At 64.2% G+C, this 56,690-nt stretch carries 55 protein-coding genes (2 of these 55 only partly in view); 32 read left to right on the plus strand and 23 right to left on the minus strand.

Annotated elements, in window-relative coordinates:
- Both fliI and AAA969_RS03305 read left to right on the plus strand, forming a co-directional pair.
- Positions 1–1,018, plus strand: the 3' portion of a protein-coding gene (gene fliI / locus AAA969_RS03300) for a flagellar protein export ATPase FliI (RefSeq protein WP_425325026.1). The gene continues 326 nt to the left of window position 1, outside the view; 1,018 of the gene's 1,344 nt are visible here — the last part of the coding sequence; the start codon falls outside the window, past its left edge; it ends in the stop codon at positions 1,016–1,018.
- Complete coding sequence (locus AAA969_RS03305) at positions 1,015–1,434, plus strand: flagellar FliJ family protein (protein WP_338243601.1); 420 nt, start codon at positions 1,015–1,017, stop codon at positions 1,432–1,434. Before fliI ends, AAA969_RS03305 begins: the two co-directional genes overlap by 4 nt.
- Positions 1,435–1,532: 98 nt before the next feature.
- Here AAA969_RS03305 and AAA969_RS03310 read toward each other — a convergent pair whose 3' ends face one another.
- The gene (locus AAA969_RS03310; protein ID WP_338243603.1) at positions 1,533–3,635 is read right to left on the minus strand and encodes a TonB-dependent receptor domain-containing protein; all 2,103 of its coding nucleotides are present in this window, start codon (positions 3,633–3,635) and stop codon (positions 1,533–1,535) included.
- Between the two features lie 132 nt (positions 3,636–3,767).
- Between AAA969_RS03310 and AAA969_RS03315 the strand changes: the two genes are divergently transcribed.
- Positions 3,768–4,778 (plus strand): DUF6607 family protein, encoded by a 1,011-nt coding sequence (locus tag AAA969_RS03315; RefSeq protein ID WP_338243606.1) that lies wholly within the window; start codon positions 3,768–3,770, stop codon positions 4,776–4,778.
- 58 nt (positions 4,779–4,836) lie between these two features.
- Here the strand turns inward: AAA969_RS03315 and AAA969_RS03320 are convergent, their stop codons facing one another.
- The 13 genes from AAA969_RS03320 to AAA969_RS03380 all read right to left on the minus strand — a co-directional run bounded on the left by AAA969_RS03320 (position 4,837) and on the right by AAA969_RS03380 (position 19,134).
- Positions 4,837–5,157 (minus strand): hypothetical protein, encoded by a 321-nt coding sequence (locus AAA969_RS03320; protein WP_338243608.1) that lies wholly within the window; start codon positions 5,155–5,157, stop codon positions 4,837–4,839.
- Between the two features lie 23 nt (positions 5,158–5,180).
- Positions 5,181–5,981: an AAA family ATPase gene (locus AAA969_RS03325; RefSeq protein WP_338243611.1), complete on the minus strand. Its 801-nt coding sequence runs from the start codon at positions 5,979–5,981 to the stop codon at positions 5,181–5,183.
- Positions 5,981–6,973: a flagellar biosynthesis-like protein (FlhF) gene (locus AAA969_RS03330; protein ID WP_338243613.1), complete on the minus strand. Its 993-nt coding sequence runs from the start codon at positions 6,971–6,973 to the stop codon at positions 5,981–5,983. Before AAA969_RS03330 ends, AAA969_RS03325 begins: the two co-directional genes overlap by 1 nt.
- Before the next feature lie 35 nt (positions 6,974–7,008).
- Positions 7,009–9,141 (minus strand): flagellar biosynthesis protein FlhA, encoded by a 2,133-nt coding sequence (gene flhA, locus AAA969_RS03335; protein WP_338243615.1) that lies wholly within the window; start codon positions 9,139–9,141, stop codon positions 7,009–7,011.
- Between the two features lie 12 nt (positions 9,142–9,153).
- Positions 9,154–10,524 carry a sigma-54 interaction domain-containing protein gene (locus AAA969_RS03340; RefSeq protein ID WP_338243617.1) on the minus strand — a complete coding sequence of 457 codons (1,371 nt, stop codon included), beginning with the start codon at positions 10,522–10,524 and terminating at the stop codon, positions 9,154–9,156.
- A gap of 27 nt (positions 10,525–10,551) precedes the next feature.
- Positions 10,552–10,824 carry a flagellar motor switch protein FliN gene (fliN, locus tag AAA969_RS03345; RefSeq protein ID WP_425325027.1) on the minus strand — a complete coding sequence of 91 codons (273 nt, stop codon included), beginning with the start codon at positions 10,822–10,824 and terminating at the stop codon, positions 10,552–10,554.
- A gap of 95 nt (positions 10,825–10,919) precedes the next feature.
- Positions 10,920–11,573, minus strand: a complete 654-nt coding sequence (locus AAA969_RS03350; RefSeq protein ID WP_338243620.1) for a FliH/SctL family protein — start codon at positions 11,571–11,573, stop codon at positions 10,920–10,922.
- A 13-nt stretch (positions 11,574–11,586) separates the two neighbouring features.
- Entirely contained in the window at positions 11,587–12,609 is a 1,023-nt protein-coding gene (gene fliG / locus AAA969_RS03355) for a flagellar motor switch protein FliG (protein WP_338243622.1), read from the minus strand.
- An 8-nt stretch (positions 12,610–12,617) separates the two neighbouring features.
- Entirely contained in the window at positions 12,618–14,267 is a 1,650-nt protein-coding gene (gene fliF, locus AAA969_RS03360) for a flagellar basal-body MS-ring/collar protein FliF (RefSeq protein WP_338243625.1), read from the minus strand.
- Between the two features lie 232 nt (positions 14,268–14,499).
- On the minus strand, positions 14,500–14,769 hold the full coding sequence (locus AAA969_RS03365; RefSeq protein WP_338243627.1) for a DUF1153 domain-containing protein: 270 nt from the start codon (positions 14,767–14,769) through the stop codon (positions 14,500–14,502).
- A gap of 198 nt (positions 14,770–14,967) precedes the next feature.
- Positions 14,968–16,353 carry a flagellar hook protein FlgE gene (locus AAA969_RS03370; RefSeq protein ID WP_338243629.1) on the minus strand — a complete coding sequence of 462 codons (1,386 nt, stop codon included), beginning with the start codon at positions 16,351–16,353 and terminating at the stop codon, positions 14,968–14,970.
- Positions 16,354–16,458: 105 nt separating this feature from the next.
- Positions 16,459–17,124 carry a flagellar hook assembly protein FlgD gene (locus tag AAA969_RS03375; RefSeq protein WP_338243631.1) on the minus strand — a complete coding sequence of 222 codons (666 nt, stop codon included), beginning with the start codon at positions 17,122–17,124 and terminating at the stop codon, positions 16,459–16,461.
- A 9-nt stretch (positions 17,125–17,133) separates the two neighbouring features.
- Positions 17,134–19,134, minus strand: coding sequence for a flagellar hook-length control protein FliK (locus AAA969_RS03380; protein WP_338243633.1), 2,001 nt, complete (start codon positions 19,132–19,134; stop codon positions 17,134–17,136).
- 561 nt (positions 19,135–19,695) lie between these two features.
- Between AAA969_RS03380 and flgK the strand changes: the two genes are divergently transcribed.
- From flgK to AAA969_RS03415, 7 genes are all read left to right on the plus strand, one after another.
- Entirely contained in the window at positions 19,696–21,837 is a 2,142-nt protein-coding gene (gene flgK, locus AAA969_RS03385; protein ID WP_338243635.1) for a flagellar hook-associated protein FlgK, read from the plus strand.
- Positions 21,838–21,849: 12 nt separating this feature from the next.
- Complete coding sequence (locus tag AAA969_RS03390; RefSeq protein ID WP_338243637.1) at positions 21,850–22,764, plus strand: flagellin; 915 nt, start codon at positions 21,850–21,852, stop codon at positions 22,762–22,764.
- 81 nt (positions 22,765–22,845) lie between these two features.
- Complete coding sequence (locus tag AAA969_RS03395; RefSeq protein ID WP_338243640.1) at positions 22,846–23,079, plus strand: hypothetical protein; 234 nt, start codon at positions 22,846–22,848, stop codon at positions 23,077–23,079.
- A 94-nt stretch (positions 23,080–23,173) separates the two neighbouring features.
- Positions 23,174–23,467: a hypothetical protein gene (locus tag AAA969_RS03400; protein WP_295693038.1), complete on the plus strand. Its 294-nt coding sequence runs from the start codon at positions 23,174–23,176 to the stop codon at positions 23,465–23,467.
- Entirely contained in the window at positions 23,464–23,718 is a 255-nt protein-coding gene (locus tag AAA969_RS03405) for a hypothetical protein (RefSeq protein ID WP_301064398.1), read from the plus strand. Before AAA969_RS03400 ends, AAA969_RS03405 begins: the two co-directional genes overlap by 4 nt.
- Before the next feature lie 253 nt (positions 23,719–23,971).
- Positions 23,972–25,189, plus strand: a complete 1,218-nt coding sequence (gene mnmA, locus AAA969_RS03410) for a tRNA 2-thiouridine(34) synthase MnmA (RefSeq protein ID WP_338243648.1) — start codon at positions 23,972–23,974, stop codon at positions 25,187–25,189.
- Positions 25,190–25,310: 121 nt separating this feature from the next.
- Positions 25,311–25,913, plus strand: coding sequence for a flavin reductase family protein (locus AAA969_RS03415; RefSeq protein WP_338243650.1), 603 nt, complete (start codon positions 25,311–25,313; stop codon positions 25,911–25,913).
- 705 nt (positions 25,914–26,618) lie between these two features.
- On the opposite strand, the gene AAA969_RS03420 is transcribed toward AAA969_RS03415, so the two are convergent.
- The 3 genes from AAA969_RS03420 to AAA969_RS03430 form a co-directional block, all read right to left on the minus strand.
- Positions 26,619–27,410 (minus strand): DUF2145 domain-containing protein, encoded by a 792-nt coding sequence (locus AAA969_RS03420; protein ID WP_338243653.1) that lies wholly within the window; start codon positions 27,408–27,410, stop codon positions 26,619–26,621.
- A 1-nt stretch (position 27,411) separates the two neighbouring features.
- Positions 27,412–27,687, minus strand: coding sequence for a hypothetical protein (locus tag AAA969_RS03425; protein WP_338243655.1), 276 nt, complete (start codon positions 27,685–27,687; stop codon positions 27,412–27,414).
- 85 nt (positions 27,688–27,772) lie between these two features.
- Complete coding sequence (locus AAA969_RS03430) at positions 27,773–28,561, minus strand: exodeoxyribonuclease III (RefSeq protein WP_338243657.1); 789 nt, start codon at positions 28,559–28,561, stop codon at positions 27,773–27,775.
- Positions 28,562–28,643: 82 nt separating this feature from the next.
- Here AAA969_RS03430 and AAA969_RS03435 point away from each other — a divergent pair, with 82 nt between their 5' ends.
- Complete coding sequence (locus AAA969_RS03435) at positions 28,644–29,198, plus strand: hypothetical protein (protein WP_338243659.1); 555 nt, start codon at positions 28,644–28,646, stop codon at positions 29,196–29,198.
- On the opposite strand, the gene AAA969_RS03440 is transcribed toward AAA969_RS03435, so the two are convergent.
- From AAA969_RS03440 to erpA, 3 genes are read right to left on the minus strand one after another with little or no spacing between them, the layout of a single operon-like run.
- A complete protein-coding gene (locus AAA969_RS03440; protein ID WP_338243663.1) occupies positions 29,195–29,872 on the minus strand; it encodes a nitroreductase in 678 nt (225 codons plus the stop codon). The genes AAA969_RS03435 and AAA969_RS03440 overlap by 4 nt on opposite strands.
- Positions 29,873–29,878: 6 nt before the next feature.
- Positions 29,879–30,226, minus strand: a complete 348-nt coding sequence (locus AAA969_RS03445) for a DUF1428 domain-containing protein (protein ID WP_338243665.1) — start codon at positions 30,224–30,226, stop codon at positions 29,879–29,881.
- A 60-nt stretch (positions 30,227–30,286) separates the two neighbouring features.
- Entirely contained in the window at positions 30,287–30,616 is a 330-nt protein-coding gene (gene erpA, locus AAA969_RS03450; RefSeq protein ID WP_338243667.1) for an iron-sulfur cluster insertion protein ErpA, read from the minus strand.
- Positions 30,617–30,715: 99 nt separating this feature from the next.
- Between erpA and AAA969_RS03455 the strand changes: the two genes are divergently transcribed.
- The 18 genes from AAA969_RS03455 (at position 30,716) to AAA969_RS03540 (ending at position 50,207) form a co-directional block, all read left to right on the plus strand.
- Positions 30,716–31,903, plus strand: coding sequence for a deoxyguanosinetriphosphate triphosphohydrolase (locus tag AAA969_RS03455; RefSeq protein ID WP_425325028.1), 1,188 nt, complete (start codon positions 30,716–30,718; stop codon positions 31,901–31,903).
- Between the two features lie 97 nt (positions 31,904–32,000).
- Positions 32,001–32,867 carry an SPOR domain-containing protein gene (locus tag AAA969_RS03460; protein ID WP_338243675.1) on the plus strand — a complete coding sequence of 289 codons (867 nt, stop codon included), beginning with the start codon at positions 32,001–32,003 and terminating at the stop codon, positions 32,865–32,867.
- Positions 32,864–33,880: a beta-N-acetylhexosaminidase gene (gene nagZ, locus AAA969_RS03465; protein ID WP_338243677.1), complete on the plus strand. Its 1,017-nt coding sequence runs from the start codon at positions 32,864–32,866 to the stop codon at positions 33,878–33,880. The genes AAA969_RS03460 and nagZ overlap by 4 nt, the downstream gene beginning before the upstream one ends.
- Before the next feature lie 47 nt (positions 33,881–33,927).
- Entirely contained in the window at positions 33,928–34,746 is an 819-nt protein-coding gene (locus AAA969_RS03470) for a segregation and condensation protein A (RefSeq protein ID WP_338243679.1), read from the plus strand.
- Complete coding sequence (scpB, locus tag AAA969_RS03475; protein WP_338243680.1) at positions 34,736–35,545, plus strand: SMC-Scp complex subunit ScpB; 810 nt, start codon at positions 34,736–34,738, stop codon at positions 35,543–35,545. Before AAA969_RS03470 ends, scpB begins: the two co-directional genes overlap by 11 nt.
- Before the next feature lie 115 nt (positions 35,546–35,660).
- Positions 35,661–35,885, plus strand: a complete 225-nt coding sequence (locus AAA969_RS03480; RefSeq protein WP_338243682.1) for a twin-arginine translocase TatA/TatE family subunit — start codon at positions 35,661–35,663, stop codon at positions 35,883–35,885.
- A 3-nt stretch (positions 35,886–35,888) separates the two neighbouring features.
- Positions 35,889–36,356 carry a Sec-independent protein translocase protein TatB gene (gene tatB, locus AAA969_RS03485; RefSeq protein ID WP_338243684.1) on the plus strand — a complete coding sequence of 156 codons (468 nt, stop codon included), beginning with the start codon at positions 35,889–35,891 and terminating at the stop codon, positions 36,354–36,356.
- A 5-nt stretch (positions 36,357–36,361) separates the two neighbouring features.
- Complete coding sequence (gene tatC / locus AAA969_RS03490; RefSeq protein ID WP_338243686.1) at positions 36,362–37,180, plus strand: twin-arginine translocase subunit TatC; 819 nt, start codon at positions 36,362–36,364, stop codon at positions 37,178–37,180.
- A gap of 70 nt (positions 37,181–37,250) precedes the next feature.
- Positions 37,251–38,528 carry a serine--tRNA ligase gene (serS, locus tag AAA969_RS03495; protein WP_338243688.1) on the plus strand — a complete coding sequence of 426 codons (1,278 nt, stop codon included), beginning with the start codon at positions 37,251–37,253 and terminating at the stop codon, positions 38,526–38,528.
- 262 nt (positions 38,529–38,790) lie between these two features.
- Positions 38,791–43,188 carry a tandem-95 repeat protein gene (locus AAA969_RS03500; RefSeq protein ID WP_338243690.1) on the plus strand — a complete coding sequence of 1,466 codons (4,398 nt, stop codon included), beginning with the start codon at positions 38,791–38,793 and terminating at the stop codon, positions 43,186–43,188.
- 161 nt (positions 43,189–43,349) lie between these two features.
- A complete protein-coding gene (gene surE / locus AAA969_RS03505; RefSeq protein WP_338243692.1) occupies positions 43,350–44,144 on the plus strand; it encodes a 5'/3'-nucleotidase SurE in 795 nt (264 codons plus the stop codon).
- Between the two features lie 45 nt (positions 44,145–44,189).
- On the plus strand, positions 44,190–44,831 hold the full coding sequence (locus tag AAA969_RS03510; protein WP_338243694.1) for a protein-L-isoaspartate(D-aspartate) O-methyltransferase: 642 nt from the start codon (positions 44,190–44,192) through the stop codon (positions 44,829–44,831).
- A 31-nt stretch (positions 44,832–44,862) separates the two neighbouring features.
- On the plus strand, positions 44,863–45,252 hold the full coding sequence (locus AAA969_RS03515; RefSeq protein ID WP_338243696.1) for a hypothetical protein: 390 nt from the start codon (positions 44,863–44,865) through the stop codon (positions 45,250–45,252).
- Between the two features lie 148 nt (positions 45,253–45,400).
- Positions 45,401–46,336, plus strand: a complete 936-nt coding sequence (locus AAA969_RS03520; RefSeq protein WP_338243698.1) for a M23 family metallopeptidase — start codon at positions 45,401–45,403, stop codon at positions 46,334–46,336.
- 173 nt (positions 46,337–46,509) lie between these two features.
- Positions 46,510–46,839: a preprotein translocase subunit YajC gene (yajC, locus tag AAA969_RS03525; protein ID WP_338243700.1), complete on the plus strand. Its 330-nt coding sequence runs from the start codon at positions 46,510–46,512 to the stop codon at positions 46,837–46,839.
- Between the two features lie 50 nt (positions 46,840–46,889).
- The gene (gene secD, locus AAA969_RS03530) at positions 46,890–48,545 is read left to right on the plus strand and encodes a protein translocase subunit SecD (RefSeq protein ID WP_338243702.1); all 1,656 of its coding nucleotides are present in this window, start codon (positions 46,890–46,892) and stop codon (positions 48,543–48,545) included.
- 15 nt (positions 48,546–48,560) lie between these two features.
- Positions 48,561–49,505 carry a protein translocase subunit SecF gene (gene secF, locus AAA969_RS03535; protein WP_338243705.1) on the plus strand — a complete coding sequence of 315 codons (945 nt, stop codon included), beginning with the start codon at positions 48,561–48,563 and terminating at the stop codon, positions 49,503–49,505.
- Positions 49,506–49,598: 93 nt separating this feature from the next.
- Positions 49,599–50,207, plus strand: coding sequence for a urate hydroxylase PuuD (locus AAA969_RS03540; RefSeq protein ID WP_338243707.1), 609 nt, complete (start codon positions 49,599–49,601; stop codon positions 50,205–50,207).
- A gap of 193 nt (positions 50,208–50,400) precedes the next feature.
- Here AAA969_RS03540 and AAA969_RS03545 read toward each other — a convergent pair whose 3' ends face one another.
- Positions 50,401–51,669, minus strand: a complete 1,269-nt coding sequence (locus AAA969_RS03545; RefSeq protein WP_338243710.1) for a serine hydrolase domain-containing protein — start codon at positions 51,667–51,669, stop codon at positions 50,401–50,403.
- Between the two features lie 73 nt (positions 51,670–51,742).
- Positions 51,743–52,348 carry a superoxide dismutase gene (locus tag AAA969_RS03550; protein ID WP_338243711.1) on the minus strand — a complete coding sequence of 202 codons (606 nt, stop codon included), beginning with the start codon at positions 52,346–52,348 and terminating at the stop codon, positions 51,743–51,745.
- Positions 52,349–52,453: 105 nt separating this feature from the next.
- On the opposite strand from AAA969_RS03550, the gene AAA969_RS03555 reads away from it, so the two are divergent.
- Positions 52,454–53,275, plus strand: a complete 822-nt coding sequence (locus tag AAA969_RS03555; protein ID WP_338243713.1) for a squalene/phytoene synthase family protein — start codon at positions 52,454–52,456, stop codon at positions 53,273–53,275.
- 66 nt (positions 53,276–53,341) lie between these two features.
- Complete coding sequence (locus AAA969_RS03560; RefSeq protein ID WP_338243715.1) at positions 53,342–54,037, plus strand: SDR family oxidoreductase; 696 nt, start codon at positions 53,342–53,344, stop codon at positions 54,035–54,037.
- A gap of 45 nt (positions 54,038–54,082) precedes the next feature.
- Here the strand turns inward: AAA969_RS03560 and trmFO are convergent, their stop codons facing one another.
- On the minus strand, positions 54,083–55,483 hold the full coding sequence (gene trmFO / locus AAA969_RS03565; protein ID WP_425324987.1) for a methylenetetrahydrofolate--tRNA-(uracil(54)-C(5))-methyltransferase (FADH(2)-oxidizing) TrmFO: 1,401 nt from the start codon (positions 55,481–55,483) through the stop codon (positions 54,083–54,085).
- A gap of 94 nt (positions 55,484–55,577) precedes the next feature.
- On the opposite strand from trmFO, the gene AAA969_RS03570 reads away from it, so the two are divergent.
- Positions 55,578–56,690 carry the 5' portion of an energy transducer TonB gene (locus AAA969_RS03570; RefSeq protein WP_338243719.1) on the plus strand. 60 nt of this gene lie beyond the right edge of the window, so only the first 1,113 of its 1,173 coding nucleotides appear in the window; it begins with the start codon at positions 55,578–55,580; the stop codon falls past the right edge of the window.

Here is a 56,690-nt window from a genome sequence, read left to right on the forward strand (position 1 = left end):
TCATGGTCCGGCCCTCACCGAAGGCGGTATCGCCTATCCCCTGAAGGGTAACCCGCCCAGCGCCCATGGTCGGGCCCGTCTCGGCAGCCGGATGGATCTGGGTGTGCGGGTGCTCAATTGCTTCATCCCGATGCGGCGCGGACAGCGGCTCGGCATCTTTGCCGGCTCCGGTGTCGGCAAGTCGGTCCTGATGTCGATGCTGGCCCGGGCCTGCGACGCCGACGTCATCGTGATCGGCCTGATCGGCGAACGGGGCCGGGAAGCGCGGGAATTTGTCGACGACGTTCTCGGACCGGAAGGACGCAAGCGTTCGGTGGTGATTACCGAGACCTCGGATGCGCCGGCCCTGGCCCGTCGCCAAGCGGCTCACCTGACGCTGACGGCTGCTGAATATTTCCGTGATCAGGGTCTCGATGTCCTCTGCTTGATGGACAGCGTCACACGTTTTGCCCTCGCGCAGCGCGAAATCGGCCTTGCCGCCGGCGAACCCCCGACCACGCGCGGATATACGCCGTCCGTATTTGCTGAATTGCCACGGCTACTTGAGCGCGCAGGGCCGGGTCCAGAGCGGTCCGATGGCGGAAAACAGGGGACCATTACCGGTCTTTTCACTGTTTTGGTGGATGGTGATGACCACAACGAACCAATAGCCGATGCCGTTCGCGGTATCCTGGATGGACACGTGGTCATGAGCCGAGCCATTGCCGAACGCGGGCGCTACCCCGCCATCGACGTGCTCAAGTCCGTCAGCCGGACGGCTCCGGAAGTCTATGAGCCCGCCGAGCGACCCCTGGTCGCGGAAGCGCGCAAGCATTTGTCGGCCTATGCCGACATGGAAGAACTGATCCGGCTGGGTGCCTACACCCAGGGATCGAATCCGGCAGTGGATCGGGCCATCGCGCTCAACGAACCGCTGGAAGCGTTCCTCGGACAGCAAAAAGACGAGGCGGCGGACATCCCGACGACCTTTGCGATGCTGTCGGGGATTTTGGGTGGTGGTGAAGGAGGGCGACAATGACACGCTCACATGAACCCTTGATCCGGCTTGCCCGGTTCAAAGTGGAAGAATTGCAAAAGCAGATGGCCGAGCTGGATCGCTCGCGCGCAGCCCTGATCGGTCAGATCGAGCGCCTCGAGGCGTCGGTCCCCGAGGAGCAGGCCGCCGCAGCCCAGTCCAAGGAAGGCTATATCGCCTATGGGTCCTACGCCCAGGCGGTGATCAAGCGGAAGGAAAATATCCGCGCCTCGCTGGACGAGATCGACGTGCAGGCCAATGCCCTGCGCGACCGCCTCTCCGAAGCCTTCCAGGACCTCAAGAAGTACGAGCTTCTCGAGGAGCGCCGTCTCGCCCGGATCGAACAGTCCGTGCGCGCCGCCGAACAGGACGAGCTCGACGAGATCGCGCTGACCCGCCACGGCCGCGCCTCGCACTGAACAGCGAGCGCCTTGGCGGCACAAAAAAGGCCCCGGACCGGTTGGTCCGGGGCCTTTTGTGTTTTGCGGGTCTTTGGTGTTATGGCCTGGCGGCTGGATCAGAACGCCTGCGACCAGCTCACATCAAAGCGGAGCGAGCGGCCCGGTTCGCTGACGCCGGCGAAGACGCGGTCATAATCGTGGTCGAACAGGTTTTCGATACCGGCATTGAGGCGCAGGCCACTGTCGGCGATCGGTTGCCAGCGGGCATAGGCGTCGGCGACGACATAGCCTGGGCGGTGTTCGGCCGTATCCAGCGGTTTGTCATACTCTCCCGCCGCCTCGATCCGACCACCCAGGGTCAGCCGGGCCTCTTCGAAACGCCAGCGACCATCGACGAAGAGCCGGGTCGGGGCGAGCGAGCCGAGCGGATTGCCGGTCGCCACGTCCTTGCCGTCAATGCCTGTGAGGGAGGCGTCGAGCGAGAAGGCGCCCTGACCGAAGCCCAGCTGGACCTCATAGCCTTCCAGCTCAGCCGAGCCGACATTGCGGCTCTGTGTCGTGCCGGCCGAGCAGGGCGCGAAGAAGGGCGGCGCGAAACAGGTCGGGTCGAAGGCAAAGTCGACGAAGAGATCGATCAGATTGTCGGCCTTGGTCTGGTACCAGGACGCGCTCATGTCGAGGCGGTCGAGGGTGACCCGGTCGGACAGGTCCACCCGGAAGCCGATCTCCAGCGTCTCCGTTTCCTCTGGCAGCAGGTCCGGATTGGCGATGAAGTCATTGCTGATGAAAACCGGCGCGCCAAGGATGATGTGCGGCAGGGAGAAGTGTGTGCCGTCCAGATAGAGCTCGTTGATTGATGGTGCCCGGAACGCCTCGCCCCAGCTGACAAAGACGTTGAAGTCCTCGATCGGTGCATAGGTCGCGGCAAAGCGGGTGGAGGTCGCATCGCTGGCTGTGCTGGCGGTGGTCGGTGTCGAGGTCTCGAACCTGTCCTGGCGCACGCCCGGCAACAGGATGACACGGCCCGGCAGGCCGAAGGGCGCCTGACCGTCGAGTTCCAGCTGGGCCCAGCCGGCCGAGAACCGGCTGTCGGCATCCGGCGCGCCACCGCGCACACCGCCGGTTCCGGTGCTGTCATAGCCGTCCTGACTGTCCTCGTAATACTCCCCGCCCACGGTTAGACCGGCATCGAGGGCACCGAGGGTGAAGTCGAAACGCTGGTCGAGGCGGAGGCCGGTGGTTTCCAGGTCGCGGCGAAGCTGGCGACCTGACACGGTCTCGGTTTCGTCGACCCCGGTTTGGTTGCGATAGACGGTGACACTCAGATCGAGCCAGTCGATCGACGGCGGCGCGAGCGTGGTGTTCAGGGTGAGTACGTCCGCCGTGATGACCTTGTCGACCAGGGCATTGAGTGGATCGACGCCGGCACCGCCCTGGCCATTATTGGGCTCGGTCGCGCGACCGTCGAAACCCTGCCAGCTCAGCTCTGTGCGGACGCCGTCCGCCAGGTCCGCGCCCAGCTTTATGAGGCCGGACAGGCTGTCATTCTCCGCCGGCAGGTCGGCCCCGGACCCCAGGGCAATGTCACCGGATGAGCGTGCCGAAACCGAGGCGAGGGCATCGAGACGGCCTACCCGTCCAAACAGGCTCGCCGAGCCGCGCGTCTCTTCATCGACAGAGCGGTAGCCGGCGCCGAGGCCATAGCCCCATCTTTCGCCGTGGCCCAGAAGGTCGTCAGCGCTCGCAGTCCGGAACGCGACGACACCGCCGGATGCGCCGGACCCGTAGAGCGCCGAGGCCGGCCCGCGCACCGCTTCGACGGCGACCAGCATGGCCGGGTCGACGAAGAAGACCCCGTCATGGGCCGAGCTGTAATTCTGTCGCGCGCCATCGAGCAGCAGGGTCGTGTTCTCGCGGCCCTGGCCGCGCAGCGAGACGGTCTGCCCTGTCCGGCGCGGACCACCACTGACCTCCAGTCCTAGCACCTGGCGCAACAGGTCGTCGAGATCGGACGGGCGGGCGAGGTCGAGCGTTTCGGCATCAATCCGGGCCGTCGCACCGGGATACACAAAGCGGTCGAGCTGCGTATGGGTCGCCTCGACGACAATCACGTCCTCGCCCGGGGCGCCCGGGCTGGTTAGGGCGTCTGCGGTCGTCTGGGCGAAGGCGGGGGCGGCAAGGGCGATGAGAGCCGTTGACGCGAGAGCTGCATGTTTCATGGCGTGTCCCTGTTTTGCGAATGATTATCACTTGCGGCTTTCTGCCGGGCGCGATATCCAATTGCAAGTGAGAATCTTTCTCAAGAAACACATGACTGAAATCAGGGTTATTCCAGACAAACCGAGGGACACATGAAAACTGCTATTCTGGCTGCGGCCGCACTGACACTGGCCGGCTGCGCCACCGCGACGCCCGGCCCGACAGCCGCGTCCATGGCGACGCCGCCGGCCGATGCGGCGCGGGCGACCGCGTCACACGACGCTGCCGCGTTCGAGCGCGACCGACAGGCGATCCTGGCCATGCAGGGCGAATACGCGGTGACGTTCGACTTCCGCGAAATGGTGCCGATCGCGTCGGGCTATGAGTTGGCCGAGCCCAAGCTGACCCCGGCACGGGAAGTCGTTATCGTCGTCGAGGATAGGGGCGACTTTATCATGCTGCAGCATTTGCTGATCGTCGGCGAAGAGGCCAACCCGTTCATCGTCAAGCATTGGCGCCAGGACTGGCGTTACCAGCCCGAGACCGTTCTCGCCTTTCAGGGTTTTGATGACTGGACCGTTGAGAATGTGTCTGCCGCCGAGGCCGCCGGCGCCTGGTCCCAGACCGTTTATCAGGTCGATGACAGTCCGCGCTATGCGGCGGTCGCACCCTGGACCCATGACGCCGATGGTGTTTCAACCTGGGAGCCGCCGGTCTCCTGGCGTCCGCTGCCACGCCGCGATGACACCACGCGCGACGATTATGACGTCATCGCCGCCGTCAATCGCCACACCGTGACGGCCTGGGGCTGGATCCATGAGCAGGACAATTCCAAGCTGCTCCTCGACGGTGATGGTGTCCACGAGCTGGTGCGCGAGACCGGTGTGAACACCTATCGCCGTACCGACCTGTCCAATGACCAGGCCGCCCGTGACTACTGGACGGCAACCGAGGACTATTGGGCCCTGGTTCGGACGCGGTTCGAGGCGCTCGAAACCGACGGGACCCGCCGCTTCCATATCGAGGATGATGCCGAGGGCACGCAGCTCTACGGGCCCATCCTTGAAGCCGGTCAGCGCGTCCTGTTCGGTCTGAGCGACGCCGAGTCAGCCTTTGCCGAGGCGGAGCCTTATCTCGACAGTCAGATCACCATTGTCCGCTAACGGTGTGACCGGATGGTGAGGAAAGGCGGTGCCGTCCCCGGGTGCCGCCTTTTTCCGGTCAGCGCCCGTAGCGCCGCTTGGCCCAGAAAATCGCACCGATGGTGACCATGTAGATCGCCAGCCGCAGCAGCACCACGACTCCGCCGCGCTCATCGAGGCGGGAGAAAGCGAAATCAAAGGCGAAGTCGGGCGGGACGCCGGTCGACCAGCGATAGAGGAAGGGCGCGCAGGCATCGAGCATGAAGGCAATCGAGGCGGCGGCCGGCCATTGCGGCCATTTGCGCATGATAAGGGCGGCGACCAGCGACAGGACGATGATCAACCACCAGTCAAACGGTGTGAAGCCGGCGCTCAATCGATCTGCAAGACTGTCATACATGCTCTTTTACCCCCGGCGTCCGATCAGGCCGCCTGCTTGCCACGTGCCAACGCCCCGGCGAGTGACTGGATGTCCTTGGCGGCTTCACATTGCGGCGCCCGCAGCGAGACACAGGTCTGGGCCCGGATGGCGGCCGGTACGGTCGGGTCCCGGCGGATGATGCCGGCCAGGGTCGGCGTGAAGCTCAGGAAGGCCTCGCAGGTCTTGCGGAAGGCCCCGAAGGCTTCATTGGCGGCACCCAGGCTTGGCGCATTATTGATCACGACCAGCGGCGAAGCGCCGTCATCATGGAGGCGCAGCGTTTTCACGAAGGCATAGGCGTCGGTCAGCGAGGTCGGCTCGTCATTGAGGACGATCACCACGTCGTCTGCGGTCAGCGCCAGCCGGATGGTCGCGCGGTCGGCGCCGGCGGCGAGGTCCAGAATGGCCCGGTCATAGGACAGGGCGAGCGCGGCGACGCCGGTCGCCAGCTTGGTCAGGCCCGGCCCGGAGAGATTGGCCAGCGCACCGGATCCGGAGCGGCCGGAGATGACATCAAAGCCGCCCTTCTGCGGCGCGCCGCCCATGGCCGGGCAGATCGCATCGGCGATCCCGACCCGCCCATTGATCACGCTGGAGATGTCCGAATTGGGCTGCAGGCCCAGCTGGACGTCGATATTCGCCATGCCGAGATCGCCGTCGACGAGCAGGCAGCGTTCTCCCATTTGCGAGAAGGCCCGGGCCATCCCGATCGACAGCATCGTCTTGCCGACGCCGCCCTTGCCGGAGGCGATGGCCAGGATTCGACCGGCGGAGCGGTCCTGCGGTGCGGACGCGATCTTCATCAGTCTTCCTCCTCGAAGGGGGTGTTGCGATCCTCGACCAGGACGCGGGCCAGGCGCAGCGGCGTGGCGGGTGCCAGGCCACCCCCGATGAAGGGCGTGGAGGAAATCTGGGCGAAGGCCAGCCCGGTTTCGCCGACGCCGAGAATGGCGCCGAGGCGGCGGGCACAGTCGAGCTTGACCGGGATGCAGCGGCTGGCGCCGATCGAGGCAAACAGCGAGGCCGCGTCCTCGGCGTCTTCCGGGGTCAGACCGGCGTCGAAAACATAGAGAATTTCCGCATTGGCGCTGTCGGCGAAGGCCAGCGTCATGTCCAGATCATCGAGTTCGAACGGATTGACGGCCGGGCTGTCGATCAGGATGGGGCCGTCGATCTCGTCGACCGCATCGATCATCTCGCGCGGGTCATCGACGGCAAGGAAGCCGGCGCCCATGCGGCGGGCCAGTTCCTGCAGGCGATCATTGGCACCCGCGCGCTCGCCATCACAGGAAATCAGGGTCGGGACCGCGCCGGCGGTAATCGCCCGCGCGGCGGTCTTGGCCAGGGCCGAGGTCTTGCCGACGCCGGGCGTACCGGCAAACAGCACCGCGTGCTCCGGCACGGCGGGCAGCGGCTGAAAGGTGTAGCGGCTCTCGATGGCGTGGGCGAGACGGGCCACGGCCTGACCATCAGACAGGTCATGGGCCGAGCGGATCAGGGCCTGGGCGGCCGAACCGGGCGCGCGGTGGAAGCCGAGCGCGCGGATTACCCGGTCGAGCTCATTGTCCTCACGCAGGCCGCGCTCGATATCGGCTTCACCGGCGAGCCGGATCGAGCGGTCGCGCACCTGTTCGGCCGGTTCGGCGACGCGCGCCATCTCACTGGCCGCACGGACCTGGACGCCGCCGTCGGGACCATCGCCGGTGGCGATGATCACGGCGTCGGGACCCATTTCACGGCGGACATCGGCCATGGCCTGGGTCAGGGACGGTGCGGCAAAGGTTTTCAGGTGCATGGGCTCGGATCATTCCACAGGTCAAAATCGGGCGTTCAGCCGACATGGCCCATCGTCTGGAGACGCGCGCTCGGATGGATTTCATTCTGCGACATCACCACGGTCTGCGGGCGAAAACGCTCAACCAACGAACGCACATACGGACGAATCAGTGGGCTCGTCAGCAGTACAGGTACATGACCCTGTGCTGATGCGGTTTCAAAAGAGTTTCGAATGGCAGCCACGAAATCGTGCAGCTTCGACGGGGCCAGGGCGAGCTGGCGGCGATCGCCATCCCCGACCAGGGCTTCCATGAAGGCCTGCTCCCATTGCGGACCCATGGCGAGCACCGGCAGGACACCGTCATGCGCCTTGTTGGCGTGGCAGATCTGGCGCGCCAGGCGGGTCCGGACATGCTCGACGATGGCGTCGAGATTCTGGGTCGTGGCACTGGCTTCGGCGATGCCTTCCAGGATGGTCGGCAGATCGCGGATAGAGATGCGTTCCTTGATCAGCGACTGCAGCACGCGCTGGATGCCGGCTCGACTGATCTGGTTCGGCGTGATGTCGTCGACCAGGCCCTTGTGTTCCTTCGACAGCTTGGAGATCAGCTTCTCGACCTCGGCATAGGAAAGGAGGTCGGCCATGTTCTCGCGCAGCAGCTCGGTGAGGTGGGTGACCAGAACCGCGGCCGGCTCGACGATGGTATAGCCGCGGAAGGAGGCTTCCTCGCGCAGGCCTTCCTCGATCCAGGTCGCCGGCAGGCCGAAGGTCGGCTCCTTGACGTGGCTGCCGGGCATGTCGATCGGCATGCCGGCGGGATCCATGACCAGCAGCTTGTGCAATTCCAGCAGGCCGCGACCGGCTTCCAGTTCCTTGATGCGGATCGTGTACTCGTTATTGCCTAGCACCATGTTGTCGATGATGCGCACGGCCGGGGTGATGAAGCCCATCTCCTCGGCCAGCGAGCGCCGCAGGGCGCGGATCTGGTCGGTCAGCTTGCGGCCGTCGACATCATTGATCAGCGGCAGCAGGCCATAGCCTAGCTCGATCTTGAGCTCGTCGATGGCGAGGCTGTCCTCGATCGGGGCCTCGGCGTCAGACTTGGCGACATTGTCTTCCGCGACTTTTTCCGCCGCCGCGTCGATCTCGGCCTGGGCGGTTCGTTCCGCGATGTCGCGATTCATCCAGGCGAGGGCGCCGGCACCGGCCGACATCATGGCGAAGGGGATGAGCGGCATGCCGGGCAGCAGGCCGACCATCAGGGCAACACCGGAGACCAGGCCCAGACCCTGCGGGTTGGCGGTCAGCTGACCGAACAGCGCCTTGTCGGCCTGACCGTTGACGCCGGCCTTGGAGACCAGCAGGCCGGCACCGACCGAGATGATCAGGGCCGGGATCTGCGAGACCAGGCCGTCACCAATGGTCAGCGAGGAATAGGCCGACGCGGCTTCGGAGAAGGGCATGCCGGACTGCACGACACCGATGATGATGCCGCCGATCAGGTTGATCGCGGTGATCATCAGGCCCGCCATGGCATCACCCCGGACGAATTTCGAGGCACCATCCATGGCGCCGAAGAAATTGCTCTCGCCTTCCAGTTCGGTGCGGCGCTTGCGGGCTTCGTCCTCGGTGATCAGGCCGGCCGAGAGGTCGGCGTCGATCGCCATCTGCTTGCCGGGCATGGCGTCGAGGGTGAAGCGGGCCGCGACTTCCGCGATCCGCCCGGAACCCTTGGTGATGACGACAAAGTTCACGATCACCAGGATGGCAAAGACAATGATGCCGATGACGACATTGCCCTGCATGACAAAGGAGCCGAAGGCCTCGATGACCTCACCGGCCGCATCGGTACCTTCATGGCCCTTGGACAGGATCAGACGGGTCGAGGCGATATTGAGGCCGAGCCGGAGCAGGGTGGTGATCAGCAGCAGGGCAGGAAAGGCCGAGAATTCCAGCGGCTTCTTGATGAAGAGCGCGGTCATCAGGACCAGCACGGACATCGAGATCGAGATCGCCAGTGACATGTCCAGCAGGAAGCTGGGCATGGGCAGCATCAGCATCACCAGGATGGCGAGAATGCCGACAGCCAGCGCCACATCACCGCGCAGCGTGCGGTTGAGGAAGGCGCGGAGATCAAATCCGCCGGTTGCAGGTGCGGCGGTTGGGGAAGCGGCGGTATCGACCACGGTCTAGTCCAATCAGGCTACGGAGACACCCTGGGCGGGCTGGTTGGGCGCGGGAATGTCGAGGCCCTGGTCCGAGTAAATCTTCAGCTTGTTGCGCAGGGTCCGGATGGAAATGCCGAGAATGTTGGCGGCATGGGTCCGGTTGCCGAGGCAATGGTCGAGCGTGTTGATGATCAGGTCCTGTTCCACCTCGGCCACGGTGCGCCCGATCATGTCGGCCTGGACCGACTGGGCCGCATCGGCGGCCTGGCGGACGACATGGCTGCCCGAGCCGGTGAAGGCCGAGCCGTCCGGCATGCGGATGGCGTCCGGCGTGATCTCGCGGCCTGACGCCAGCAGCACTGCGCGGTGCATGGCGTTCTCCAGTTCCCGAACATTGCCCGTCCATTCGCGCGCCAGCAGCGAGGTCTGGGCGGCATGCGAGATCGGGCGGACATCGACCGCATTGGCGGCCGAGTACTTCTTCACGAAGTGCTCGGACAGGGCGATGATGTCGGCCGGGCGCTCGCGCAGCGGCGGCAGGGCCAGGTTCACCACATTGAGGCGGAACAACAGGTCTTCGCGGAAGGAGCCGTCGGCCACAGCCTTGCGCAGGTCGCGGTTCGAGGTTGCGAGAATGCGGATATTGACCTTGACCGGCTTGGTCCCGCCAACCCGGTCGATCTCGCGTTCCTGGATGGCGCGCAGCAGCTTGGCCTGAAGGCGGACATCCATTTCCGAGATTTCGTCCAGCAGCAGCGTGCCGCCATCGGCCTCTTCGAACTTGCCCACGCGGCGGGCGATGGCGCCGGTGAAGGCGCCCTTCTCGTGACCGAAGAGCTCGCTCTCCAGCAGGTTTTCCGGGATCGCGGCGCAGTTGACGGAGATGAAGGGGGCCTGGGCGCGCTTGGACTTGGTGTGGACATAGCGGGCCATGACTTCCTTGCCGGAGCCACTTTCACCGGTGATCAGGACGGAGGCGTCGGAGCCGGCGATGCGATCGGCGAGGTGGATGACGGCCTGCATGGACGGGTCGCGGGCAATCATCGGGCGTTCGTCGTCGGCAATCGCCTGCAGCACGGCGGCGATCAGGTCGGCGTCCGGCGGCATCGGAATGAATTCCTTGGCGCCGGCCCGGATGGCCGCAGCGGCCGCTTCCGGGCGGACATTGACGCCGCAGGCGACGACCGGAACCGTGATCCGCTCGGCCTCGTTGGCCTCGATCAGGGCGTGGACGTCGAGATGCAGGTCGACCATCAGCAGGTCGGCGCCGCGCCCGGCCCGCAAATGAGCGGTGGCTTGCTCGATCGTGTCCACGTGCGAGACTTTCGCGCCGCGGTCGAGGGCGATCTTGGTGGCGGTGTGAAGTTGCCCGCCCAGGCTGCCGACTATCAGAATTCGCATGATGTACTCCGTCCTCTCCGCCAGGCCTTAGCCCGCGTCCCCGTCCTTGATGATTTCCGTCATGGTCACGCCCAGCCGGTCGTCGACCACCACGACTTCGCCGCGCGCGACGAGCCGGTTGTTCACGAAGATGTCGATTGCTTCGCCAATCTTGCGGTCGAGTTCGACCACCGACCCGGAGGTCAGCTTCAGAAGCGAATTCACATCGATATGGGCCTTGCCAAGGACCGCCGAGATATTGACGGGGACGTCGAAGACCGGCGCCAGGTCTGCGGCGCTCTTTTCTTCCTCGTCCATCATCTGATCGTTGCGCTTGGGCGCTTCGACGGGCACCTGGGTGCCGTCATCGGCCAGATCGGGAAGGTCGAGATTGTCGTCAGCCATGTCTGGCCTCCTTAAGCGGCGCTCACACCGGCAGCGTGGCTGCCGGGTGCGTCGGATTGGGTTTCCTCGTCGCTTGGCGGCGAGGCCAGCCAGCGTGCGACGACGTCATTCAGTCGGTCTTCGATTTCCGCGGCGCTGCGCTGGACGGCGCCGGCGCCCCATTCGAGGCGGACATCGGCATCGGTCAGGGCCTCATCGCCGCGGACCCGGATGGCGCCGTCAAAGCCGGCGTCGCGGGCCGTTTTCTCGAGGCGCTCGGCCAGGCTCTCGACCAGTTGCGGATTGCAGCGCACTGACAGGCGCGGCTCGGAGCGCAGGTCCTGGACGGCTTCCAGGGCGACTTTCTCGATCGTGTCGATCGGGTAGGCGGCAAGGGCTTCGCCGGCGATCTTGCGGGCCGCGGCCATGGCGAGGCCGGCGGCTTCCTGGCGCAGACCGTCGGACTCGTGGGCAAGGCGCGACAGGATGAGCTGCATCTGGGAGGCGATCGCCTGCAGCGACTGGGCGCAGCGGCCTTCCTCCATCTCGCGGCCTTCCTCGACACCCCACATGCGCGCGGCATCGACATCGTCCTGGGTGAAGAAGCGCTTATAGCTCTCGCCTTCACGGAGGATCTGGCCGTCATGGTCGAACTCTGTATCGAAATCAAATTTGACCGGATTCATTGTTCAACCCTCCCTAGTAGATGAGTTCGTCATCGGCGCCGCCATCGGCCAGCATGATCTCGCCCTTCGCGGCGAGGTCCTTGGCCATGGCAACAATCGACTGCTGCGCCTGGTCGACATCCTTGAGACGGACCGGGCCCAGCGAGGCCATGTCTTCGCGCATGATCTTGGCGGCGCGTTCGGACATGTTGGAGAAGAAGAGGTCGCGCAGGCTGTCCGACGCGCCCTTCATGGCCAGGCCCATCTGGTCCTTGTCGATGGAACGCATCAGGGTCTGGATGCCACCCGGATCAAGCTTCGAGAGGTCCTCGAACACGAACATCAGCGAACGGATCTTCTCGGCGCTCTCACGATTGCGCTCTTCCAGAGCCGCGAGGAAGCGGTTCTCGGTCTGGCGATCGAAATTGTTGAAGATCGAGGCCATCATCTCGTGGCTGTCATGCTTGGAGGTACGCGCGAGATTCGACATGAATTCGGTGCGCAGCGTCTCCTCGATGCGGTCGAGAATCTCGCGCTGGACCGGCTCCATGCGCAGCATGCGGGTAACGACTTCCAGCGCGAAATCTTCCGGCAGCGCCCCGAGTACGCGGCTGGCATGTTCCGGCTTCACCTTGGACAGCACCACGGCGACGGTCTGCGGGTATTCATTCTTCAGGTAGTTGGCGAGAACGACCTCGTTCACATTGCCCAGCTTGTCCCACATGGTGCGCCCGGCCGGACCGCGCAGCTCTTCCATGATCGACTCGACCTTCTCTCCGGGGAGGAAGGAGTTCAGCAGGCGCTGGGTGGCCTCGAAGGAGCCCATCAGCGAGCCGGTCGAGGACATCTGGCCGACAAAGTCGACGATCAGCTTCTCGACGGCACCGGACGTGACCGTGCCCAGGTTGGACATCGCCTGGGAGACTTCGCGGATTTCCTCCTCGTCGAGATGCTGCCACATCCGTTCGCCCTCATCGCCGAGGGCGAGCAGCATCACGGCCGCCTTTTCGGGGCCGGTCAGGCGGGATGGATCCTCGATGGCGCGTTTCTCACCCATGTTCGACCTCAGGTCTCGTGCAGCCAGGTCCGGAGAATCGAGATCGATTCTTCCGGATGGGATTCAACGATATTGGCGACCTTCTTGAGCGAGGAGGCTTTCACCTGACCATCGATCTTCTCGATGTCGATGGAGTCCTCGCGCGCGCCACCGGCCGCGGGCAGGGCGGTCGGGCGGGTCGCGGCGTTTGGCAGCGCGGTCGGAGCGGGAGCGCCCATGACGGCGCCGTCAGCGCCAGCACCGGCGAGGGCCAGACCCTGCGGCATCGCCATCCCGCTTGCGCCTTTGACCAGCGGACGGGCGACCAGGAAAATGATCAGCAGGGCGGTGATGAACATCACCCCGATCTCGGCCGCGCGCATCAGGTCATTCTTGGAGAAGGACATGCCGCTCGTGGCCGCCGTTCCGAGCAGCGGATCGGCGCGGGCGAACTCGATCTGGCTCACGGTCAGCAGGTCCTGGCGGACACCCGGCTCGTTGACATAGCCCATGGCCGAGCGGACCAGCGCCTCGATGCGGTCGATTTCCGACTGCGGACGCTCGCGCCAGGTGATGGTGCCATCCTCGGCGGTCTCCAGAACGCCATCAACGGCGACGGCGACGGACAGGCGGTTGATTGCACCGGCCTCGATCACTTCGGTCCGCGTTGTCGAGGAGATCTCGTAATTGACGCGCTCGCTGGTGCTTTCACGGCTCGAGCGGCTGCTCGGGCCATCGGCAGCGGCATTGTCGCCGGCGTCGGGCAGGTTCTCCGAGGCCGAAACCCGGTTCTGGTTGGCGCCGTCCTGGTCATTGGAGAGGTCTTCGCCGCGCTCGCGCGAGCGGACAACCTGGCCATTGGGATCAAAGGTTTCCGAGCTTTGCGTAATGCTCTGGCGGTCGAGATCGGCGGTGACCTGAACGCGTGCAGCACCGGTGCCGACAACGCCCTCGACAATGTCGAGAATATTCTGGCGCATCTGCGCTTCGATCTCGCTGCGACGTTCGTCCATCATCAGCGAGCTGGCGGACTGACCGTCGGATCCGCTGGCCAGCTGGCGACCACGATCATCGGCGATCGACACGGCGCTCGGCTGGATACCGGAGCTTGAGGCGACGATATTGCGAATCACGCGGACCTGTTCGGAATTCAGGCGGCCATTGGTGGAGATGGTGACAGCCGCTGTCGGGGCTTGCTGGTCGCGGGCAAACAGGCGGCGTTCCGGCAGGTTCAGGTGAACGCGGGCCGAATTGACATAGTTGAGTGACTGAATGGTCCGGGCCAGCTCGCCTTCAGTGGCGCGCTTGGCGTTGATGTTCTGGACAAAGCTGGTCTGGCCGAAGCTGTCCTGGCGGTCGAAAATCTCATAGCCGACCGACGCGCCGCTCAGCGGGCCATTGGCGGCCACGCGCACGCGGGCCTCGTCGACCTGGTCGCGGTCGACATAGATGGCGGTGCCGCCCTCGGCGATTTCATAGGGAATGTTCGCCTGGTCGAGCAGCTGCGACGTGGCAGCCGCTTCGGCCGGGTCGAGGCCCGAATAGAGCAGGGACTGGCTGGCCCCGCCCATGGCACCGGAAAAATACACGAGCGCGGCGGCCACACCGGCAGCGAGACCGAAGATCGCGGTCAGCCGTCCGGCACCAAAGGCCCTGAACTGTTCAAAAAGCGCGTTCACCTGGAAAATCCCTGCCAATTGCGTGCGCCTCATCAGCGAAGCACTGGGCAGAATTTTCCTACCTGTCGGGTAAACGAGACTTTAATACGCTTGCATACGTGATGACCGGCCCCCGATTAACCAATCAGGGCACGCAATCTTTCTGCAGCAAACGTGGAAATTTCCTTGCCAGCGCAAGTGAACAGCGACCAAAGGGGCGAGGTCGCGGCTCATTTTGCACCAGCGAGGGGAATTAACGGTACTGCTGGACTCGCGTCGTGCGAAGTCCGGCGAGGCCGTGCTTGTCGATCGAGCGTTGCCAGCCGAGGAATTCCTCGACAGTCAGCGAATAGCGCTGGCAGGCTTCCTCGAGAGAGAGCAACCCACCCCTCACCGCCGCGACGACTTCAGCCTTGCGCCGAACCACCCAGCGTTGGGTACTCGGGTTGGGCAGGTCACCTAGCGTGAGCGGGCTACCATCGGGTCCAATAACGTAATTTTCTTTTTTAAGGCGCGGCTGCATGTCCGGTCCCCGTTTCTTGTTTGTCGGATCAACCTACAGGCAGCCCTTTAACATCCGCCTAAACGCCTGAGTAAATTTAGCTTTAATGGTGTCACTAAAATCCGGCTCGAAATGTAGCGAAACCGCTCATTGAGCGGTCATAAAAAATGGGCCCCGCCGATTGGCAGGGCCCACAGGAAAGAAGCGGTTGGGTGATGGTTAGCGCTTCATTCGGATGGCCTCGTCGAGCATCTCATCGGCGGTGGTGATGATCTTCGACGAGGCGGAGTAAGCCCGCTGCGTGGTGATGAGGCTGGTGAACTCATTCGCGAGATCAACGTTCGAGCTTTCCAGCGTCGAGGCGGCAATCGATCCGGAGGAGCCCAGGCCCGGCGGGTTGAGCGTGTAGGCGCCCGATTCCGGCGTCACCGTGAAGGTACCGCCCGACTGCGCTTCCAGGCCGTCCGGATTGACGAAGGTCGCAACCGGGATCTGGTAGATCTTGCGAACGATGCCGTTGGTGAACTTGGCAAAGACGAAACCGTCATCATCCACGTCGACGCTGGAGAAGTTACCGAAGGCCGATCCGTTGACATTGGTCGAGAGCAGGGCGGACGGGCTGTCATACTGGGTGAAGCCACCCGGCGCATTGGGATCACCGAAGTCGAGTTCGATCGCCTGGGCATCAACCCCGGTCGCCGTGGCCCACTGGAATTCATTGGCACCCAGCGCGGCGGTATTGGTCGATGACAGGAAGCTGAGCGAGGTCGGCAGGGTCGTGTTGGTGCTGTCGAGACGGCCCTGGGCGTCGAAGGCGATCGTGCCGGTGAGCAGCTGGCCATTGATCAGGCCGGCACCGGTCGAGACATCGGTGGCCGGAACCATGTGGACTTCGGCATGCCACTGGTTCGGGGTCGAGCTCTTCATCATCGAGATCGTCAGCGTCCGGACGCCGCCGACACTGTCATAGAAGGGGATGGAGCGCTGGAAGTCGGGCGTAACCGCGCCGGATGCCATGTTGGTAGCGGCAACCGACGGGTCATAGGTGGCCTCGTCAGCGGACACGGCCTGGCTTTGCTGCAGGTTGGCGTTGATGCCCATGATCGTCGTGGCTTCCGCCGCACCGCCGATGGAGGACAGGTTGATGGTCTCCAGCGCGTTGAGGTCGGACGGGTTCTGGGGCACGGAACCATCAGCGGCAACCGGCCAGCCGGAGAGGTATTTCCCGGCATCATTGCGCAGATAGCCGTTGGTGTCCGGCGTGAAGCGGCCAGCCCGGGTGAAGGAGACCGGGTCGGAGGAGTTCGAGGTCGGATCGTCGCGGACGACAAAGAAGCCCTTGCCGGAAATGGCCAGCTCGGTCGGCGAGTTGCCGGCCGTCAGCAGGCCGCTTTCGCCGATCGCCAGGCGGGCGACGGAGTTCACACCGGCCGCCGAGTAGCCCTTGGTCGAGCTGTCGCTGTCATAAAGCGGCGTGAAAACCGCCGAGGCGCGCTTGTAGCCCACCGTGTTGACGTTCGCGATATTGTCCGAGATCGAAGCGAGGGCGTTCGAGTTCGAGATCAGGCCGGATGCGCCGGCCAAAAGCGCTGAGTTGATGCTCATGATGTATGCTCCTGGCGTTCTGGTTTCTTTTGCGGAGCTTTCTGCTGGTCAGATGGAACGGATCGTCATTCTGGCGGTCCGGATCAGGCTGGCGGCCTGGCAGTGTCAGACGGTGTCGGCTTCCTTGATCGACATCACCGAGGACAGCGGCACGCGAATGCCGCCCATTTCCACGATGACTTCGGAACCGGACAGGTCCACGCCGGTGACGCGGGCGGCGGCCTGGATGTTCACAGCCAGGTTTTCGCCGTCAGAGTCTTGGGCAATGACTTCAAGTGAGTAGACGCCCTCATCGAGGGCAGCGCCGCCATCACCCAGGCCGTCCCAGGCGAAGTCGTGCGAGCCGGTGCTGGTCTCGCCATCGCGGCGGGCGACAATACGATCATTATCGTCGCGAATGATGATGGAGGAGGAGGTCGCGTCGCTGGGCAGGGTGTATTCCCAGTTGGCGGAACCGTTCTGCAGCGTGGCCTGCGGCGTTTCAGCCGTCGCCAGACGACCGATATAGCTGACCGATGAACTCTGCGCGGCGGCCGACTGGAGCAGCAGCAGGCTTTCCAGGTTCTGGTTCTGGGCGATCTGCTGCTCGACGCTCGAGAAGTCGACCAGCTGGTTCACGAACTGGGTCGAGTCCAGCGGGTTGAGCGGATCCTGGTTCTTCATCTGCTCGGTGAGCAGGGTCAGAAACATCTCGAAATTGTCGGCCAGGCCGGTCTGCGAATTCGCGAGAGCCGGGCTTGTCGAGCCGATGCCGGATACTGCGTCTACCATACTCTACTCCTAGACCTGCAGATCGACGCCGGAGCGTCCGGACAACAGGAAGCCGTAGGCCGAGCGCGGCCGGGATGCGAGTTCATCCTCGGCGCGCTGGGTCATTTCGGTGGTCTGGGTGAAAATCGGCAGGGCCTCGCCCTGGCTGCGACGGTCATCTTCAGCCGGGTTCTGCCCGTCACTCATCTGAAAGCTCAGTCCGTTTTCCCCGAGCTCAAGCCCGGCCTCGGCCAGGGAGCGTTCCAGGTCGCGGGCAGACCGCTGCAATTCGTTCAGGGTCTCGGCGCGTTCGACTGTCAGGACCGCGTGAACCCGGTTGTCGGCACGCAGCTCGATACGGACGTCAACCTTGCCCAGCTCTGCCGGATCAAGGCGGATATCGAACACCCGGTTGCCATTGGAGACGTGTTTCGTGATCTGCCCCGCCAGTTGGGCGGTCGTGTGGGGTGTGAAGCGTTGCGGTGTGGCGCCACTTCGGTCGGCGGCAAGGCGCCCGTCAACGCGCGCCAGGCTAAGGTCATTCTCGGCCTGGGCGGCGAGGTCCGCATCGGCGGCCTCCTGGCTGGCGGCCTGATGCTGGGCTTGCAGATCACCCATGGCGCCCGGAAGCGCGGTGATCGGGGCACCGGCCTGCGCTGCTGTCGGAGCGGCAGCCTTGCCGGCGGCCAGCGCGGCGGCCGGATCACTGGTCGCTGCGGTGGCGGCAGACGGTGCGGCGCTGGTCGTTGCGGTGCCGGCTGTCGGTGTCGCGCTCGCCGACGGGGCGGCGGAACCGGCCGCATTTGTGGCAGGCCGCGCGGCCAGACTGCTGGCGGTCTGAATGGCGGAGTGCGGCGAGGGCTGCTGGCGCAGGGCCGAGGCGTCCGCCCCGTCACCCAAGACCCGACCGGCGTCCGTTGCCGGGGTTGCCGCAGACGGCTGGTTGGCGGGCGTCGGGTTCGTTGCCGATGGGTTGGTCGCGGCCGTTGTCTTGCCGGTCGGGGCTGTTGACTTGCCCGGGCCGGCGTCTGCGGCAGTGTCGGCCTTGCCTTGCTGCGCGAGCGGTTTCGCCACCGCAGCGGGCTGGGGTGGCGCGTTTACAGTGACGTTGGTCGCCATATCGGTCGCGCTGCCGGCACTCGCAGGCAGCGTGGCCTGTCCGTTGGCTGCGACGGTTGATGCGCCCGTCATCACGGGTACAGGCGGGCCTTGCAGGGGTTCCGAGACCGGCTTCGGGGCGACTACGGCCTTCTCGCCCGCAATGACCTCGGAGACCGGTTTCGGCGCGGACACGGACTTGTCGGCCGGAATGACTTCGGAGACCGGCTTTGCGGTCTCGGTGGCTTTCACGCCGGGCAGGCTTGTATCCGCTGGGGCGGGCGTGGCTGCCGGGCTGGACGGTGCAAGCTGTGTCTGAGCGCCCTCCACAGCTGTGGCCTGTGCCGGGCGGCCATCACTGGTCGCAAGGGCCAGAGTGCTGACATCACCGGGGTTGGCCGGGTCGATGGCATCCTGCACCTGGACATTCCGCTTGGTTCCAGCAGGCGCAATCGCCGCGACCGGGGTGACCGGCGGCACGTCTTCTAGGGCAAACCCGGCACCGTCCGTTTCGCTGGCGGCGGTCGTGACCGGCGATCCGGTGGCACCGGATATCGGCAAGGGGGAGGCGGAGGACAGTGCCGCTTCGCGGACCGGTGCCGTCGGCATGGTCGTCGCCAGAACCGCTGGCGGTGTTGTTGCCGTGGCCGGGGGCGTCGATGGGACGGGGGCTGTTGCAGTTGCCGTTGCTGTCGTGGTCGCCGATGCGAGCGGCGAGGCGGGCATGGCGGCCGGTGTCGTGTTCGGCCGTACGGCCGTCGCGCCGGACTGGGCCTGGTTGGCGTTTACCATGAGCGCGAAGGGCGAGGTGACAGTCTGGGCGTTGCCCGCCGCGGCCGTGCCGGCTCCCGGTGCCGTGCCGGGCTGCGCGCTCGCGCCGCCGGTTGCGCCCGGGGTGGTCAGCAGGTTCGCGGTGGTCAGGTCCAGCGTCATAATTGCTCATCGGCGACATCAAGGCGCACGTCACGCCTCGTCTTGTGACCGGGTTCGCAAGCCATGTGCCAAGCGGCTGGACAAACAAGTCACTGATTTCACGAGTTAATTTTACAGTAACACCTGCGGGTCGGCAGGAAAGACCGGCCAGGACTGCCGCCCGGTGGGCGCTATTTGCCGGGTCGGAAGCGCACGGCCTGCAAGCCGGCCGAGAGACCTTTTGACCGCGCGTGAGCGCGTGCGCGAGAGCCCGCTCGCCTGCGTGTGAGGCGGCAAGCAGCTGCCACCCGTGACGGTCGCCAGCCCCTCCGGAGACCCTGACGGAGCCGTTGGCGCAGGTTGGCCCGGGCCTTGCGATGGTTAACGCGTGTCCCGGCAGGTGCCGTCGGGGCATGAGTTTGGAAAGCGCATGAAAAAGCAAATGAAGGCAATTGGTTACGGCGCGAAATGCCCTGCGGAGGCGCCCTTCGGTGGACGCGGGCCGCTGGGCAATGCTTGCCGCTTTGACGGCAGATATCGCCGGGACCGCCTCGTTTTTGCCGCCTGCGCAGGGAGCCAGTCATGTCGTTGAGCGGTATTCTCGGTAATGCCCTGTCGGGTTTGCAGGCCAGCCAGTCCGGTCTGCGGGCGGCTTCCAACAACGTCGCCAACGTCAACACGCCCGGCTATGCCCGGACCATCGCCAGCGTCGAGGCCCGCAATGTCGGCGGCGTCGCGATGGGGGTGCAGGTCAACGGGATCGTCCGCATTGTTGATCGTCACCTGCAGCTGACCTCGCTGCGCAGCATCTCCGAAGCCAGCATGGCGGAGGCGCGGGCCGGCGCCCTCGATCGCATGCAGTCCCAGTTCGGAAACCTGGATGATAGCGGCTCGATCTTTGCGCGCCTGAATTCTGCCTTCGCGGGTCTGTCGCAAGCCAGCGTCGACCCGACCCTGTCGGTGTCGCGCCTGTCGGCCGCCGCCGATCTCGACGGCTTCTTCAACGAGGCCGAGCGCCTGTCCACGGAGATCCGGGCCCAGCGCCTCGAGGCCGACAGCAAGATCAACGCCACGCTGCAGCGCTCCAACGAGATCCTGCGCGAGCTGTTCGAACTCAACGCCAATGTGCAAAGCCTGTCCTCGGGCGGCGGCGACAGTTCGGGCGCGGAAAACCGCATGTCCGAACTACTCGACGAGATGTCGGAATACATGGATGTCCGGGCCGACTTCCAGGGCGATGGGCGCGTCGTGGTGCGGACCACGGACGGTGTCCTTCTGCTCGACAATTATCCTACAAACCTGACCTACAAGGTCTCTGGCTCGGGCTCCTACGGTGTCGAGTATGGCAAGATCTATGCGGAGCCTCCCAAGGGCGGCAATCCGCAGGAGCTCGACAGCCATATCAATTCCGGCGAGCTGCGCGCCCTCATCGATCTGCGCGACCGCACCCTGCCCGAGATTGCCGAGGAACTGGCCGAAATGACGGCGGGCACGGCGGACGCGCTCAACGCGGCGCACAATGATGCAGCCTCCTACCCCGCGCCGCAGAGCCTGACCGGGCGCAATACCGGACTGGTCGCGGCCGATGCCCTCAACTTCACCGGCGCCACGACAATGGCCGTTGCCGACACTACGGGCCAGCTGGTCCGGCGGGTCGATATCGACTTCGACGCCGCAACCTATTCCGTCGATGGCGGCGCCGCAGTGGCCTTTGGCGGCACCGTTGGCGATCTGGCCACGGCGCTCAATACCGCCCTGGCCGGGGTCGGCTCGGCGAGCTTCAGCGATGGCCAGCTGAGCGTTTCGGCAACGTCAGCGACGAATGGCGTTGCCTTCATCCAGGACGAGACCAGCCCGTCCGACCGGGGCGGGCGCGGCCTGTCGCACTTCTTCGGTCTGAACGACATCGTCCGCTCGGAACTGCCCGGCTTCTTCGATACCGGTCTCACGGGCAGCGATGTGCACCAGTTCGCGACCGGCACCGCCGTGAATTTCCGGATCGATACCATCAATGGCAAGACAGCGGGCAGCTATACCTTCCCGATGGTGACCGGTGAGACGGTCGACGACATTGTCACCGCGCTCAACAATCCCACCACCGGCGTTGGCCGCTATGTCACCTTCTCGCTCGACAGCAACGGGGCGCTCACCTACGCCGCCAATGCCGGCTATGAGGGTTATGAGCTTTCCCTGACCGGCGATGACACGGCGCGTGGAACCACCGGCGTGGCCTTCTCGAAACTCTTCGGCATCGGCCTTGAGGCCAAGGCTGCCCGGGCCGAGGCCTTTTCGGTCGACACCCGGATCCGCGCCGACTCGTCCCGCCTCGCCCTCGGCAAGCTGGACATTGATGCCACCAGCGTGGTCGGCGACTACGTGCTTTCGGCGGGCGATAATCGCGGTGGAATCGGCCTCCAGGCTGCCCTGTCGACATCGCACACATTCGGTGCCGCGGGATCGCTCTCGAAATCGAGCGCCAGCGTGGGTGATTATGCGGCGCGGATTGCCGGCACAATCGGCTCGCGGGCGGCCCGGGCCGAGAGCGAGGCCGGTTCTGCCGTGACGCTGCGCGAAACCGCGGCCCAGAAGCGCGCCGATGTCGAAGGCGTCAGCCTCGACGAGGAACTGGCCGCGATGACGCTGTACCAGCAGTCTTACAATGCCGCCGCGCGGATGCTGCAGGCGGCCAAGGAAATGACCGATACTCTGATGAATATCGTCTAGGAGGTCCTACGCATGGCTCGTGTTTCCACCTTCGCTGCCAACCAGAGCGCCCTGATGGACCTGATGAAGGCCCAGAAGGCGATGTTCGATGCGCAAAAACAGCTCACGACGGGCAAGCTCGCGACCGACCTCAAGGGTGTTGGTCACCAGGCCGAGACCCTGTCAGCGACGCGGGGGGCTTTGCAGCGGGCCGCGTCCTACGAGGAAGCCGCGGTTCGGACTGCCGCGCGCCTGGAGAGCCAGGACATCGCGATGGAGCAGATGGCCGAGGCCATCACCGACCTGCGCCTCGCGGTCACGTCCAAGGATGGCGACTACACCATGCATCAGACGCGCGAGGCCTTTTACAAGGTCGCCAACGCGCTCAATACCCAGCACGCCGGCGTCTACATCTTCGGGGGAACGCGGACCGATGCCGCGCCTGTGGCGACCAATGATCTCGATGACCTCGTCGGGATGACGAACGCCAGTGAGGCCTTCGTCAATAATGACCGCCGGCCGCAGGTCCAGCTCGACAACAACCTGATCATGGAAACCGGCATGCTGGCCAGCGATGTCGGCGGCGAGGTGTTTGACAGTTTCAAGCGGATCGCCGACTTCAACGCCGGCGCCAACGGCCCCTTCGACTCGCCGCTGAGTGCCGCCCAGGACGCCTTCCTGATCAGCGAGATCCAGAATGTGATCACGGCGCTCGACAACATCTATGTGAAGATCGGTGAAAACGGCGCGGCCCAGTCGACCGTCGAGACGCTGACCACCTCCCATGCCGATCGCCAGCTCTTCCTGAAGCAGATGCTGTCCGACCTTGAAGACGTCGACATGGCTGAAGCCGCGACCCGCTTCCAGGCGGCGCAGACGGCGCTCGATGTCTCGGCCAAGACCTTCTCCTCGCTCAGCCAGGTCTCGCTGCTGCAATATCTGAGATAGGTCGGGGGACGGTCGCCGGCCTATTCCCGATTGATCGGGCTCGCGGTGGCTTGCATGCTTGGCACATTCACGGGAGGTCGCATGCTCAAACGCATTCTCTTTACCCTCATCACCATGATGATCGGTGCCGCGATCGGGGCCGGCATCGTCTGGCTGGCCACCGGTCATGCCGGCGCCAGCCTTGTGGCCGCCGTCCTGATGCTCCCGATCTTCGGCCTGCTCGGGCTCGGCCTCGGCGGCGCCCTGCTGGATCGCAACAAGAACCCGGCCGCGATGAGCGCCTATGCCGGCAATGCCGGCAATATCCGCTCTTAGCGTCGTTGCTTGCTTCACGTATACAGCCGCCTCGCGGGTCCCGCGTCTGTCTTCGATGATCGCGCTGTTAAATTGAACGCTTGGGGGCAATCTTTTGGCTCGAAATCAAAATAATAAGCGACGTCGTCCGGCCCTTGGCGGTGCTGTCTTCGGTGGTCTGATCGTCCTTGCGCTCTTGGCATTGGGGGTGGGGGTGACCGTCACCGGGCTGCCCTGGATAATACTCGGAGCCGCCATCGGTGGTGGCGTTCTCGGCGACAGGTTGAGAAACGCTTCAGCCGACGCGACCATCCCACGCCTGATCGAATCTCTTTTCTCCAGTGTTGGAGGGCTGTTTTCTGGAGCGATTGACTTCTTTGGTGACGTCTTCAACGGGGCGGACGGTTGATAGCAGATACTGATCCTTCACAAGCAACTGGCGCTGGCCGACGGGCGTTGAGAGGCAGCGCCTTTATTGCCGGTGCATTGAGCCTGGCTGTCGCGGCGCTTTGCATATGGCTGAAAGCGCATCTGATCGTTCTTGTACTCGTTGTTTCTTTGACATTTCTGAGCACATTGATTGTCGCGTATTTTGTCATTTTGGATCCGAAAGGATTTCTGCGGCACTTGCTGCGAGAGGCTTTCGCTGGCTGGCAATGAAGGGCTGGCTTGTCGGGTTCCTAACTGCTTGATTCTAAAGCATGGCCGTGTCGTGCTGTCGGCCCCTTGATTGTGTCTTCCCGGCCCCGCCGTTTGGAGGGGCGCCGCGGGATCGCACCAAGTATCCGGTGGCGATGCGCTGCGAAGACCGGTTTGTCCCGGGTTTTCACGCTTAACCTCTCTCCCCAAAGCGCCTATATACCCGCCTCCAACAACCGTTTGCTGCGGGCCTTGACCCCGCTGGAGGCGCTCTATGACCACCCCTGATACCGGCCGCGCCCGTGCGCAGGCCGATGATCTCATTGCACAATTGGGCCTGTCCGGCGATCCGCTGGGGCTGGGAGGCGATCCCGGTGATCACCGCGTCGTGGTGGCCATGTCCGGCGGCGTCGACAGTTCCGTGACCGCGGCCCTGCTGCACCATCTCGGCTATGACGTGGTCGGCGTGACCCTGCAGCTCTATGATCATGGCGCGGCCCTGGCCAAGAAGGGCGCCTGCTGCGCCGGTCAGGATATCTATGACGCCAAGCGGGTCGCCGAGGCCTGCGGCTTTCCCCATTATGTGCTCGATTATGAAAGCCGCTTCCATGAAGCGGTGATCGAGGAGTTTGCCGACACCTATCTGGCCGGCTTCACGCCCATTCCCTGCGTGCGCTGCAATCAGACCGTCAAGTTTGCCGACCTCCTGACCACAGCCCGCCAGCTTGGCGCCGTGTGCATGGCGACGGGGCATTACATCCAGCGCGTGGTCGGGGAAAAGGGACCGGAGCTGCGCCGCGCCGCCGATGCCGGCAAGGACCAGTCCTATTTCCTGTTCGCGACCACGCACGACCAGCTCGACTTCCTGCGCTTCCCGCTCGGACATCTCAACAAGGACCAGACCCGCCAGCTGGCCGAGGCTTTCGGTCTGATCGTTGCCGACAAGCCGGACAGCCAGGACATCTGCTTCGTGCCCAATGGCCGCTATGTCGACATTGTCGAGAAGGTCCGCCCCGGCGCCTCGCGTCCGGGCGAGATCGTGCATGTCGATGGCCGGGTCATGGGCACGCATGAGGGCGTGATCCGCTATACGGTCGGCCAGCGCCGCGGACTCAACATCGCCGTCGGAGAGCCGCTCTATGTCGTGCGGCTGGATGCCGACAAGGCCCAGGTCGTTGTCGGCCCGCGCGAGGAACTGGAAGTCGACACCATCGCCCTCAAGGACATCAACTGGCTTGGCGATGAAGCCCTGTCAGACGGCGCTCCGGTGCGCGTAAAGGTCCGCTCGACCCGTCCGCCGGTGCCAGCCGCGCTGTCGGTCGAGGGCGATCAGGTCCGCGTCGTCCTCGCCAAGGGCGAGGAGGGGGTCGCGCCGGGCCAGGCCTGCGTCTTCTATTCCAGCGACGATGCCGACCGGGTGCTGGGCGGCGGCTGGATCGCCGGCACAAGCGGCCGCGGCGGTTCAAGCACCGGCGTGCGGTTGATCGGGTAGGGGCGAGGGCTTTCCCCCATTGTGATCCCCGTCCTGCAGCCCTCTTGCCGGCGTGTGGATGCGCCCCATCTGATGCTGGTGCCTTTCGCGCCCCCGCATTCTCTCCAATCCGGACGTCCCGATGTTCTATGAACCGAAAAACGGCCACGGCCTGCCGCACAATCCGTTCAACGCCCTGATCACGCCGCGCCCGATCGGCTGGATTTCGACGCGCAGTGTCGACGGCGTCGACAATCTCGCCCCCTATTCCTTTTTCAACGGGGTTTCCTATGAGCCGCCGCAGGTGATGTTCGCTTCTACCGGCCACAAGCCGGACCGCGCGCGTGGCAAGGACAGTATCGGCAACGCCATCGACACCGGTGTGTTCTGCGTCAACGTGGTCGGGTTTGCGATGCGCGAGGCGATGAATGCCAGCTCGAAACCGGCGCCGCGCGATGTCGACGAGTTTGACCTGGCCGGATTGGCCCGGACCGAGTGCGAGACGATCGCCTGCTCGCGCATCGCCGAGGCGCCGGCCAGCATGGAGTGCAAGCTGGTCCGCACCGTCGATCTGCCCGGCGAAGCCAATATTGTCGCCTTTGGTGAAGTGACCGGCATCCACATCAAGGATGATTGTCTGGTCGACGGCATGTTCGACGTCACCCGATACCAGCCCCTGGGCCGCATGGGCTATCAGGATTATACCCGCGTCACCGAGCTGTTCAGCCTGATCCGGCCGACTTAGGGGCCTGCGCCTGATGCTGTCAGGGTCTCGCCCGGCCAGACGGAGTGGGTGACGGGCCATGCCCGGACTGCTGTTGCGCCAACCCCGAAGGTCCCGTCATCCCGCAGATCGCGGCTGCGCCGCGACCGGGGGCGCGGTGGGTATGGTGGCGCGAATTTGTCGAACTCCGGCAGTCTATCCCCCGCTTCAGTGCCTGTCCTTCGCCCTCGGGAGACGGTGCCCCGGAGGAGCGGATGAGGGGGATTCTCGGGGAAATACCGGGGTTTACCCCTCACCCTGACCCTCTCCCCAGGGAGAGGGAAAGTGCCGCGCCGACAAAAACTTATCCGCACCTCGTCCGGCCCACGCGATACTCACTGCGGTTTTCGGGACGGGAGGCGCGAGCTCAGTCACTTGTGCCCGGAAGCGTGCGGAGCCTGTCCGCGTAAGGGGGTGACATCCCGATACTCCGGCAGGGCGTGCGACATGGTCGCGGGGCACTAAACGACCGACCCCATCTACCGGTCGCATTGGAATCGGGGGCGAGAGCGTCCGGGAAAACTCCGCGTGCGGGATGCTTGTCGAAGCTACCCATTTAAATACAGCGCTTTATCGGCTCCGGCCGGCATCCCGCTCCCTCCTCTGCCCAAACCGCCAGGCGCCAAGCGTCGTGGCGATCTCGGTGCGTGGGTTCGGGTCTGGGGCAGGCGCCCTTGGGGGGGAAGGTTACTGGCGATGTTGGGCGGTCAGTTCGAGGGTTTCATCGGCGAGATCGAAGGTCAGCATGAAATCGCTGATCGAGGCGAAGCTGGCGATGCGTATCGGCCCGTCGCGCTGGTCATCGAGGCGCAGGCGCGGATCGAACCATTGGCCGGTCAGCCGGTCCCACCAGTTGATGTGCAGCAGGGTGGGCGCAAAATAGGCGCCGATATTGACCTTGATACGGCGCCGGGTGTCGGTGAGCCAGGCAGCGGCCGCGACCACGTCGAGCATGAATTCGGCGCTGTTCTGGTAGCGCAGGTCGGCCGGGTTGGAGAACAGCGAGTAGTCGGCCTGGTGCAGGTGGTCATACTGGTCCGAGGCGAGCACATCGAGCAGACGGATCTGCATCTCGGCAGTGGGAATGATGATCCCGACCTGTCCGACCGCATCGCCGCGCATGAAGTCCAGGGGCCAGTCCTGGACCAGCCGGGACCGGCTCGGGTCGTCCTCGCCGTGATAGAGATTATAGACCGCGTAGCCAAAGCCCTGCGAGCCGTCGGCTTCGGTCACCGGGCCATAGACCCAGAAGGCCCCATGAGTGTAGCGCAAACCTTCGGGCAAGTCGGCCCGCGGTAGGCCAGAGCGGAAGATCAGCGCCACATAGGCCCCGCGCCCGGCCAGTTCGCGCTCGACCTGTTTGGAGAAATCGGCCGCCTGCTGGAGCGTGAAATGATCGCCGGGCCGGCCATCGCTGTCACCGCTCGCCGGTGCGGCGAGGATGACAAGACAAAGGCAACACGCGATCAGGCGCAACATCTTACCGGTCCGGATCCGGATCGCGCGGCGCTTGCGAGACCACGGTTTCGCTCAGCGGCAGGCCGCCCGACCGGGGCGCGTCAGTGTCCTGCTCCGCGGCACGACGCGAGCGTGCCATGCGTTGGGCGGCGCGGGCATGATTGCGGTCGGACGCACGGGCCTGATCATTATCAGCCTCTTGTGTCGCGGCCGGCGCCGGTTCGGTCGCTGGCGGCTGGGCCTCGGCCGCGCCGAGATACATGGCCAGCGTGAAACTCGAAATCAGTAGAATGCGCATCGTGATATCCGTGCAAGCAGGTCCCTCGAAGAAACCTTACACGAGCCGGTCATCCAACGGGAGAAAAAATCGCCTGAGACGCGATCTAGAGGCCGAAGCGGCCGACGATCGGAATGTGATCCGAGGCCTTTTCCTTGCCGCGCGTCTTGGTGTGGATCTCGATGCCCTCGAGGCGGTCGGCCGCCTGTGGGGAGCACAGCAGGTGGTCGATGCGGATGCCATGGCCCTTGTTCCAGCGCCCGGCCTGGTAGTCGTAGAAGGTATACTGGTGGCCGCGCCCGTCGAGCTGTTCGAAAGCCTCGGTCAGGCCGAGCCATTGGAGCGCCCTGAAGGCGGCCCGCGTCTGTGGCAAAGCGAGGGCGTCGCGCTCCCACTCGGCGATGTCCCAGCAATCACTGTCGCGCGGGATGCAGTTATAGTCGCCGGCGAGGACAAGCGGTTCCTCGAAGGCCAGCAGGCCCTTGGCGTGCAAGCGCAGGCGTTCCATCCAGGCCAGCTTGTAGTCGTATTTCGGGCCGGGCGCCGGATTGCCATTGGGCAGGTAGATTGACGCCACCCGCACCGGTCCGCTCTCAGCCGATATCACCGCCTCGATATAGCGCGCCTGTTCGTCGCTCTCATCGCCGGGCAGGCCGCGGCGGACCTCCTCGATCGGGTGTTTCGAGAGGATCGCGACACCATTGTAGGACTTCTGGCCATGGGTCTCGACATTATAGCCAAGGTCCTCGATCTCCATCCGCGGGAAACCCTCATCGACCGTCTTGATCTCCTGCAGGCAGGCAATATCCGGCTTCGCTTCGGTGAGCCAGTCGAGCACATTGGGCAGGCGGGCCTTGATCGAATTGACGTTCCAGGAGGCGATGGTGAGGGACATGGCGGATCACGGGTGTCGGTTGGCGATTGAGGGTTCAGCCTAACCCGTTTCGGCGACGAGAAAAGAGATGGGAGCGCAGCGGATGCACAGACTGGTTTTGATCGCCGGGTTCAGTGCGGCGATGTTGGCCCCGGCGGGTCTGGCGCAGGATGCCCCGACGGATGAAGCCCCCATCCTGCGCGAGGAATTGATGCCGCTCGCCTTTCTGGCCGGGGCCTGCTGGACCGGCGTGTTTCCCGGATCGGAGACCTTCGACGTGCATTGCTATGAGCCGGTCTATGGCGGCCAGTATCTGAGTGATGTGCATGCCGTGCCGCAGGGCAGCGACGTCTATCGCGGCGAGGCGCTCTACCATTGGGACGCGGAGGCAGAAGTGATCACCTATCGCTACTATAGTTCCAGCGGCGGCGTGTCGGACGGCACCATGATTCCGGACGGCGACCGCATGCTCTTCCCCGACGAAACCCATGTCGGCGATGATGGCATCGAACGGGCTTTTTCAACGGTCATGCAGATCACTGGTCCGGACCGATATTCCGTCGTGACCAGCGAGGACGGCGAAGTCGTCATGCAGATCGAGTTCCAGCGCATTTCGCGGCAGGAGGCCGACGAGATGATCCCCGGCGGGGTGTATTAGTACGCCAGAAATCTCGTGAACTCATCCACGTCCGCGCGCTCCGAGCGCAGCGTGTTCACGGCCGCCTTCGGGTCGGCATGACCGAGTGCCATGCCGCACCAGATGCGTTCCTCCGGTGACAGGCCGATGGCGGCGCCGACGGTTTTCCAGCGGGTCATCCAGGCTTCCTGGGCGCAGGTGGCTAGCCCCTTTTCCTCGGCGGCCAGCATGACGCACATGATGAACATGCCAAGATGCCCCCATTGATTGAGGTTCATGCGGGCGTCGAGGCTGAAGAAGAGACCGACCGGAGCGCCGAAGAATTCGAAATTCTTCAGCAGGTGATTGAGCCGGGCCGCCTTGTTGTCACGGGCGATGCCCATGGTCTCGTACATCTGTTCGCCCAGCGCATGGCGTCGGGTGCGGAAGGGTTCCCACAGTGATTTGGGATAGGCGCCGAAATCATTCTCGTCTCCGAACGGATCGACTTCGAGCCGCATCCGGACCGTGTCAATGACGCGCTGGCGGGCCTTGCCGGTCACGACATGCACCGTCCACGGCTGGACATTGCCGCCGGAAGCCGCCCAGCGGGCGGTGTCGAGAATCTCGCGGATCTCCGCCTCGCTGACAGGTGTGTCGAGAAAGGCACGCGTCGAGATACGGCGCCGGGCGATGTCGGAAAATGAAGTGGTCATGGATGGTCAGAGTCCTGTGAGCGATTCAAAACCGCCGAAAATCAGTCGCTTGCCGTCAAACGGCATCAGGTCGTCCTTCATGCGCGGATCGGCCATCATCTTTTCCATCGCCGCATCGGCCGTCGCCTTGTCCGGCCATACCGCCCAGGAGAAGGTGACCGTCTCGCCATCGCGTTTCTCGACCGCCTTCGGAAACGAGGTGACTTCGCCCTCGGGCACATCCACGCCCCAGCAGTCGACCGCCTGCAAGGCGCCATACTCTTTCATCATCGCACACATGGCGACGCTGCTTTCGATGAAGGCATCCCGATTTTCGTCCGGTACTGCCGCAACATAACCTTGAACATAGGCCATGGGTGTCTCCTCCCGCTTGTCGCCGGCAGACGAGGCCATCCCGCGCCAGGCGGCGCGCGCCTAAACCGAGAAACTCGTTCCGCAGCCGCAAGCCGCGGTCGCATTGGGATTGTGGATCTTGAAGCTGGCGCCGATCAGCTCGTCGACATAATCGATCTCGGAGCCTTCCAGGAAAGGCAGGGAGGCTTCGTCGATCACCACCTTGGCGCCGTCCCGCTCGATCAGCTGGTCATCCTCATTCACGGTCGCGTCGAGGTCGAACGTGTAGGAAAAGCCCGAGCAGCCGCCGCCGACCACACCGATGCGAAGCAGGTCGGCCGCAGCCTGGCTGGCAATGATGGCGTTGATCTGTTTGGCGGCCGAAGCCGAAAGCGTCACATTTGCGGACATGGTTCTGCCTGATGCTTCTGCCCGTCAGGGCCTTTGGTTTGTGCCTGTAGTGTCATATATGGACCTCCCGCCGCGCGGATAAAAGGCCCCGCTGACATGATGATTGCCGCGACCGACCGGACCCGTGCGCCCTATGCCTGCCATCCCTCGCAATCGCGCGGGCGCCGCTTTGCCCAGCCGGACAGCGCCATGCGCAACGCCTTCCAGCGTGATCGTGACCGCATCATCCACTCGGCGGCCTTTCGTCGGCTGAAGGAAAAGACCCAGGTCTTCGTGGCCCATGAGGGTGACCAGTACCGGACCCGCCTGACCCACTCGCTGGAAGTTTCGCAGATTGCCCGGACCCTGGCGCGGGCGCTCGGTGGCGATGAGGATCTCGCCGAGGCGCTGGCCCTCGCGCACGATCTCGGCCACCCGCCCTTCGGCCATGAAGGTGAACGGGTCCTGGCGCAGAAGATGAAGGATTTCGGCGGCTTCGACCACAATGCCCAGACCCTGCGGGTGATCACCAAGCTGGAGGTCCGCTATCCCGAATTCGACGGTCTCAACCTGACCTGGGAAACCCTCGAGGGCGTGGTCAAGCATAATGGTCCGCTGCTCGGCCAGGGCCAGACCGAGGCCGACCTGCCCTGGGCCTTCACCGATTATGACGGCTGGCGCGAGCTGGAATTTGCCACCCATGCCGGACTGGAGGCCCAGATCGCCGCCCTCGCCGACGATATCGCCTACAATAATCATGATATTGATGACGGGTTGCGGTCCGGCCTGCTGGAGATGGAGCCGCTGCTGGACCTGCCGCTCGTCGGCGACATTTTTCGTCGTGTCCGCGAGCGCTGGCCGGACAAGCCGCAGGCGATCATTGTTCATGAGGCGGTGCGCGAGCTGATCGGCGTTATGGTCGCCGACGTGCTGACCGAAACCCGCAAACGCCTCGATGAAGCCCGTCCGGAGAGTGCCGAGGCGCTGCGGGCGCTGGATCGACCGATGGTCGCCTTTTCCGAGGCGATGCTGTTGCATCTGGCGGCCCTGCGTCGCCATCTCTTCGCCCACATGTACAAGCACTACAAGGTCAACCGGATGATGAGCCAGGCGCGGCGGGTAACCGGCGAGTTGTTCGACCTTTATCTGGCCGATCCGGGCGTTCTGCCCAGTGACATCCAGGCCGGGATGAACGGCGCCGGGACAGCGCAGACCGCGCGGGGTGTGTGTGACTATATAGCGGGCATGACCGATCGCTTTGCAGTTGAAGAGCACAGACGGCTTTTCACCGTGCAGGGGTATTTCTAAACTGTCGCCGCGGTAAGGCCGTGGCGGCCAGAATGTTATCATGGTGCGGCGCGTCGTGATTCGCGCGACCGCCGGGCAAGGATGAGAACCGGGATCCATGACAGACCAGGACGAGGAAAGCCGGATCGGGGCCTATGCGCCGCCCGCAGATGAGTTCGCCACCTTCGATGCGCGCGACGAGGATGCCCGTCGCGGCCTTCTCCTGCTGACAACGGCGCTGGCGGCCTTCGTGCTGTTTCTGGGCGTCGTCTGGAGCGCCTACAATCAGGGCCTGCGCGACAGTGGCCGCGACGGTGCGCCGCGTCTTCTGCCGAATGAGGAGCCCTATCGCGAACGGCCGGCGGATCCGGGCGGTGAGCAGACCCCCGACACCGACATGGAAGTCTATGACCGTCTGACCGGTGACGATACCGCCGACGAGCCGGTCTCCGTGCGTCCGGCGCCGGAAGAACCGCTCGAGGAAACCAGCCGGCCCTCCCTGCGCGTCGAGCAGGTCGATGCCGACACCGCTGCAGCCAACACACAGACGGTTGAAACCGAAACCCTGCCGGACGCAACCCCGCGTCAGGCGCCGCAGCGCCCGCAACGCCAACCCGATCCGGAGCCGGAGGTTCGCGCTCCGGCGCGCCAGCCGGATCCGGCGCCCGTCGAGACCGCGCCCGCAACGCCAACGCCGTCAACGGTCTCCGGCGCAACAGCCGGTGTGGACCTGTCGGGCAGTTGGGTGGTGCAGATCGCGTCCTTCCGGAGCGAGGCCGACGCCGAGGCCGCCTGGGTCGCCTTCCGGACGCGTTTTTCCGACATCTCCGCCGGCATGGCGCCCGATGTGGCCGCGGTCGAGATTGAGGGGCGTGGCACCTATCACCGCCTGCGCATTGCTGCCTTTGCCGATCGCGGTGACGCGGTCAATTTCTGCACGACCCTGCAAGGGCGGGGTCAGGATTGCTTGGTGGCGCGTCGATGAGCATTTCTTCGGTGATTTACGGGCTTGGCGGACCAAGGCTCAGCCCGGACGAGAAGGCCTTTTTCCGGGATATCGATCCCTGGGGCTTCATTCTCTTCGCCCGCAATATCGAAGGCATCAACCAGGTCTCGCGCCTGACGCTCGAATTGCGCGACTGTGTTGGCCGTGACGCGCCGATCCTGATTGATCAGGAAGGTGGCCGCGTCGCCCGCCTGCGTCCGCCGACCTGGCGTGCCGCGCCGGCCGCCCAGCGCTTCGCAGACCTCTGGTTCGTCGACGAGGAACTGGCCATTGAGGCGACCCGGGTCAATCACCGCCTGCTGGCGCATGAATTGCGGACCATTGGCGTCGATGTCGACTGCGCCCCGGTTGCCGATCTGCGGATCGAAGGGGCGGACGACATCATCGGTGACCGGGCTTTCGGGACGACGCCGGAGCCGATCATCCATCTCGGCCGGGCGGCGATGGAAGGCCTGATGGCGGGCGGTGTCGCGCCGATCATCAAGCACATCCCCGGTCATGGTCGGGCCAGGGCTGACAGTCATCTGGAGCTGCCGGTCGTGCCGGAAGAGCACGGCCTGCTCTCGGAAACCGATTTTGCGCCCTTCAAGGGCCTCAACGATGCCGTGATGGCGATGACAGCGCATATCGTCTACGCCGATATTGATCGCGATCAGCCGGCGACCCAGTCCGCCGATGTGGTGGGCAAGGTGATCCGGGGCGAGATCGGGTTTGACGGTCTGCTGATGACCGACGACCTGTCGATGAAGGCGCTCAGCGGGAGCTTCCGGGAGCGCGGCGAGTTGTCCCTCAAGGCCGGCTGCGACATGCTTTTGCATTGCAACGGCCAGATGACCGAGATGATCGGCGTGGCCGAAGGTGCAACGGGTCTCGCCGGCAAGGCGCTGGAACGGTCGGAGGCAGCCGAGCGCGTTCGTGAGACGATCGAGGATTTTGATCCCGAAGACGCCGAATCACGTCTGAATGACTGGCTCGACAGGCTTCCCGCCTGATCGGGGCCGGTCTGGTGCGGGAAGACTTCATCTGAAACGGGAGCGTCGTGAGCGAGGAATTCGAGGAAGACGTCCGGTTTGAAGCCGCCGAGAATGCCGAGACCGATGCGCTCGTCGTTGATCTCGATGGATTCGAGGGACCGCTTCACCTCCTCCTCGCGCTGGCCCGCAAGCGCAAGATCGATCTCGCCAGGATCTCCATACTCGATCTCGCCGACCAGTATCTGCGCTTCATGGAGGCGGCCCGGCAGAAGCGTCTCGATCTGGCCGCGGATTATCTAGTGATGGCGGCCTGGCTGGCCTATCTCAAGTCGAAACTCCTGCTGCCCAAGCCGCCCAAGGAGGAGGAGGACCAGCCGGCCGAGGTTCTGGCCGCAGCGCTGGCCTTCCGGCTGCGTCGTCTGGAGGCGATGCGGGCGGCCGGTGAAGCCTTGTTCGCTCGCCCCTTGCTGGGCAGCGATGTCATGGCGCGCGGCATGCCGGAGGGGGTGAGGGCGACCCGCTCCATGGTCTATGAGGCCGACATGCATGACCTGCTTTCGGCCTATGCCAGCCGCCGCGTGAAGCAGGCGCGTTCGGTCTATCGACCGCCGACGCCGCGCGTTTATGGTCTGGAAACTGCAAGGGATCGGCTTGAATCGCTGATGCCGCAAATCAGTGAATGGCGACAACTGGATAGCCTTCTGCCCGGAGCCGGGGAGCTGGGCGCCAATCCACCTCCGATGCGGTCGGTGCGGGCCAGCTCCATGCTGGCAGCGCTTGAAATCACCAAGGAGGGCCATGCACGATTGCGACAGCAAGAAGCTTATGCGCCGCTCTATGTGAAGGCGCTGTCGGGGGAAGAGGGCGCACACGATGACGGATGATACGACGACGGAAGAGCCGACCGACGCGATCTCCAGTGCCATCTCGGCGCTGCGCGAGCGCGCTGCCCATCAGGGGCCGAGCCTGAGCGCCGATGTCGAGGCCTCCGAGGCGCTGGGCGTTCATCTCGCGATCAATACGGAACGCCGCAATCTGCGTGTCCTGGAAGCCTTGCTGTTCGCGGCAGCCGAACCGCTGGACGAGGAAACCTTGATCGGACGCTTGCCGCTGGAAGCCAATATCCAGGCGCTCCTGGAAAGGCTGCGTGAGGAGTATGCCGAGCGCGGGGTTCGCCTGACCGAAGTCGGCGGGCGCTGGCGTTTCGAGACGGCCCCGGACCTCGCCGACGTGCTGGTCGAGGTCAAACAGGAGCCGCGCAAACTGTCCCAGGCTGCGCTCGAGACCCTGTCCATCATCGCCTACCACCAGCCGGTCACGCGGGCCGAGATCGAAGAGATTCGCGGCGTCGCGGTGTCGCGCGGAACGCTGGATCTGTTGTTCGAACTGCGCTGGGTCCGCCCGCGCGGCCGTCGCCGCACGCCGGGTCGCCCGGTGACCTACGGCACCACCCAGGCCTTTCTCGAATATTTTTCCCTCCAGTCGATCGGCGATCTGCCGGGCATGTCCGACCTCAAGGCCGCCGGTCTGCTCGACGCGCGCCTGCCGCCGGATTTCTCGGTCCCGGACCCGACCCGCAGTGTCGAACCCGACCTGCTGGAAGACCCGCTCAGCGATGATGAGGCGCACGCCTTCCATGTCGATTTCATGGATGGCGATGACGAACCGGACGGCGCGGCCTGACAGCGGTTCCCGTCACCCGGGGCTGCGATGAATTGTCTCGCGGCCTGATCGACAGGTTGGACGGGGCGGGGCAAGTGCAGTAGACCCAATTGGCTTGGTTCAGACGGAGGGGCAAATGGCTCCCGGCATGTGGCAAATTCTTCTCGTTGTGCTTCTCGCAGTGCTGCTGTTTGGCGGCCGCGGGAAAATCGCGTCGGTCATGGGCGACTTCGCCAAGGGCATCACCAGCTTCCGCAAGGGGCTCAAGGATGATGACGGTGAGGGCGAGACTGCGGCATCAGACCAGCCGGCCGGCTCGCTGAACACCGAGACCCGCGAAGACGAAAAGACCGGGAGCTAGGCGATGAGCCCCGGCATCGGCATGCCGGAATTGCTGGTCGTGCTCGTCCTCGCTCTTGTCGTGGTCGGCCCGCAGCAATTGCCTGTCATGATGCGCAAGGTCGGTCAGATGATGGCCCAGGCCCGTGCCATGGCGAAGGATTTCCAGAACAGCTTCGAGGAGATCGGTCGCGAGACCGAGCTGTCCGAGCTGCGTCGCGAGATCGAGGCGCTCAAGGAAGCCAATCCGGTCAATAATCTCCGCGGCGAGTTCGACAAGGCCGCGCGCGACCTCCAGGACGATGATATTCGCCAGCTCAAGCTGAAGCAGGTCGACAAGGACCGCGCGGCAGCCGAGCAGGCCAAGGCGGCCAAGCTGGCCGAAGGCACGCCGTCGGATGCGCCCGACGCGGCATCGGATGCGGCCTCAGAACCGGTGACCCGCGAGCCGGCGGCGCCGACCAAGCCGGTCGACGAGATCAAGGGGCGCTGATCGGCATGGCCGAGATCGAGCATGACAACGACGAAGTCGAGGCGAGCCGTGCGCCGTTGATCGATCACCTGATCGAGCTGCGGTCGCGCCTCGTGGTGATCATGGGCTTCCTGCTCGTGGGCTTCATGGTCTGCTTCTTCTTTTCCGAGACCCTCTATCAGTGGCTTTTGCTGCCCTACCGCGATGCGGCCTCGGTCGTGCGCGGCGTGCCGATCGAGGAACTTGACCTGACGGCGAACTTCTTTGCGCCGCTGGAATTCTTCTTCGTCAGGCTGAAACTGGCCCTGGTCGGTGCGATCATCATCACCTTCCCGGTCATTGCCTGGCAGATCTACGGTTTTGTTGCGCCGGGCCTTTACAAGAATGAGCGCGGCGCTTTCGCACCCTTCCTGGCGATGTCGCCGGTGCTGTTCGGCCTCGGCGTGAGCTTCGTCTACTTCTTCGTCCTGCCGATGGTGATGCGCTTCTCCCTCGGCCAGGAACAATCGGCCGAGCTGGTCGGCACGCGGATCGAGCTGTTGCTCAACGTGTCCGACTACATGAATCTGATCACCACGCTGATGCTGGTCTTCGGTATTTCCTTCCAGATGCCGGTCTTCCTGATGCTGCTTGCCAAGGCGGGCATCCTCAAGGCCAAGACCCTGCTCAAGGGCTGGCGCTTCGCCGTGGTCGGCATCGCCCTGTTTGCCGCCTTTGCCACGCCGCCCGACCCGATCTCGCAGATCATGCTCGGCGGCGCCTTGCTCCTGCTCTACTTCATCTCCATCGGAGGCATGCATCTGATGCATCCGGGCGAGCGGGACGAGGCGGACGAAGAGGACTGATCCGGTTTACGGGGCGAGCGGGCGGGGCTATAGCCCTGCCTCGTTCTTTCATTCCAGCCGGAACAGTCCCATGCACGATATCAAGCTCATCCGCGACAATCCCGACGCTTTCGACGCTGGCCTCGCCAAGCGTGGTCTGGCGCCGCAATCCGCGACCCTGATCGAGCTTGACGCTTCCCGCCGCGAAGCGCTGGGTCGGCAGCAGGATGCCGAGACCGAGCGCAATGCCCTGTCCAAGCAGATCGGCAAGGCTAAGGCGAGCGGTGACGAGGCCGAGTTCAACCGTCTGCGCAGCGAGGTGGATCGCCTGAAAGACGTGCTCGAGGAATCCGGTCAGCAATCGCGTCATTTCGACGAGGTCCTGAACCAGCACCTCGCCGCCCTGCCGAACCTGCCGCATGACGACGTGCCGCAGGGCGCCGACGAAGCCGACAACGAGGAAGTGCGCCGCTGGGGCGACCCGCGGGCGATGGCATTCAAGCCCAAGGATCATGTCGATCTGGGTGAGGGGCTCGGCCAGATGGACTTCAGGACGGCGGCCGAGATCTCCGGCTCGCGCTTTGTTGCCCTGCGCGGTGGTCTGGCCCGCATGGAGCGGGCACTGGCCCAGTTCATGCTCGACCTGCACACCACCGAGCACGGTTATGAAGAGGTCAGTCCGCCGTATCTGGTGCGCGACGAGGCGATGTTCGGCACCGGGCAGTTGCCAAAGTTTGCCGAGGACCTGTTCCGCACCACCGATGACCGCTGGCTGATCCCGACCGCCGAGGTTCCCCTGACCAACCTGGCGCGTGAGACGATCCATGCCGAGGCCGATCTGCCGATGCGCATGACGGCCTACACGCCCTGCTTCCGCTCGGAGGCCGGCTCGGCCGGTCGCGATACGCGTGGCATGATCCGCCTGCACCAGTTCCAGAAGGTGGAAATGGTCTCGATCACCACGCCGGACGACAGCGATGCCGAGCTGGAGCGCATGACCGGCTGCGCCGAGACCGTGCTGCAGCGGCTCGAACTGCCCTATCGGGTGATGAAGCTGTGTACCGGTGATATGGGGTTCGCGGCCCGTCGCACCTATGACCTGGAAGTCTGGATGCCGAGCCAGGACACCTATCGCGAGATTTCGTCCTGCTCGACCTGCGGTGACTTCCAGGCGCGCCGCATGGATGCCCGCTTCCGCAAGGAGGGCGAGAAGCGTCCGGCCTTCCTGCATACCCTCAACGGCTCCGGTGTCGCCGTCGGGCGGGCGCTCGTCGCCGTGCTGGAAAACCACCAGAATGCCGACGGCTCGGTCACCATACCGGCGGCGCTGCGGCCCTATATGGGCGGCGTTGAGACGCTGACAGTCTAGGTCGTCCGCCCGCCTCCCACCCGGACTTTCCCCGGACGATAAAGCCGCCCCGTGCCGATGTGCGCCGGGGCGGTTTTTCGTTTCATGTCGCGTGCGGAGCGGGCAATATCGCCTGTCACGCAAGGCGGTTTCGCCTCTTGCGCGAATTCGGAGTCACCCATATGGGCGATTGTTTTTAACCCCTGATTAGCTGAGCTTTCCGGCGAAAGTCCGTGATCGCGGATCAGGTAATTTGGGGGCGTCGGGCAACCGGCGAAACATCATGGCGAAGAAGAACGCGAAATCCGGCAATAACGGCAATAACGGCAATTCCGGCAATAACGGAAAGGCGGTCGGCCAGGATCAGGCCGGACGCGAGATTGACGGGTCGAACCGCAGCGACATTCTGATTGGTTCGCGCCGCGATGATGTGATCAATGGCCGGGGCGGCAGTGACCTGATCATTGGCGGAAACGGCAATGACCAGATTTCCGGGGGTGGAGGCAGCGACCTTCTACTCGGCGGCAATGGCGATGATGTGATCAATGGCGGTCGGGGCAGCGACACGCTGATTGGCGGCCGTGGCGATGACATCCTCAATGGCGGCGCCGGCAATGACCTCCTGATCGGCGGTGCCGGAAATGACGTTTTCAATGGTGGTGCGGGCAATGACACCATCATCGGCGGCGCGGGCGAGAACACCGTTATCCTGTCAGGCAGTGTGCGCGACTACTCGGTGGAGATGGGCCGACGTTCGGTCACGGTGAGCGGCGAAGACGGTACCGACACACTCAGCGGGATCGAAGTGCTCAGCTTCGACGATGCAACTGTCTATCTCGATGGCCGCAACAACGGACCGCTCCTGGATTCCGACGTCAGCGTCGGCATTGAGGAAAACGGCGCCGCGACTATCAATGCCCTCGTGCATGCGTTTGATTTCGACGGAGATACGCTGACGCTTGTCAGCGTCGATGCCGGCGAATTTGCGGGCATGATGAGCTTCGATCCGACCACCGGCGAGATCACCCTCGATCCTGGTGCGGCCTACGACAACCTCGCGGAAGGCGAGGTCGTGACCTTCACGCTCTCCTACACCGTGAGCGACGGGACCGACACCAGCACTGGCGAGATGACGGTCCAGATCACCGGCAGCAATGATGCGCCGATCGTGACACCGATCGATGCCGGTCTGGTGAGTGAGGATGGCGGTCTTCTGTCGGTTGATCTGATGGCGACGGCGAGCGATGTGGACAGTGGCGACACGATCGGGATCGAGGAGATCCAGTCGGTGACCTCGTCCAATCCGGACCGGTCGATCGTCTGGGGTCTGGACCCGAACAATTATGACGCCGTCCAGCTCGACCTGAACCAGTTCACCGATCTGCAGGAGGGTGAGACCGAGACGGTCACCATCTCCTATGTCGTGGGCGATAATCGGGGCGGTCTGACCACCAATACCGCGACCTTCACGGTGGTCGGTACGAACGACCTGCCGACTTATGTCGACTTCACCACCTCGGTGAGTGAGGACAGCCCGCTCTGGGTCAATCTTCTGGCCTCTGTCGAGGATGTGGACAGTGACACCGTGGTGGCGACGGACGTCGTGGCCTTCTCCAGCAATCCCGACCGGCCGATCACGGCCAATGTCGATCTGGCGGCGGGCACGGTGATCTTCCCGTCGGGTCAGTTCGAAGACCTGGCGGAAGGCCAGACCGAGACGCTGACCATCACCTTCAATCTTGACGATGGCGATGGCGGTATCGTGGCGCGTGAGCTCCAGTTCACCGTCATCGGTCAGAATGACGCGCCGTACATCGAGCCGTGGAATTCCAGCCTTGAAGCGACGCTCGACGAGAATGATGCGCCGATCCTGACGACTTCGGGAGCCATCGCCTTTGAAGATCTTGATGCCAATGACTGGCAGCAGGGTGGCTTCACCGGACTGACGCTGAGCGGCAATGCCGGCGATCTCAACCCGAACAATCTTTATGGCCTTCTGCGCCTGGACGATTTTGCCCAGGACGGGTCCCTGGGCTGGGTCTTCACCGCGGACAGCGGTCTGTTCGATTATCTCCAGGAGGGCGAAAGCGTCACCCTGACCTATGATGTCGAGATCACGGACGGTCGCGCCAGCGACACCACCCAGGTCTCGATCACCATCGAGGGCACGAATGACCTGCCGAACTTCGTCGATTTCACCATTTCACTGGGTGAGAGCGAGCCGCTCTGGGTCAATCTTCTGGCCTCTGTCGAGGATGTGGACAGTGACACTGTCGTCGTCACCGATGTGGTCGCTTTCACGGACAATCCCGACCGGGTCGTGACGGCCAATGTCAATCTGGAAGAGGGCACCGTCACCTTCCCTTATGGCCAATATGAGGACCTTGCCGAGGGCGAGACCGAAATCCTGACCATTCAGTTCAATCTTGATGACGGCGATGGCGGTATCGTGGCGCGTGAGCTCCAGTTCACCGTCATCGGTCAGAATGACGCGCCGTATTTCGAGCCGTGGAATTCGGACCTCGAAGCCGATGCGGAAGCAGCGGGCGACGGTGTACTGTCCGCCAGCGGTGTGATCGGCATCTCCGATCCCGATGCCAGCGACACCCATACCGGCTCAACGCTGGGCGTGGCCCTGTCGGGCGATGTCGGTGACCTGACGGAGGCCGATGTCATCGGGCTGCTCAGCTTTGCCGCCAGCGGCGACGGACCGTCTGTTGCCTGGTCCTTTGATGCCGAGTCCGCCCTGTTCAGCCAGCTCACCGGCAGCCTGACCCTGACCTATGAGGTCGAGATCAGCGACGGTCATGACAGTGTGACGGCGCCGGTCACCATCACGATCACGCCGCAGAATGCTGCCCCGGATGCGCCTGACTTCGACGTGTCGATGAGCGAGGACAGTTTCTTCGTTTATGTCGACCTGCTGGAAGGCGCCAGTGACGCCGATGGTGACAACCTGTCGGTGGTCAACGTCGTCATGGAAACGTCCAATCCGAACCGGTCCTTCGTCTACAATCTCGATGAAAGCAGTGGTCAGTTCACGATCTATCCGGGCAATTTCCAGGACCTTTCGGCCGGTGAGACGGAAACCATCACCCTGAGCTATGATGTCGAGGACGGGCAGGGCGGCGTCACCCCGCGCACCGTGACCATCACGGTCGATGGCGCCAACGACGCGGTTACGATCTATGACAACGCCAATCTGATGTTCGGCGAGAATGACGCGGCCGTGCTGAGTGAGAGCGGCACGTGGTCCTACAGCGATGTCGATGCCAATGACACGTATACGGCCACGGTCGGACCGATCGATGTGCGCGGGAACGGGGCCGGCCTCGCCGGTGTTGATCTTGCGAGCCTGCTGACGCTCGACGCTGTCGACGGGGTTCTGTCCTGGTCCTTCGATGCGGACGCTTCGGTGTTCGACTATCTGGATGACGGCGACTTGGTCATGGTCAATTTCATCATCGAGCTGTCCGACGGGGCGTCGACCTCGACCACGCAGATCAGCCTGATGGTCACCGGGGCGGATGATCTGCCCAGTGTCAGCGCCACGCTTGAGGCCACGACGAGCGAGGATGATGCCCCGCTCAGCCTTGATCTCCTCACCCATGCGCTGGACCCGGAAGGGGATTCCATGGCGGTCACCGGCGTGACGGCGACCACCGCGTCCGGCGCGGCCGTGGCTTTCACGGTGGATGCCCTGACCGGTGAGCTGGTAATCGATCCGGCGCAATTCGGCGGCCTCGCCGCAGGTGAGACCGAAACCATCACGGTCAATTACGGCGTGGCCAATGCCGATACCGTGATCACCGGCGGATCGGACAGCATTCCGACAATCGGTAATGCCGGCCGCTGGTTCGTGGTCAATTTCGATACCGGCCAGATAGTCGAGGAGGCACGCAGTTCCGGAAACTCGGCGGCACCCTATGCCGAACCGGCCAATGGTGTCGTCTTCCACTTCAACGGGAATAATGCCGATTACGGGATCTCGGCTTCCGTTTATGTGGATGGTGTGGCGACGGTCATTCCGCCGGCGGAGTTCGATATCGAAGGCTATTTCGGCAGCCTGACCAATACGGGGCAGTGGATCAGCTTCGCCAACTCGATCAGCAATGCCACGATCAGCTGGACCGGCACGGTCGAGACGCCTGACGGGCCGCACGAGGTCAGCGTCAGCTTTGACGGGCTGAACTTTGTCGACAACCAGGTCGGCAATTCGACGCTCGACAGCTGGTCGGTGGAGGTCTCCGGGCCGACCGCCGACGCCATCGCGGTGATCGAGGTTGAAGGCCGCGACGAAGGCGCCTCAATGATGGCCAAGGTCTTCTCGAAGACCGAGGCCATTGATCCGGTCAAAACGCCGGTGGCCGACGATGTGGCGGACACGGATGCCGATGACGGTTTCCTGCAGCTCTCCCATGATGACGGCCTCGCCGTGATGACGGCGGGTGATGTGGCGGAGTTCAGCTTTGACCGCGTCTTCGACCTCACCAATTTCCGCGGCGCGGCGCAGTTTGCCTCGCTCACGGAAACCGGCGACGCCGGAATGGAACTCGCGAGCGTGCGCTCGACGCCTGGTCAGGCAGAAGCCTTCGACTTGCCCGGTCTGGATGCTTTCGGCCTGCCCCAGGACGACGCTGCCCTGGCACTGCCTGTGCCCGACATGCCGGAAGGTTGGTAGTCGTCGCAGCTTTGTAATGGTCTGACGCGTGCACAGGCGGCCCTCCCCAAGGGCCGCCTGTCGCTTGTCTGTCACATGTGTGAGCGCACCGGGGGACTGGCGGCTGGCCCGAATTGCTTTAGAAGCGGGCGAACGCCAACACAGCAAGCCACCGGTTGATCATGATCCCTGAAAATCCCCGCATCCTCCTGACCAATGATGACGGCATCCGGGCCCACGGGCTGAAGGTGCTCGAGAAGATCGCGCGCCAGCTGTCCGACGATGTGTGGATCGTCGCACCGGCCGAGGAACAGTCCGGCGCCGGGCGTTCCCTGTCGCTGCACGACCCGCTGCGGGTCCGTCATTTCGACGAGCGCCGCATGTCGGTCTCCGGCACGCCGACCGACTGTGTGCTGATGGGCGTGCAGGACCTGATCCCGGGTAAACAGCCCGATCTCGTCCTGTCCGGCGTCAATCGCGGCCAGAACATCGCCGAGGACGTGACCTTCTCCGGTACGGTGGCCGGTGCCATGCAGGGCATGCAGCTTGGTATTCCCTCGGTCGCGCTGTCGCAGGCCTATGGCTTCGGGAAGGATGATCCGATCCAGTGGGAAACCGCCGAGATGTACGGGGCACCGATCCTGCGCCGCCTGTTCGACCTGAAATGGCCGGAAGACGTGTTGATCAACATCAACTTCCCGGACCGCAAGCCGGACGAGGTCGAAGAGGTTGAAGTCACCCGCCAGGGCCGCCGCGACCAGCACATCCTGCACGCCGAACACCGGACCGATCCGCGCGGCATGGATTATTACTGGCTGGCCTTCAAGGGTCTGTTGTCCAATCCGCCGGACGGCGTCGACCTGCGGGCCATCTATGATGGCAAGATCTCCGTGACGCCCTTGCACATGGACCTGACACACGGCGAGACGCTCGGTAACCTGAAACGCATGCTGGGTGGTGTTCCGCCCAAATCCTGATCCGGTCCGGATCGAGAACCCGATACGCCAGGAAGGCTGCCGCGCATGCAATTGCCCGATCCCCGCATGATCCAGCTGGTGATGAGCCTGCGTGGCGGTGGCGTCACGGATGCCAAGGTGATGGGGGCGCTGGAGCGTACCCCGCGCCACCTCTTTTTGCCGCAGCGCTTCGGTGACCAGGCTTATGATGATCGCGCCTTGCCGATTGACTGCGGGCAGACCATTTCCCAGCCGCTGATCGTTGCCCTGATGACCCAGGCGCTGAAGCTCGACGATCGCTGCAAGGTGCTCGAGATCGGGACCGGCTCGGGCTATCAGGCCGCCGTGCTCGCGCGCCTGGCGCGCCGGGTCTACTCGGTTGAACGTTATCGGACCCTGGCACGCGAAGCCGAAGCCCGTTTCCATGATCTGCGCCTGACCAATATTGTCACGCGGATTGGCGATGGCACGCTGGGCTGGCCCGAGCAGGCCCCGTTTGACCGCATCATCCTGACGGCCTCGGCGCCAAGTCGGCCGGATGCCATTCTCGACCAACTCAAGGATGGCGGTATCGCCGTTGCGCCGGTTGATCGCGATACCCGCCAGGTCCTGGTCCGCTATGTCCGTGAGGGCGACACCATCACCGAGACCGACATCATGGATGTTCGCTTTGTCCCGCTGGTGAAGGGCGAGGCGCGGGCCCTTTAGTGCGGCCGCAGCGCTGTGCTAGGGTATGCGAATGGGTATTGCATACGACGATCTGGGGGAAGGCGGTCTCGTCAAGGTGACCGTGGTTGGCCAGGCCAGCCGCACGGAGCATGCCGTTGCCGAGGAACGGGCCCGCGAAGATATCCGGGTCGGCCGGCTCAAGGCGCTCATCATTGATGCCTCGGCGGCCGAAGTGCCGGCCAATCCAAGCATCTCACGCGAGATCTGGGAGGACTTCCTCGAGACGCTGGACGGGCGTCCCTTTGCCTATATCGCGCCGTCCGGGTCTCAAAGTGCGGAGCGCGAGGCCATGATCCGCGAGCTGGTGGAGGAGTGGAGCAGCACGTTCCGCCCGGTCGACTCGGTTGAGGAGGCCCGGCGCTGGTGCCTTGCCGAGATCAGCGGTCGCGGCACCGGTTGAGATTGATATCCCGGGGCGGCGCTATCCGACCCGCACGATCCGGATTAAAAATCCATCATGGAGGCATTGGTGCCGTGCATGGATAACCGCCGGTTAAGCCTTCTCTGGCTTGATGGTCGCGCTATTCCTGTCGGAGGTCGAGCCCGAAATGCGTCGAATGTCCCTGATCTGCCTCGTTGCGGTGGTCAGCGCGAGCCTTGCGGCTTGCGCGTCCAACCCGCGTGAGCCGGCCCGGGTCGACTATCGCAGCTTTGGCAATGGCGGCTCTTCGACATCGTCATCCCCGTCACGGACACCGCGCCGCGCGGCGGTCAATTGTGGCTCCGGCTATACGGTGCGGACCAATGATACGCTGTCCGAGATTGCCGAACGCTGCGGCGTCAGCATGTCGGACCTGGCCAGTACAAACGGGCTTAGCGCGCCCTATACCCTGCGTGTGGGGCAGACCATCTCGATGCCGCGCCCGCCGGTCCATGTGGTCCAGCGTGGCGAAAACCTCTACCGAATCGGTCTGCGCTATGGCGTGCCCTTCCAGCAGCTCGCCAGTCATAACGGCATCGGCGCGCCCTATGAGATCGAGGTCGGTCAGCAAATCCGCCTGCCCAACGGGGCCCAGGTCGCCAGTCGCCAGTCCGGTGGCTCCTCACGGGCATCGACCACGCCGTCGGCCAATACCGATCGCTACAGCCCGCCGCCGGCCGAAGCCGGCGCGCCCAGCTTTGACTGGCCGATCCGCGGCCAGGTGCTGTCGAGCTTTGGTCGTCGTCCCAATGGCGAACGCAATGACGGTATCAACATCGAGGCACCGTCCGGCGCCGAGGTGCGGGCCGCAGCGCCTGGCCAGGTGGTCTATGCCGGCAGTGAGCTGGCCGGCTACGGGCAGCTTGTCCTGCTGCGTCACTCCGGCGGCTATGTGACCGCCTATGCCCATAATTCCCGTCTGCTGGTCCGTGAAGGTGACCAGGTCAGCCGGGGCCAGGTGATCGCCCAGGCCGGTGCGACCGGCACGGTCGACCGCCCCCAGGTGCATTTCGAGATCCGGTCGGGGGTGAACCCGGTCGACCCGATGTCCTATCTGCGCTGAGCCCGGCGCTCGCAAGACGGCCGCTCGAGGCGCGTTTTGTCACGTGTTCCAACAGCCGACCCTTGTTGCAACAGGGCCTCGTCCCGATATAGTCCCGCGCATTCGAATTTCCGGGCGTTTTCGCAACAAGGTTGCGTGATACGCCCTCAAGCAGCCGCGGAGCGCGCCTCTTCATGGAACAGTTTCTTCAGTCCCCGATTCCCATGCTCGTTCTCATGGGCCTGGTCTTCTACTTCCTGCTCATTCGTCCGCAGCAAAAGCGCATGAAGGAACACAAGGAACTGATCGGCGGCCTCAAGCGCGGCGATGAAGTCATTACCCAGGGCGGCATGATCGGCAAGATCGCCAAGGTCACCGACGAGGAAGTCACCCTCGACATCGGTGAGGGCGTGAAGGTCCGTATCGTTCGCGCCACGATTGCTGACGTGAAGGGCCGCACGGCTCCCAAGCCGGCCAATGACGCCAAGAAAGACGACAAGAAGGACAGCAAGGAAATCGGCTGATCCGATTGACTGCTATCCCTGATCGTCCCTGACAAAGAGGCCGCGCTGCCATGTTGCACTTCGGGCGTTGGAAACTGCTTTCCATCCTAATCATCACGCTGCTCGGCGTGATGTACACCATCCCCAACTTCGTGCCGGAAACCGACCGGTTCACGATCAACGAGGCGGATGGCACCGCAACGCCCAAAGGCATCTGGCGCTATATTCCATCGGGGACGATCAATCTTGGTCTCGACCTGCAGGGCGGTTCGCACATCGTCTTCGAGGTCGACATGGACGAGGTCCGTGACGCACAGCTCGAAGCGCTGGCCTCGGACATCCGGACGACGCTGCGCGAGTCACCGCCCGTGTTGGCGCGCTCTGTCGCCGTGATCGGTGACGAAGTCGTGGTGCTGATGGTGCGCCCGGAGGAACGCGAGACGGCGCTGGAGCGTATCCGGGGCCTGAACTCTCCAGTGACGACGGGCGTCGGTCAGGTCGGCCTCGCGAACATGTACGAGATCGACGCTGATCCGTCCGATCTCTCCGCGATCCGTATCGCGGTGACGCCGCAGCAGACCGAGGCGATCCGCAATCGTACGCTGGAGCAATCGATCACCGTGATCCGTCGCCGTCTCGACGGTCTCGGCACCACCGATCCGACCATCGCGCGCTCGGGTGACCGCCGCGTGCTGGTCCAGGTGCCGGGTGCGGACAACCCGCAGGAAATCATCGACCTCGTCGGCACCCAGGCCGCGATGAGCTTTCACATGGTCGACGAGAATGTCGATCCGGGTCCCAGCGGGCAGGCGCGCACCCCTCCCGGCGTGACCGTCTATGCCATGGCCGATACCGGCGGCACCCAGTGGGTCGCGGTCGAGACCCGTCAGCGCCTGACCGGTGAAAATCTCAACAGCGCCTATGTGACCTCGCACCCGAACTATATCGGCCCGGTCGTCGGCTTCCGTCTCGACACCCAGGGTGCGCTGATTTTTGGTGAGCTGACCCGGACCAATCGCGGTCGCCGCTTTGCCATCGTGCTGGACGACGAGGTGATCACGGCGCCGACCATCAACGAGCCGATCCTCTCCGGATCGGGCGTGATCGGCGGGGGCTATACCTACGAATCGGCCAACCAGCTGGTCATTCTGCTCAATGCCGGTGCGCTTCCGGCCTCGCTGACCCCGGTCGAACAGCGCGTCGTCACGGCCTCGCTGGGTCGTGACCAGATCGAGAGCGGCGAGCTGGCCGTGGTCATCGGCTTCTCCCTCGTGATCATCTTCATGGTCGCCATGTACGGCATCTTCGGCCTGTTCTCGACCGCCGCCCTGCTGGTCAATGTCGTGCTCATCCTGGGCGGCCTGTCCGGATTGGGCATGACGCTGACGCTGCCGGGCATCGCCGGCATCATCCTGACGATCGGTATGGCAGTTGACGCCAACGTCCTGATCTATGAGCGGATCCGAGAGGAAGTCCGCAACAACCGGACCCCGGTGCAGGCGATCCAGGCTGGCTATGAGCGAGCGCTGGCGGCGATCCTCGATGCCAACATCACGACCTTCATCGCCGCCGCCGTGCTGTACATGCTGGGCGCCGGACCGGTCCGCGGCTTCGCGGTCACGCTGGGTATTGGCATTGTCACGTCGGTCTTCACCGCCTTCGTCATCTCCCGCCTGCTGGCGGTTCTCTGGCTGCGGGCCTTCAAGCCCAAAAAGCTGCCGATTTAAGGGGAGGAAACCGACATGTCCCTTGCACTCGTCAAATTCCTGCCGACCGGCTCGAAGGTTCCCTTCATCCGGATCCGTTTCATCGCCCTGGCGATCTCCGCCTTCTTCATCGTCTTTTCGATGATCGAGTTCGCGACCGTCGGGATCAATTTCGGCATCGACTTCCGCGGTGGTATCCAGACCGAAGTCGAAGCCCCGAACACAACCTCGATCGAGGAATTGCGGACGGCCGCCAATGCGCTCGATCTCGGCGAGGCGCGCGTCCAGGGTGCCGGTGCCGCCGACGACAGTCATACGACCTATCTCATCTCCCTGCCGCTGCAGGCCGGCGAGGGGCTTGAGGGTGAGGCGGCCCAGAATGCGGCCCGCATTTCACTTGAGGAGGCGCTCCAGACGAGTTTCCCGGATATCGAATTGCGTGGCACGACCGTGATCGGCGGCGCGGTGTCCGGTGAGCTGATCATCACCGGCTTCACCGCCATCGGTGTCGCGCTCTTCCTGATGCTGGTCTACATCTGGTTCCGCTTCGAGTGGCAATACTCGGTCGGCGCCATTGTCGCCCTGACGCACGATGTCATCGCCACCGTCGGCATGTTCTCGCTGACCCAGATGACGTTCGACCTGGCGACCGTTGCCGCGATCCTGACCATTGTCGGTTACTCGATGAACGACACCGTCGTGGTTTATGACCGGATCCGCGAGAACCTGCGCAAGTACAAGCGCATGCCGCTGGCCGAAGTGCTCAACCTGTCGATCAATGACACGCTGTCGCGCACCATCCTGACCTCGGTGACGACGCTGGTGGCGCTGATCTCGCTCTACCTCATCGGCGGCACCGCCCTGAAGGGCTTTGCCTTCGCGATGATCTGGGGCGTCCTGATCGGGACCTTCTCGTCGATCTTCGTCGCTGCGCCGATCCTGCTCTTCACCAATGTCCAGCGTGAAAGCAATGAGAGCTGAGCGGGGATAGCCCGAGCCGGACTATCCTGAGACGCGAATTCGCCGTATTTTCCTTCAACTGACAGAGTGATTCTGGCAGATGGGGAGGGAATAATGGCTGCAATTCTCAGCAATCTACGCACGACGGTAATCGTCTCCTTCGTGCTCGCGGCGATCTATCTGGGCGCCTATGTGATGTCCGGCGCGATCGCGATCGATGGGGCGTTCTGGCAGGGCTTTGCCCGCTGGACGCATGTGGTCTCGGGCATCATGTGGATCGGTCTGCTCTGGTATTTCAACTTCGTGCAGATTCCGAACATGCCGAAGATCCCGGACGAGCAGAAGCCGGCGATCGGCAAGGTGATCGCGCCGGCAGCCCTGTTCTGGTTTCGCTGGGGCGCAGCCTTTACCGTGGTCACCGGTCTCGCGGTGGCCGGCATGCGCGGCTACACGTCCGAAGTGCTGAGCCTCGGCCTTCTGGCTGATACCTACACGCCGCAATACTCCTTCATCGGGATCGGCATGTGGCTGGCCATCATCATGGCGGCCAATGTCTGGTTCGTGATCTGGCCCAACCAGAAGATCGCCCTGGGCATGGTCGAGGCCGATGCCGAGGCCAAGCCGAAGGCGGCGCGCACGGCGATGCTGTTCTCACGCACCAACACGCTGCTGTCCTTCCCGATGCTGATTGCGATGGCCATGGCGCAGACCGTGTTTGGCTAGCACGGGGGCCGACGCCAAACCGCGCTGAAACGTTCAGGGCCCGCCGGATCAACCGGCGGGCCCTGTTCACGTTCGGGGGGTACGTGAACATCCGGGCCTGCGAGGTCAGGGAGGGGTTGCGGCCCGTTTGCCCCTGTCCAACGCAGGGCGGATCGGATTTCCGTCGCGCCCGGTGCAGTTTTTGTTGGTCGCCTCAGTCGAAGGCGAAGCTGGCATACACCATCGGCCGGAAGACACGCAGGGTGCGCGGCTCGGGGCGATACCGGGACGGCTGGATCTGGGTCATGATCACGGCCGCGGTGCGGGTCTGCGGGCTGACGAAGAAATCGGTATCAAACATCCCGCCCCAGCTCAGATCCCCGGGCACGCCCGCGGCCTGCTGGCCCTCGGCTGGTGGCATCACCACGTCCATGCCGAGCGCGAAATTACGGCCCGTCCAGCCATCACCAAGCTGCTCAGCGGTCAGGCGCGGCCGGCTGAACTCGGCAAAGGTCTCGGGCGCCAGGATCCGGACATCGCCCAGCGTCCCGCCATTGGCGAGCATCATGGCAAAGCGGATATAGTCAGAGGCCGTCGAGACAAGGCCGCCGCCGCCGGACGCCCAGCTCGGGTTGGCTTGCTCCGTTTCGACCATATCGCCGCTTTCTGTGTGGACATAGAGCGGCGACATGTCGGCTTCGTCGAAATCGACATAATCGAAGAAAAAGCCGGTCGAATTCATGCCGAGCGGGGTGAAGATCTCGGTCTCGAGGAAGTCCTCGAACGGCATGCCGGACGCGACTTCGACGACCCTTCCGGCGACGTCCAGAGAATAGGAATAGATCCAGCGCTGACCCGGATCGGCATAGAGCGGCAGTGTGGAGAGCTGCTGCATGCGGGCTTCCAGATTGCCCTCGCCGGCATAGAGGGAGGTCTCCAGATAGAGGCGCCCCAGATCGGTCTGGTTCTCGAAGATATAGCCGAGGCCGGAGGTATGGGTGAGCAGGTGCTCGACCGTCATCACGGTCGCCGGCGCCCGCGTGGCGATCTCGCCATTCTCATCGGCCATCGGCGAGACGGCGACCCGGATATCGGCGAATTCGGGAATGTAGTCGCTGACCGGGTCATCGAGCGAGACCAGCCCGCGCTCGACCAGCATCATCACCGCCACGGCGGTCACCGGCTTGCTCATCGAGGCGATGCGGACCGGGCTGTCCACGGTGAAGGGGGTTCCGGCTTCGAGATCGATCATCCCGGCCTCGGAGACAAAGGCGATCTGCTCGCCGCGGGCAATGATCGCGGCATAACCCGGCCGGGCGCCTTCCGCGGCCAGCTGGTCCAGACGGGCATCGAGCGCGTCCAGGGCTGCCGGGTCAAAACCCAGCGCTGCGGGTGTTTCGACTGTCTGAATGTCCTGCGCACAGGCGGGCAGGATCGCTGTCGTGGCGAGCGCCAGCGCTGCCAAGGCATGTTTGAACGCCATCTAACCGTCCCCTCGGGATATGTTTATCGACCGAGGGGAAGGTTAGGGCGTCTGCGTCGTTCTGACGAGGGGCTTATTGGGCCGCAGCGAGGTTTTCAGCCGCGAATTCCCAGTTCACCAGATTGTCGAGGAAGCTGGTGATGTAGTCGGGGCGACGGTTCTGGAAGTCGAGGTAATAGGCGTGCTCCCAGACGTCCATGGTCAGCAGCGGGGTGACCCCCTCTTCGGTCAGCGGCGTTTCCGCATTCAGCGTCTTGCGGATTTCCAGCTTGCCATTGGCCAGGACGAGCCAGGCCCAGCCGGAGCCGAACTGCGTGGCGCCGGCATCGGCAAAGGCGGTCTTGAAGGCATCGAGCGACCCGAAGTCACGGTCGATCATCGCGGCCAGGTCACCGGTCGGCGCACCGCCGCCATTGGGACGCATGGACTGCCAGTAGAAGGTGTGGTTCCAGATCTGGGCGGCATTGTTGAAAATGCCGGCCTTTGAGGCATCGCCTGCGCTCTTCTTGATGACGTCTTCCAGCGACAGCGACGCCATGTCGGTGCCCTCGACCAGCCCGTTCAGCTTGCCGACATAGGCATTGTGGTGCTTCCCGTGGTGGAAATCGAGCGTCTGGGAGGAGATATGAGGGGCCAGCGCATCCTTGGCGTAGGGAAGATCGGGCAAAGTGAAAGCCATGAGAACCTCTTACAGTGACGTAGACGGAAACAGGGTCGGCCCGGAGGGCCGGTTTGATGCCTGCACATATGGTGTCAGTCGCGCTGATGTCCACCGGAGAGACGCATGATGGCCAAGGAAATCGACAGCTTGCTGCACACCGCCGACCCGGATCGCTATCTCTGCGCGCTGTTCGCCCAGCCCGATGACCGGGCCGGTCTGCTGGCGCTCTACGGGCTCAATCACGAGCTCGGCAAGGCTGCGGATTCCAGCTCGGAGAGCCTGATCGGCGAGATGAAGCTGACCTGGTGGCGCGACGCCGTCGCAGACCTCTATGCCGCGACGCCCAAGGTGCGTCGCCACGATGTCACCGAGGGCCTGGCGCCGCTCACCGACCGCATCCCGTTCGCCGATCTTTCCCCCCTGATCGAGGCTCGCTTCGACGATATCGCCGCCCGGCCTTTCCGGGATCTTGATGATGTCCTTGCCTATGTCGATGCCACCTCCGGCCTGCTCGTCCGGCTTGGACTACGCACGGTCGGTGCCGAGGCTTCGCTGCCGGCAGGGATTGCCCTTGCAGCGGGACGCGCCTGGGGGCTGACCGGTCTCCTGCGGGCCTTCCCGTTGCGGGCGCGGATCGGTCGCGCCCCGGTCGGCGGAGACAGTCTCGGTCAGGTCGCTGTCACCCCGGCGATGCTGGCGCAGGGTCTCGGCGCCGAGAAGGTGGCGCAGGCGCGCCAGCCGGTGATCGCCGCCGCTCGTGACGCCTGCCGGACCCTTGCCGGGTTCGGTCCGCTGCCAGCCGAGGCGGTTCCGGCGATGGGCTATTGCCGCCTCGCGGCCTGGCATCTCGGCCGTCTGCCGGACAGCCCCTATGCCCTCGCGCCGGACATCAATCCGCTCGCCCGGCGCTTGCGACTGACATGGCTGGCATTAAGCGGTCGATAGACAGTCCCGCCCTCTTGCTTCCGAGGGGCGCCCGCGTTCAACATGGCGGCAACCAAGGAGACGACCATGCATCACGCGCTGATTACCGGAGCCAATCGCGGACTGGGGCTGGAGCATGCCCGGCAATTGCTCGACCGCGGCTGGCATATCAGCGCCGCCGTGCGGGATCCGGATGCAGCGACCGAGCTTCGCGCTTTGCCGGTTGGCACGGGCAAGCTGGATATTCACGCCTATGACGCAGCTGACCCCGAGAGCGCCGAGGCCCTCGCCAAGGTCGTGACGGGGCCGGTCGACCTGCTGTTTGCCAATGCCGGGATGATGGCCCCGGAGACACGCAAATTCGGCCGTGCCGCCGGTGCGGCGATGGTGGAAGAGTTCAAGGTCAACACGATCGCGCCGCTGGCGCTGGTCGAGGCCTTTGTCGACCAGGTCGCCCAGTCCGAGATGAAGGTCATCGCCCTGCAGTCCTCGCGCATGGGCTCGATCCGCGAGAATGGCAGCGGTGCAGCGTACGGCTATCGTGGCTCCAAGGCCGCGCTCAACGCCATCGGCAAGTCGCTCAGTGTCGATCTCAAGGATCGCGGCATCGTCGTGCTGATCCTGCACCCCGGCTGGGTCAAGACCGACATGGGCGGCCCCAATGGCCAGCTCACGGTCCAGGAATCGGTGTCCGGCCAGCTCGACCTGATCGCCCGTGCCTATGGCAATCCGGTGATGAGCGGCCGCTTCTATCACGTCTCTGGCCAGGACCTGCCCTGGTAGTCGGGCAGTATCGTCGCAGGCCCTGGCCCGGAGCTGAGGCCTGGCTCAGCCCGCCTGCCAGCTCGCCAGATCGTCGAGCGCGCGCTGCGACATCGCGGTCTTGCGGGCCGGGGTCTTGGCCTTGCCCTTGATGCGGTTGCCTTCGGCATCGACGGTGGGCTGCTCGATCGGCGGGAAAAGGCCGAAATTGACATTCATCGGCTGGAAAGAGCCCTTGCCGCTATCCAGGTGACCGCCTGTGACATGGGCGATCAGCGCGCCGAGCGCGGTGGTCGCCGGTGGCGGTGTCAGGCTCCCGCCAAGTCGCTCGGCGGCGGCATAGCGTCCGGCCAAAAGGCCCATCGCAGCGCTCTCGACATAGCCCTCGACACCGATCAGCTGCCCGGCAAAGCGCAGGCGCGGCTGACTCTTCAGGCGCAATTGCGCATCGAGCAGCTTGGGTGAGTTGAGGAAGGTGTTGCGGTGAATGCCGCCAAGGCGGGCAAAGCGCGCCTCCTCCAGGCCGGGGATCATGCGCAGGACTTCGCCCTGGGCGCCGTATTTCATCTTGGTCTGGAAGCCGACGAGGTTGAACAGCGTGCCCAGCGCATTGTCCTGGCGCAGCTGGACAATGGCCCAGGGCTTGACGGTCGGATTGTGCGGATTGGTCAGGCCGACCGGTTTCATCGGCCCGTGGCGCAGGGTCTCGCGACCGCGTTCGGCCATCACCTCGATCGGCAGGCAGCCGTCGAAATAGGGGGTGTTGGCTTCCCATTCCTTGAACTCGGTCTTCTCCGCCGCGATCAGCGCGTCGATGAAGGCCTCATACTGGTCCCTGTCCATCGGGCAGTTGAGATAGGCCTTGCGCTCGGCTTCGGTCTCGCCCTTGTCATAGCGCGACTGGAACCAGGCTTTGTCGGTATTGACGCTGTCCCGGTAGACCACCGGGGCGATGGCATCGAAGAAGGCCAGCTCGCCTTCGCCGGTCTCCTTCAGGATCGCCTCGGACAGGCTTTCCGAGGTCAGCGGACCGGTGGCGATGATGACGCTGTCCCAGTCCTCCGGCGGCAGGGCCGGGATTTCCTCGCGATTGATGGTGACCAGCGGATGCTCGGAGAGCTCTTTCGTGACGGCTTGCGAGAAGACGTCGCGATCGACAGCCAGCGCCCCGCCAGCGGGCAGGCGCGCGGCATCACCCTGGCGCAGGATGATCGAGTCGAGGCGGCGCATTTCCTCGTGCAGGAGGCCGACCGCATTGGTGCGGTGATCATCCGAGCGGAAGGAGTTCGAGCACACCAGCTCGGCCAGCCCGTCGGTATGGTGGGCGTGAGTGCCCTTCACGCCGCGCATCTCGTGCAGGATGACAGGAACGCCCTTGGAGACGAGCTGCCAGGTTGCCTCGGAGCCGGCCATGCCGCCGCCGATGACGTGAACGGGTTTTATCGCTTGATCTGTCATGCGCGGCATATCGAGCCGGGGGACGAGGGAGTCAAGCGGGCGCGGGCAGACTTGACGCCTTGCGGTGCCCGGTCAAAGCTCGTGATCAACGGGGGGTTGCGTCATGAAGCAGGTTTGGGTTGCGCTATTGGCGCTGATGGTCACGGCAACAGCTGGCGCGCAAGGGCTGCCGCCAGAGGTTACAGCCGCCTATCGGGCGTATCAGGCGGCATTGGATGCCGGCGACACCGTTGCACTGCTCGAGAGTGCGCGGGGCGCTTACGAGGCCGGTGATGAGGCCGGTATCGACCGAGCCACGCTGGCGACCCTGGCTGAAAATTACGGGTTTGCCGCGTCCTTGAACGGAGAATACGAGACCGCTCAACTTGCGTGGCGAAACGCGGCCCGCCTTTCGGACCGGGCCAATGCCGATCCGGTCGAGCGCGCCTGGCGTTGGCACAATGCGGCTCTGGTTGCGCTCCATAACGAGGATCGGAGTGACGCCTACGCCTGCTCCCGCAACGCGGCGAATGCGCTGGAAGAATTGGGTGCCGCCCTTGCTCCTGCGGCAGATTTCGCCGGAGATGCCTTCCTGACGCGGGCCGCGCTGGCGATGGGGCGCGGTCGTATTCACGAGGCTGGCGAGGCGGCCTTGCAGTCAGCGGCGGCCTTTGAGATATCCTTGGTCGAGCCGACCGCCAGCTATGGGCTCGCCCTGTTCTATGCTGGAATCTCGCAGACGCTGGACCGCGACTTTGATGCGGCGACCTATTCGCTGCACATGGCGATCGACGTCATGGAGGAAAAGGCTCCTGATCATCCCGACAGGCGGACGATGAGGGCGGCCTTGGTTTCAGCGCGCGGCGCCCGGTTCGATGATGAGGCGGGCGGTGGTGATGAGGGGCCCGAGTCGCGTCTCAATGCGCGTCTCGCCGAGAACCCTTTCCACACCGCGCGCTATCTGGCGTCCGAGGCCGAGGATGAGGCTGACGAAGCCGACGGGACGGATGAAGGGGTTCCGTGTTGTGATGCTGCGCCGATCAGGCGGCGTGAACCCAGCTATCCGATGGAAGCGGCCTACTCGGATCTTGATGGTGTTGTCTATGCGACCTTCGCTGTGACCGAGGAGGGCCGCACTGACGCGATTGAAGTGACCGGCTCCTTCCCGCCCGGTGTCTTCGATCAAGCATCAATCAATGCCATTGAAGACTGGACCTATGAACCGGCGACACGCGAC

Origin of the sequence: Maricaulis maris (assembly GCF_036322705.1) — a bacterium.
GTDB classification, from domain to species: domain Bacteria; phylum Pseudomonadota; class Alphaproteobacteria; order Caulobacterales; family Maricaulaceae; genus Maricaulis; species Maricaulis maris_B.

Coding starts and splice junctions, on each gene's coding strand:
- fliG (WP_338243622.1), bottom strand. CDS start 12,609: ATGGGTGAGAAACGCGCCATCGAGGATCCATCCCGCCTGACCGGCCCC.
- yajC (WP_338243700.1), top strand. CDS start 46,510: ATGGAACAGTTTCTTCAGTCCCCGATTCCCATGCTCGTTCTCATGGGC.
- AAA969_RS03520 (WP_338243698.1), top strand. CDS start 45,401: ATGCGTCGAATGTCCCTGATCTGCCTCGTTGCGGTGGTCAGCGCGAGC.
- AAA969_RS03350 (WP_338243620.1), bottom strand. CDS start 11,573: ATGAATCCGGTCAAATTTGATTTCGATACAGAGTTCGACCATGACGGC.
- AAA969_RS03375 (WP_338243631.1), bottom strand. CDS start 17,124: ATGGTAGACGCAGTATCCGGCATCGGCTCGACAAGCCCGGCTCTCGCG.
- AAA969_RS03545 (WP_338243710.1), bottom strand. CDS start 51,669: ATGGCGTTCAAACATGCCTTGGCAGCGCTGGCGCTCGCCACGACAGCG.
- AAA969_RS03445 (WP_338243665.1), bottom strand. CDS start 30,226: ATGGCCTATGTTCAAGGTTATGTTGCGGCAGTACCGGACGAAAATCGG.
- AAA969_RS03510 (WP_338243694.1), top strand. CDS start 44,190: ATGCAATTGCCCGATCCCCGCATGATCCAGCTGGTGATGAGCCTGCGT.
- AAA969_RS03480 (WP_338243682.1), top strand. CDS start 35,661: ATGGCTCCCGGCATGTGGCAAATTCTTCTCGTTGTGCTTCTCGCAGTG.
- AAA969_RS03460 (WP_338243675.1), top strand. CDS start 32,001: ATGACAGACCAGGACGAGGAAAGCCGGATCGGGGCCTATGCGCCGCCC.
- AAA969_RS03500 (WP_338243690.1), top strand. CDS start 38,791: ATGGCGAAGAAGAACGCGAAATCCGGCAATAACGGCAATAACGGCAAT.
- AAA969_RS03555 (WP_338243713.1), top strand. CDS start 52,454: ATGATGGCCAAGGAAATCGACAGCTTGCTGCACACCGCCGACCCGGAT.
- AAA969_RS03320 (WP_338243608.1), bottom strand. CDS start 5,157: ATGTATGACAGTCTTGCAGATCGATTGAGCGCCGGCTTCACACCGTTT.
- nagZ (WP_338243677.1), top strand. CDS start 32,864: ATGAGCATTTCTTCGGTGATTTACGGGCTTGGCGGACCAAGGCTCAGC.
- AAA969_RS03425 (WP_338243655.1), bottom strand. CDS start 27,687: ATGCGCATTCTACTGATTTCGAGTTTCACGCTGGCCATGTATCTCGGC.
- AAA969_RS03310 (WP_338243603.1), bottom strand. CDS start 3,635: ATGAAACATGCAGCTCTCGCGTCAACGGCTCTCATCGCCCTTGCCGCC.
- AAA969_RS03305 (WP_338243601.1), top strand. CDS start 1,015: ATGACACGCTCACATGAACCCTTGATCCGGCTTGCCCGGTTCAAAGTG.
- AAA969_RS03560 (WP_338243715.1), top strand. CDS start 53,342: ATGCATCACGCGCTGATTACCGGAGCCAATCGCGGACTGGGGCTGGAG.
- AAA969_RS03415 (WP_338243650.1), top strand. CDS start 25,311: ATGTTCTATGAACCGAAAAACGGCCACGGCCTGCCGCACAATCCGTTC.
- mnmA (WP_338243648.1), top strand. CDS start 23,972: ATGACCACCCCTGATACCGGCCGCGCCCGTGCGCAGGCCGATGATCTC.
- AAA969_RS03540 (WP_338243707.1), top strand. CDS start 49,599: ATGGCTGCAATTCTCAGCAATCTACGCACGACGGTAATCGTCTCCTTC.
- AAA969_RS03365 (WP_338243627.1), bottom strand. CDS start 14,769: ATGCAGCCGCGCCTTAAAAAAGAAAATTACGTTATTGGACCCGATGGT.
- AAA969_RS03430 (WP_338243657.1), bottom strand. CDS start 28,561: ATGTCCCTCACCATCGCCTCCTGGAACGTCAATTCGATCAAGGCCCGC.
- flgK (WP_338243635.1), top strand. CDS start 19,696: ATGTCGTTGAGCGGTATTCTCGGTAATGCCCTGTCGGGTTTGCAGGCC.
- tatB (WP_338243684.1), top strand. CDS start 35,889: ATGAGCCCCGGCATCGGCATGCCGGAATTGCTGGTCGTGCTCGTCCTC.
- fliN (WP_425325027.1), bottom strand. CDS start 10,824: ATGATGGACGAGGAAGAAAAGAGCGCCGCAGACCTGGCGCCGGTCTTC.
- AAA969_RS03395 (WP_338243640.1), top strand. CDS start 22,846: ATGCTCAAACGCATTCTCTTTACCCTCATCACCATGATGATCGGTGCC.
- AAA969_RS03420 (WP_338243653.1), bottom strand. CDS start 27,410: ATGTTGCGCCTGATCGCGTGTTGCCTTTGTCTTGTCATCCTCGCCGCA.
- AAA969_RS03550 (WP_338243711.1), bottom strand. CDS start 52,348: ATGGCTTTCACTTTGCCCGATCTTCCCTACGCCAAGGATGCGCTGGCC.
- secD (WP_338243702.1), top strand. CDS start 46,890: ATGTTGCACTTCGGGCGTTGGAAACTGCTTTCCATCCTAATCATCACG.
- AAA969_RS03340 (WP_338243617.1), bottom strand. CDS start 10,524: ATGCGAATTCTGATAGTCGGCAGCCTGGGCGGGCAACTTCACACCGCC.
- AAA969_RS03515 (WP_338243696.1), top strand. CDS start 44,863: ATGGGTATTGCATACGACGATCTGGGGGAAGGCGGTCTCGTCAAGGTG.
- serS (WP_338243688.1), top strand. CDS start 37,251: ATGCACGATATCAAGCTCATCCGCGACAATCCCGACGCTTTCGACGCT.
- AAA969_RS03325 (WP_338243611.1), bottom strand. CDS start 5,981: ATGAAGATCGCGTCCGCACCGCAGGACCGCTCCGCCGGTCGAATCCTG.
- surE (WP_338243692.1), top strand. CDS start 43,350: ATGATCCCTGAAAATCCCCGCATCCTCCTGACCAATGATGACGGCATC.
- erpA (WP_338243667.1), bottom strand. CDS start 30,616: ATGTCCGCAAATGTGACGCTTTCGGCTTCGGCCGCCAAACAGATCAAC.
- AAA969_RS03370 (WP_338243629.1), bottom strand. CDS start 16,353: ATGAGCATCAACTCAGCGCTTTTGGCCGGCGCATCCGGCCTGATCTCG.
- AAA969_RS03330 (WP_338243613.1), bottom strand. CDS start 6,973: ATGCACCTGAAAACCTTTGCCGCACCGTCCCTGACCCAGGCCATGGCC.
- tatC (WP_338243686.1), top strand. CDS start 36,362: ATGGCCGAGATCGAGCATGACAACGACGAAGTCGAGGCGAGCCGTGCG.
- AAA969_RS03390 (WP_338243637.1), top strand. CDS start 21,850: ATGGCTCGTGTTTCCACCTTCGCTGCCAACCAGAGCGCCCTGATGGAC.
- scpB (WP_338243680.1), top strand. CDS start 34,736: ATGACGGATGATACGACGACGGAAGAGCCGACCGACGCGATCTCCAGT.
- AAA969_RS03440 (WP_338243663.1), bottom strand. CDS start 29,872: ATGACCACTTCATTTTCCGACATCGCCCGGCGCCGTATCTCGACGCGT.
- secF (WP_338243705.1), top strand. CDS start 48,561: ATGTCCCTTGCACTCGTCAAATTCCTGCCGACCGGCTCGAAGGTTCCC.
- AAA969_RS03435 (WP_338243659.1), top strand. CDS start 28,644: ATGCACAGACTGGTTTTGATCGCCGGGTTCAGTGCGGCGATGTTGGCC.
- AAA969_RS03455 (WP_425325028.1), top strand. CDS start 30,716: ATGATTGCCGCGACCGACCGGACCCGTGCGCCCTATGCCTGCCATCCC.
- trmFO (WP_425324987.1), bottom strand. CDS start 55,483: ATGCCGCGCATGACAGATCAAGCGATAAAACCCGTTCACGTCATCGGC.
- AAA969_RS03380 (WP_338243633.1), bottom strand. CDS start 19,134: ATGACGCTGGACCTGACCACCGCGAACCTGCTGACCACCCCGGGCGCA.
- AAA969_RS03315 (WP_338243606.1), top strand. CDS start 3,768: ATGAAAACTGCTATTCTGGCTGCGGCCGCACTGACACTGGCCGGCTGC.